We start from the raw sequence: 57,671 nt of genomic DNA, 5'->3' as shown, positions 1-57,671 counted from the left end.
GACAGCTGCTCACTTACTTTGCCTGCTTTTTGAAGATGTGGAAGTGTTAGCGCAACAACCTGATCAAGATCAAGTGCTTTCACGTATTGGTTATTTACCCATTTTAGTTTATGCATATCGAATAGAGCTGGTGACTTAGAAAGTCGATTCACATCGAAAATGTCGATGAATTGCTCTTTTGTAAACAGTTCTTCTTCGCCCACTGGAGACCATCCAAGTAGTGCAATGAAGTTGAACAGGGCTTCTGGTAAATAGCCCAAGTTTTTATATTGCTCGATGAATTGAATAATGGATTCATCACGCTTGCTTAATTTCTTGCGGTTCTCGTTCACAATCAGCGTCATATGTCCAAATAGCGGAACATCCCAGCCAAATGCATTGAAGATCATGATTTGTTTAGGCGTATTCGAAATGTGATCCTCTCCGCGGAGAATGTGAGTCATCTTCATCAAATGATCATCCACTGCTACAGCGAAGTTATAAGTCGGCGTACCATCTTTCTTCACAATGACAAAGTCACCGATGCCGTCTGTCTCAAATGAAATTTCGCCTTTGACCATGTCGTCAAATTTGATGATTTCTCCTTTTGGCACACGGAAGCGAATACTTGGCTCTCTTCCTTCAGCGATTAGCTTGTCCTCTTCTTCTTTCGATAAATGACTGCATTTACCAGAATATCGAGGCATTTCACTGCGGGCGATTTGTGCTTCACGCTCTTCCTCTAGCTCTTCAGCCGTACAATAGCACTTATACGCCAAGTCCTTCTCTAGCAGCTCATCATAATACTTTTTATAAATATCATTACGCTCTGACTGTCTGTAAGGACCGTAGCCACCATCTTTATCAATGCTCTCATCCCAATCAATACCGAGCCATTGCAGGTGGCGAAGCTGGCTTTCTTCTCCGCCTTCTACATTACGCTTTTGATCCGTATCTTCGATTCGAATAATAAATTTGCCGCCTTGACTGCGTGCGAACAAATAGTTGAAAAGAGCCGTTCTAGCATTCCCAATATGTAAATGACCAGTTGGACTCGGTGCATAACGAACACGCACTTCATTTCCCATGAGTTTAACTTCCTTTCATCTGCATCATGTTGCCTGACACCAATTTTTTATAAACGTATTTTATCATCAAATCCCATTCTCATCAAAACGAGTTTTACTTTTTCTGAAGAAGCACCGTTGCCTGAGAGGCAATTCCTTCGCCTCTTCCTGTAAATCCGAGTTTCTCCGTCGTCGTAGCTTTCACATTCACCTGTGTGACATCTGCCTCAAGCGCTTCTGCAATCTTCTCACACATCGGTTGAATATAAGGAGCCATTTTCGGCTTTTGCGCCATGATGGTGCAATCAATATTCACAAGTGTGTAGCCTTTTTCCTTTACTAGTGCCCACACATGCTGCAGTAATTGAAAAGAATCCGCATCCTTAAACTCAGGGTCTGTGTCCGGGAAATGTCTGCCGATATCTCCTTCAGCAATCGCACCTAGGCAGGCATCTGCCACTGTGTGAAGCAGTACATCAGCGTCTGAATGCCCAAGCAGCCCCTTTTCATATGGGATGGTGACCCCGCCGATAATCAAAGGTCTTCCCTCTGTTAATTGATGTACATCAAAGCCTTGTCCTATTCTCAACATGATCTAGTACCCTCTTTCCGCATCCATAATTGCCTTGGCAACCAATAAATCATCCGGTGTCGTCAGCTTAATATTGGTATAATCTCCTTGGACAATATACACGTTTTCACCATGTAATTGTTCCACAAGACTGGCGTCGTCTGTTCCAAGGAAACCGGTCCGCTCTGCATATTCATGCGCCTCTTTTAAAATAGAATGACGAAAAGCTTGTGGGGTCTGGACTGCCCACAAGCTCTGACGTTCAATGGTTTGTTCCACTTTGCCTTCTTGAACGCGTTTGATTGTGTCTTTCACTGGTACCGCTACAACCGCGGAGCCCTTTTCAATCGCTGCTTTAACGAGCAAGTCAATCTGTGTATGCTTAATAAAAGGCCTTGCCCCATCATGAACAAGCACGATGTCTGCATCTTTCACAGCCTTTAATCCTTCGTATACACTTTGCTGACGTTCCTCACCGCCGTTGACAAGTGAAACAGGCGTTTGAAACGCGTGTACCTTGAGAAGCCTTTCAAAGTCTTGACGCTCCTCTTCATTGATCGCTAGGATCATGCGTTTGCACTGAGCATGAGCGTCAAACACCTTTAGTGTATGAATAATGACCGGCATTCTTTTCAGCTCAATAAAAAGCTTATTGCGGCCGGCCTTCATTCGTTTCCCCTGCCCCGCAGCCGGAATAACTACTTCATAATACATGTTCGTTCTCCCTTTAGAGCGCCTTCTCCAGAAGTTTTGGCTTCGCAAAAATCATTCTTCCAGCAGCAGTCTGCAACACACTTGTGACGAGCACATCGATGTCTTTTCCAATGTAATTGCGTCCTTCTTCGACCACAATCATCGTACCGTCATCTAAGTAAGCAACACCTTGGTTATGCTCTTTCCCATCTTTAATGACCTGTACCTTCATTTCTTCCCCAGGCAGCACAACCGGTTTCACCGCATTGGCTAGATCATTGATGTTTAACACTGCTACTTTTTGAAGTTCGCATACTTTATTTAAATTAAAATCATTTGTCACAACAACACCTGAAGTTAATTTAGCGAGCTTCACAAGCTTGCTATCAACCTCTTGAATGTCTTCAAAGTCACCCTCGTAAATTTCAACTTTGATATCTAATTCTTTTTGAATACGATTTAAAATATCAAGACCTCTTCGGCCTCTATTTCTCTTTAATACATCAGAAGAGTCTGCAATATGCTGTAATTCCTCGAGCACAAATTGAGGAATGACCATGACGCCTTCTAAGAATCCAGTTTGACAAATATCTGCGATTCTTCCATCAATGATAACACTTGTGTCTAAAATTTTCAGCTTTTTATCTTCTATTTCAGGTTCATCATCAGCTGCTCCTTTTTTCTTGGTGACCTTTGCAGATCGGGAGAACAGCCCCATCATTTCATCCTTCTTCTTAAACCCTACCTGAAATCCAAGATATCCTAAAAAGAAAGCCAGGAAAATCGGAATAATGGTACCAAAAATATGATATGGGATATTGTTTAGCGGAATCACGTTTACAATAAGATATGCTAGAATAAGTCCAAATACTAATCCGAAACTTCCAGAAATAAGATCAGGAAGAGGCGCCTTTAATAGAGAATCCTCGATCCATTTCACCCAATTAACCACATAACCTGTGCACCATTTGCCGATGATTAAGAACACAGCGGCTCCTATTAGTGCTGAAGAGTAAGCATTTGTAATGAAAGGTATGTCCTTTACATTTAACAGCAGAAATAACTCTGGAATGATAAAAATCCCTACAACTGCACCAAAAATGATAAAAAACGCCTGAACGATTCTTTTTAACATACCTTCACCTCCTTTATTATTCATCTGTCAATCCACCCTCACCTGACATTGATATATGTTTAAGTTTCCTATCGTGTTCAATAGAAAACAAAAGCATCATTAATATACCCATATTCATCCATTTTTAACCGTATTGAGAGAAAATTTCTCTTCTTACAGCTGTCGATCGATATAATGTTTTTCTTGCAACCTTTTTAATCCTTTTTTTATCTTTTTCGCTCTTACTTCTCCAATTCCTTCTACTTCATCCAAATCTTGTACATCCGCTTCCATAATTCGATCTAACACACCGAATGCTTCAACCACGTTTTCGACGATTGGCATAGGCAGTCTAGGGATTTTGTGAAGCAATCTGTAACCTCTTGTGTACACATATTCGTCAATATTTGTAGAAGCTGGATAGCCTAGTAACTTGTACAGAATGGAATCATCTAAAAGCTCAAAGCTAGACATATCTTGGAGCTGTTTTAACAGAACATATGGATCTTTAATCTTTTCTTTCACGTAATCTTTAATAAATAAAGCCGCTTCCTGCTCCATATCTGTAATCAATTCATTGACTTGCAGACGGATCAAATGTCCTTCTGTTCCAAGCTCTTTGATATACATATTGATTTCATTTTTGATTCTAAGCACCATCTCGTAACGATGCAGCACGGATAATACATCACCAAAGGTCACAAGCTCTTCAAATTCCAGGGCGCTTAACGCAGAAATGGCGTGATCTAAAATGGTTTTATATTTCTCAAGTGTTTGTATGGCTTGGTTAGCCTTCGTTAAAATAAAGCCAATATCTTTCAACGTGTAACGACGATTTCCTTGGTATAAGGTAATGACGTTCCTCCGTTCAGAAATCGCAATGATTAAACAGCCAGTCTGCTTCGCTACACGTTCAGCAGTACGGTGCCTCATGCCCGTTTCCGATGAATGGATGGTTGCATCTGGCATGAGCTGTGTATTCGCATACAAGATCTTTTGACCAGAATCGCTTAAAATGATGGCTCCATCCATCTTCGCCAATTCATATAAGTGTGCTGGGGAGAAGGCAGAATTAATGTGAAATCCTCCATCGACAACACTCTTCACTTTATCGTTATAACCAACAACAATTAGCCCGCCAGTATTGGCCCTCAGGACGTTTTCGATCCCAGCCCGAAGAGGTGTCCCTGGTGCCACAAACTGTACGATATCTAAGAGATCGAGTTCTCTCGCTCCTTTTTTCTCTTTTTCCATTTCTATGATCCCCCTAGTGAAATTCGAAGTGCCTCCGCTACATTTTCTACACCGACTAACTCAATCCCTCTCGGCTTTTTCCATCCATCTATATTTGCCTGAGGAATAAACATTCGTTTAAATCCTAGTTTCGCAGCTTCCTGCACACGCTGTTCAATTCTTGATACTCTTCTGACTTCTCCCGTCAGGCCGACCTCTCCTATAAAGCAATCCGCTTGATGCGGTGCTGCGTCTTTAAAGCTTGATGCAATACTGACCGCAATCGCCAAGTCAATCGCCGGCTCGTCAAGCTTCACACCGCCTGCGACCTTTAAATACGCATCCTGGTTTTGCAGCAACAGTCCAACACGTTTTTCTAAAACCGCCATGAGTAGTGACACTCGATTATGATCAAGACCAGTGGCCATTCTACGCGGATTTCCGAAGCTTGTCGGTGAAATTAATGCTTGTATCTCGACTAAAACAGGTCTTGTTCCTTCCATTGAGGCAACGACACACGAACCAGATACACCTGCCGAACGTTCTTCTAAGAAAATTTCGGATGGGTTTAATACTTCCGTGAGCCCTTCCTCTCTCATTTCAAAAATCCCTAGTTCATTCGTCGAGCCAAATCGGTTTTTCACCGCACGTAAGATACGAAACGTATGATGACGCTCGCCTTCAAAATAAAGAACCGTGTCCACCATATGCTCTAAAAGACGTGGGCCTGCGATCGAGCCTTCTTTGGTCACGTGACCAACGATAAAAATTGGAATCCCATTTGTCTTTGCAATCTTCATCAGCTGTGCTGTACATTCTCTCACTTGAGATACAGACCCAGGAGCTGACGTAATATCGCTTTGATAAACGGTTTGAATCGAATCCACCACGACAAAAGCGGGTTTCATCTCTTGTATAGCAGACGTTATATACTCCATATCGGTTTCAGCCAAAACATGTAAAGAGGTGCTTTTTATGCCGAGGCGGTCCGCTCTTAGCTTCGTTTGTTTAATGGACTCCTCACCAGATATGTATAATACATTCTGATTTTTATCTGAGAGCTGTGCTGATACTTGTAATAATAAAGTGGACTTCCCAATCCCAGGATCTCCGCCAATGAGAACAAGAGAGCCTTTGACAATTCCACTTCCTAATACTCGATTAAATTCTTCTAAATTCGTTTTGATTCGGGGTTCATCTGATGTTTCAATTGCAGATATAGGTGAAGGTTTTTGAATGGTTTGAACAGAATGGTTAAAAGCGCTTCGACGGTTTGCTGGCTCTTTACGAACGACCTCTTCTGTCATACTGTTCCACGTGCCGCAGCCTGGACATTTCCCCATCCATTTGGCTGACTCATAACCGCACGATTGGCATATAAATTTTGATTTTGTCTTAGCCATAGATTGAAGAATACAACTCCTTATACTGGTCAGAAAATAAGTAAAGGGAGGCATACAGCTTACTGGTATGCCTCACACTTTTTTCTTACTATATTAGTTCGTAGCAGCCGTCGTTTTTACGACAATTTCTCCATCTTCCACATCTAATACGATTTGTTGACCTTTTTCAATATTACCCTTCAGAAGCTCCTCAGAAAGTCGATCCTCCACATGCTTTTGAATCGCTCTTCTTAACGGACGCGCACCGTACTCAAGGTCTACACCTTCATCGGCAATCTTCGCTTTTGCTGCTTCTGTCAATTCAATTGAAAGGTCTTGTTCTTTTAATCGTTTCGTCAATTGATCAGACATGAGAGACACAATCTCTTTTAGATGTTTCTTTTCAAGTGAATGGAAGACAATGATTTCATCAATACGGTTGATGAATTCTGGTCTGAACGCACGTTTCAACTCGCCCATCACTTTGCCTTTCATATCCTTGTAATTTTGACCTTCATCCTGCACGTTAAAGCCAACATATTTATTTCGCTTCAGTTCACTAGCTCCAACGTTGGATGTCATGATCAAAATCGTATTTCTAAAGTCAACAGTACGCCCTTTAGAATCAGTCAGACGACCATCTTCTAATACTTGAAGTAAGATGTTGAATACATCTGGATGCGCCTTTTCAATCTCGTCTAAAAGCACAACAGAATAAGGTTTTCTTCTCACTTTTTCAGTCAGTTGTCCGCCTTCTTCATAGCCAACATAGCCTGGAGGTGACCCAACAAGTCTAGATGTAGAGTGTTTCTCCATGTATTCTGACATATCAATACGGATCATCGCTTCTTCATCACCGAAAATAGACTCTGCGAGTGCTCTTGCAAGCTCCGTTTTACCAACCCCTGTTGGGCCTAAGAAGATAAATGAGCCGATTGGACGTTTTGGATCTTTTAGACCAGCACGCGCACGTCTCACAGCTTTTGCTACAGCGACAACCGCTTCATCCTGCCCAATTACACGAGAATGGAGTAATTGTTCCATATTTAGAAGCTTATCTGTTTCGGTTTGGGCAATTTTTGAAACAGGCACTCCCGTCCAGCTAGAGACAACCATTGCGATATCATCCACTGATACCTCTGAATTCTCCTGTCCTTGCTTTTCTTTCCAAGATTTCTTTGTGACTTCTACTTTTTCACGCAGACGCTGCTCTGTATCACGAAGAGAAGCTGCTTTTTCAAATTCCTGACTTTGAACAGCCGCATCTTTTTCCTTGCGTACTTCATCCAGCTTTTGCTCTAGTTCTTTTAGGTTAGGCGGTGTTGTGAAAGAACGTAAGCGGACTTTCGAACCTGCCTCATCAATTAAATCAATCGCCTTATCTGGAAGGAAACGATCAGAAATATAACGGTCAGACAGCTTCACTGCCGCCTCAATCGCTTCATCTGTAATGGACACACGGTGATGTGCCTCATAACGATCTCTAAGTCCTCTTAAGATTTGAATACTCTCATCAACTGATGGCTGATCTACTTGAATTGGCTGGAAACGGCGTTCAAGCGCAGCATCCTTTTCAATATATTTACGGTACTCATCTAATGTTGTCGCCCCGATACATTGAAGCTCTCCACGTGCTAAGGATGGTTTTAGAATATTAGATGCGTCAATCGCACCCTCAGCTCCACCAGCACCAATCAGTGTATGAAGCTCATCAATGAAAAGAATGATATTTCCTGCCTGGCGAATTTCGTCCATGACTTTTTTCAAACGATCCTCAAATTCACCACGATATTTTGTCCCCGCGACAACGGTTCCCATATCAAGCGTCATCACTCGTTTATCGCGTAGAATTTCAGGCACTTCATTATGAATAATTTGCTGTGCAAGACCTTCAGCGATGGCTGTTTTACCAACACCAGGCTCACCAATCAGCACAGGGTTGTTTTTTGTTCTTCTGCTTAGAACCTCAATGACACGCTGAATTTCTTTGCTTCGTCCAATGACAGGGTCCAAGCTATCTTCTTTCGCAATCGCTGTTAAATCTCTTGCTAAGCTATCTAATGTTGGTGTATTTGCATTGCTGTTAGAGCCAGCGGCAGATGCACCTGTTTCATTACTGCCAAGCAGCTGCAGGACTTGCTGACGTGCTTTATTTAAGCTCACTCCGAGGTTATTTAAAACGCGGGCTGCTACACCCTCTCCCTCGCGAATAAGACCTAATAGAATATGTTCTGTCCCTACATAGGAATGACCTAGCTTTCTTGCTTCATCCATTGAAAGCTCAGTGACCTTCTTCGCTCTAGGCGTATAATGAGGAATAGCTTGAGACACCTCTTGCCCTCTTCCAATCAAGCTTTCGACTTCTTTTTGGATTTTATCTGAAACAAGGCCCAGTGCTTCTAACGCTTTTGCGGCGATGCCCTCACCCTCACGTACTAGACCAAGTAAAATGTGTTCAGTACCAATGTTCTTATGGCCTAGGCGAATGGCTTCTTCTTGTGCAAGTGCTAATACCTTTTGAGCTCTTTCAGTGAATCTTCCAAACATCATATCGTTTCATCCTCCTGTCCATTCCTATGCATTTCTAAACGCAGTCTTTCTCTAATAATTGCTGCTCTTTTTATGTCTCTTTCATTTGGCTCCAAAGCTCCTCCAGAATATTGTTGAAGAAAGCCAGGCTGTGTCAAAATCATGAGTTCATTCAGTATATTACTTGAAAGCCCCTTAATGATACCTAAATCAATTCCAAGGCGCACATCTGACAGACATTTTGCTGTTTCCTTTGATTCAATCATACGACAATTGGACAAAATCCCTAAGGACCGGTACACTCTGTCCTCAAGTTCAATTTTAGATGTTTGATATAATGCTTTTCGTGCAGATCGCTCTTGTTCAATAAGCTGCGCGGTCACGCTATTTAAATCATCTACAATATCTTCTTCTGATTGACCAAGTGTCATTTGATTTGAAATTTGAAAGATGTTCCCTATTGCTTCGCTGCCTTCACCATAAATTCCTCTGACTACAAGACCTAATTGATTAATCGCAGGAATAATCCGATTCATTTGTCTTGTGAGGGCTAAAGCGGGTAAATGCATCATGACTGATGCCCTAATACCTGTACCTACATTCGTTGGACAGCTTGTTAAGTATCCTCGCTTTTCAGAAAATGCATAATCCACTTGCTCCTCAATCCAGTCATCTATCTGGTTAGCTGCTTTTAATGCATTGGCTAGTTGGAATCCTGGGAATAAGCATTGGATCCGAATATGGTCTTCTTCATTCAGCATCACACTGATTTCCTCATTTTCAGAAAGCAAACAACCGCCAAATCTTGATTCTGCTAAGTTTGGGCTGATCAAATGCTTTTCAACAAGTACCCTCTTTGCTAAAGGCTGCGTTTCATTCATTCGAATTAGAACAAAGTTTCCGATGTCCTTCACTTCCTGGCTAGCAAACTTTTGCTCAAATTGCTGGAGAACAGCTTCAGCCTCTTCTTGAGAAAACTGAGTTGGGAAACGAACATGCTCTAGGTTTCGTGCTAGCCTGATTCGACTACTTAGAACAATGTCACTTTCGGGTCCTTTTTGTTTCATCCATTGACTTAAAGCGTCTTGAATAAAATGCTGGAGTGACATGTTGTTAATCTCCCTCCCTCTGCTGAGATTGCTCATGCTCTAATGCACGAATTTGATCTCGAACTTCCGCTGCTTTTTCAAACTCTTCTTGTTCAATTAACTGCTTCAGTTCTTGCTGCATCAACTCAAGTTTCCGGCGCACATGAAGACTGCCGGCAATCCGTTTAGGCACTTTTCCATTATGGACTGTATTCCCACTATGGACTTTCCGTAAAACAGGGTTCAAATACTGGTCAAACGAACGATAGCATTCTGCACAGCCAAAACGGCCTGTTTTTCTGAATTGTTGAAAGGTTAAGCCACACTTAGGACATTGATCCACTTCTCTTGCTTCTTGAAAAATAGATGATCCCTTATTCGCACTTGTCGTAAAGCTAGGATCAATATTCAATAAACCTGATAATAAGTTGTGAATAGAGAAACCTTGGTTTCCACTCATAGCATATGAATCACTGTTTTCTTTTGCACATTGTTCACATATGTGCATTTCTTGTTTTTCTCCATTTATAACTTTCGTAAAGTGAAAAGTGGCTGGTCTCTCATTGCATTCTTGACAAATCAATCTTTTCACCCGCTTTACTTTAATTTCAAAGCATTTAACATCGCTTTCATCATCCGAGCCCGCAATTCATCACGTTCAGGTAAATCAATGTGCAAAACAGAACGGTCCATGACACTGATCATCATCTTTGCTTCTCTTTCAGATAAAATGTTATTTTCGACAAGACGCATGATGATATGATCAGAGGCAGCCTGTGATAAACGATGATATATTTGGGAAATAATATTGTTCAATAAGTCGACTTCATCATTCATTTTGACTTTAATGATGCGGATATAGCCACCGCCGCCACGCTTACTTTCAACGATGTAGCCTCTCTCGCTCGTAAAGCGTGTATTGATAACATAGTTAATTTGTGAAGGTACGCATTGAAACTTATCTGCAATTTCATTGCGCTTAATTTCTAATATTTCTCGACCATTCTGATCCAAGACTTCTTTCAAATACTGCTCGATGATATCAGAAATATTTTGTGCCACTCCGCCTCCTCCTCCATTGACTTTGACTATATTTGACTTTAATCTTACTATAAATTTTTTCGGTCGATTTTTCAAGATAATCGCTCAACTAAGAATATTATTTCCACATTTATATGGTGTCAAACCTCTTAAAAACACAAAAAAGACCAGTTCCAAATGGAACTGATCCTTATACAAGCTTGGCGGCGTCCTACTCTCACAGGGGGAGACCCCCAACTACCATCGGCGCTGAAGAGCTTAACTTCCGTGTTCGGTATGGGAACGGGTGTGACCTCTTCGCTATCGCCACCAAACCTGATGGAGAGAATGTTCTCTCAAAACTAGATAACAATGTTCAAACTTCACAATAGAATATAGGTTAAGTCCTCGATCTATTAGTATCTGTCAGCTCCACGTGTCACCACGCTTCCACCTCAGACCTATCAACCTGATCATCTTTCAGGGATCTTACTTCCTTGCGGAATGGGAAATCTCATCTTGAGGGGGGCTTCATGCTTAGATGCTTTCAGCACTTATCCCGTCCGCACATAGCTACCCAGCGATGCCCTTGGCAGAACAACTGGTACACCAGCGGTGCGTCCATCCCGGTCCTCTCGTACTAAGGACAGCTCCTCTCAAATTTCCTGCGCCCGCGACGGATAGGGACCGAACTGTCTCACGACGTTCTGAACCCAGCTCGCGTACCGCTTTAATGGGCGAACAGCCCAACCCTTGGGACCGACTACAGCCCCAGGATGCGATGAGCCGACATCGAGGTGCCAAACCTCCCCGTCGATGTGGACTCTTGGGGGAGATAAGCCTGTTATCCCCGGGGTAGCTTTTATCCGTTGAGCGATGGCCCTTCCATGCGGAACCACCGGATCACTAAGCCCGACTTTCGTCCCTGCTCGACTTGTAGGTCTCGCAGTCAAGCTCCCTTGTGCCTTTACACTCTGCGAATGATTTCCAACCATTCTGAGGGAACCTTTGGGCGCCTCCGTTACATTTTAGGAGGCGACCGCCCCAGTCAAACTGCCCACCTGACACTGTCTCCCTGCCCGATAAGGGCAGCGGGTTAGAAGGTCAATACAGCCAGGGTAGTATCCCACCGATGCCTCCACCGAAGCTAGCGCTCCGGTTTCCAAGGCTCCTACCTATCCTGTACAAGCTGTACCAACATTCAATATCAGGCTGCAGTAAAGCTCCACGGGGTCTTTCCGTCCTGTCGCGGGTAACCTGCATCTTCACAGGTACTATAATTTCACCGAGTCTCTCGTTGAGACAGTGCCCAGATCGTTGCGCCTTTCGTGCGGGTCGGAACTTACCCGACAAGGAATTTCGCTACCTTAGGACCGTTATAGTTACGGCCGCCGTTTACTGGGGCTTCAATTCGCACCTTCGCTTACGCTAAGCGCTCCTCTTAACCTTCCAGCACCGGGCAGGCGTCAGCCCCTATACTTCGCCTTACGGCTTCGCAGAGACCTGTGTTTTTGCTAAACAGTCGCCTGGGCCTATTCACTGCGGCTTCTCGGGGCTTTAACACCCTAAGAAGCACCCCTTCTCCCGAAGTTACGGGGTCATTTTGCCGAGTTCCTTAACGAGAGTTCTCTCGATCACCTTAGGATTCTCTCCTCGCCTACCTGTGTCGGTTTGCGGTACGGGCACCTCTCACCTCGCTAGAGGCTTTTCTTGGCAGTGTGGAATCAGGAACTTCGCTACTAAATTTCGCTCGCCATCACAGCTCAGCCTTCACGGGAAACGGATTTGCCTATTTCCCAGCCTAACTGCTTGGACGCGGATATCCAATACCGCGCTTACCCTATCCTCCTGCGTCCCCCCATTGCTCAAATGGTGAGGAGGTGGTACAGGAATATCAACCTGTTGTCCATCGCCTACGCCTTTCGGCCTCGGCTTAGGTCCCGACTAACCCTGAGCGGACGAGCCTTCCTCAGGAAACCTTAGGCATTCGGTGGACGGGATTCTCACCCGTCTTTCGCTACTCATACCGGCATTCTCACTTCTAAGCGCTCCACCAGTCCTTCCGGTCTGACTTCACAGCACTTAGAACGCTCTCCTACCACTGTTCGTTAGAACAGTCCGCAGCTTCGGTGATACGTTTAGCCCCGGTACATTTTCGGCGCAGAGTCACTCGACCAGTGAGCTATTACGCACTCTTTAAATGGTGGCTGCTTCTAAGCCAACATCCTGGTTGTCTAAGCAACTCCACATCCTTTTCCACTTAACGTATACTTTGGGACCTTAGCTGGCGGTCTGGGCTGTTTCCCTTTCGACTACGGATCTTATCACTCGCAGTCTGACTCCCAAGGATAAGTCATCGGCATTCGGAGTTTGACTGAATTCGGTAACCCGGTAGGGGCCCCTAGTCCAATCAGTGCTCTACCTCCGAGACTCTTACCTTGAGGCTAGCCCTAAAGCTATTTCGGAGAGAACCAGCTATCTCCAGGTTCGATTGGCATTTCACCCCTACCCACACCTCATCCCCGCACTTTTCAACGTGCGTGGGTTCGGGCCTCCATTCAGTGTTACCTGAACTTCACCCTGGACATGGGTAGATCACCTGGTTTCGGGTCTACGACCACGTACTCATGCGCCCTATTCAGACTCGCTTTCGCTGCGGCTCCGCATCTTCTGCTTAACCTTGCACGGGATCGTAACTCGCCGGTTCATTCTACAAAAGGCACGCCATCACCCTTTAACGGGCTCTGACTACTTGTAGGCACACGGTTTCAGGATCTATTTCACTCCCCTTCCGGGGTGCTTTTCACCTTTCCCTCACGGTACTGGTTCACTATCGGTCACTAGGGAGTATTTAGCCTTGGGAGATGGTCCTCCCGGATTCCGACGGAATTTCACGTGTTCCGCCGTACTCAGGATCCACTCTGGAGAGAACAACATTTCAGTTACAGGGCTGTTACCTTCTTTGGCGGGCCTTTCCAGACCTCTTCGCTTATATCGTTCCTTTGTAACTCCGTATAGAGTGTCCTACAACCCCAAGAGGCAAGCCTCTTGGTTTGGGCTGTTCCCGTTTCGCTCGCCGCTACTCAGGGAATCGCATTTGCTTTCTCTTCCTCCGGGTACTTAGATGTTTCAGTTCCCCGGGTATGCCTTCTCATACTCTATGTATTCAAGTATGGATACTACTCCATTACGAGCAGTGGGTTTCCCCATTCGGAAATCTCCGGATCAAAGCTTGCTTACAGCTCCCCGAAGCATATCGGTGTTCGTCCCGTCCTTCATCGGCTCCTAGTGCCAAGGCATCCACCGTGCGCCCTTTCTAACTTAACCATTTCTTACTTTAGAAAGAATCACTATGTGTGATGAACTTTGCATTGCATTCAATGTGAATGTATTACTTATTGTTATCTAGTTTTCAAAGAACAATCCTGTCTCGCTAGAGACATGTTTTGAAGGAATGATCCTTCAAAACTAAACAAGACGAAAACGCACGCTGCTCCATATATCCTTAGAAAGGAGGTGATCCAGCCGCACCTTCCGATACGGCTACCTTGTTACGACTTCACCCCAATCATCTGTCCCACCTTCGGCGGCTGGCTCCATAAAGGTTACCTCACCGACTTCGGGTGTTACAAACTCTCGTGGTGTGACGGGCGGTGTGTACAAGGCCCGGGAACGTATTCACCGCGGCATGCTGATCCGCGATTACTAGCGATTCCAGCTTCACGCAGTCGAGTTGCAGACTGCGATCCGAACTGAGAACAGATTTATGGGATTGGCTAAACCTTGCGGTCTCGCAGCCCTTTGTTCTGTCCATTGTAGCACGTGTGTAGCCCAGGTCATAAGGGGCATGATGATTTGACGTCATCCCCACCTTCCTCCGGTTTGTCACCGGCAGTCACCTTAGAGTGCCCAACTAAATGCTGGCAACTAAGATCAAGGGTTGCGCTCGTTGCGGGACTTAACCCAACATCTCACGACACGAGCTGACGACAACCATGCACCACCTGTCACTCTGTCCCCGAAGGGAAAGCCCTATCTCTAGGGTTGTCAGAGGATGTCAAGACCTGGTAAGGTTCTTCGCGTTGCTTCGAATTAAACCACATGCTCCACCGCTTGTGCGGGCCCCCGTCAATTCCTTTGAGTTTCAGTCTTGCGACCGTACTCCCCAGGCGGAGTGCTTAATGCGTTAGCTGCAGCACTAAGGGGCGGAAACCCCCTAACACTTAGCACTCATCGTTTACGGCGTGGACTACCAGGGTATCTAATCCTGTTCGCTCCCCACGCTTTCGCTCCTCAGCGTCAGTTACAGACCAGAGAGTCGCCTTCGCCACTGGTGTTCCTCCACATCTCTACGCATTTCACCGCTACACGTGGAATTCCACTCTCCTCTTCTGCACTCAAGTTTCCCAGTTTCCAATGACCCTCCCCGGTTGAGCCGGGGGCTTTCACATCAGACTTAAGAAACCGCCTGCGAGCCCTTTACGCCCAATAATTCCGGACAACGCTTGCCACCTACGTATTACCGCGGCTGCTGGCACGTAGTTAGCCGTGGCTTTCTGGTTAGGTACCGTCAAGGTGCGAGCAGTTACTCTCGCACTTGTTCTTCCCTAACAACAGAGCTTTACGATCCGAAAACCTTCATCACTCACGCGGCGTTGCTCCGTCAGACTTTCGTCCATTGCGGAAGATTCCCTACTGCTGCCTCCCGTAGGAGTCTGGGCCGTGTCTCAGTCCCAGTGTGGCCGATCACCCTCTCAGGTCGGCTACGCATCGTCGCCTTGGTGAGCCATTACCCCACCAACTAGCTAATGCGCCGCGGGTCCATCTGTAAGTGACAGCCGAAACCGTCTTTCATCATTGAACCATGCGGTTCAATGAACTATCCGGTATTAGCTCCGGTTTCCCGGAGTTATCCCAGTCTTACAGGCAGGTTACCCACGTGTTACTCACCCGTCCGCCGCTAACATCCGGGAGCAAGCTCCCTTCTGTTCGCTCGACTTGCATGTATTAGGCACGCCGCCAGCGTTCGTCCTGAGCCAGGATCAAACTCTCCGAAAAAGTACAAAACCGAAGTTTTGTTTTTCGTCAGCGTTTGACTGACTACCTATGAAACATCATAGGATTTTTTTATAAAAACTCGAATTAACAGGTACGTTTTGTCTTGTTTAGTTTTCAAAGATCATATTGGTGGAGCCTAGCGGGATCGAACCGCTGACCTCCTGCGTGCAAGGCAGGCGCTCTCCCAGCTGAGCTAAGGCCCCATAAAAGATGGTCGGGAAGACAGGATTCGAACCTGCGACCCCTTGGTCCCAAACCAAGTGCTCTACCAAGCTGAGCTACTTCCCGATCTTAATGGCGCGCCCGAGAGGAGTCGAACCCCTAACCTTTTGATCCGTAGTCAAACGCTCTATCCAATTGAGCTACGGGCGCTTATTTATAATGCCGAGGGCCGGACTTGAACCGGCACGGTAGTCACCTACCGCAGGATTTTAAGTCCTGTGTGTCTGCCAATTCCACCACCCCGGCGTGGATGGTATAAGCGGAAGACGGGATTCGAACCCGCGACCCCCACCTTGGCAAGGTGGTGTTCTACCACTGAACTACTTCCGCATTACAGGATTTCTTTATTTTATTTGGCAATGCGGGTGAAGGGACTTGAACCCCCACGTCATAAAGACACTAGATCCTAAGTCTAGCGCGTCTGCCAATTCCGCCACACCCGCATGAAACATGGTGAGCCATGAAGGACTCGAACCTTCGACCCTCTGATTAAAAGTCAGATGCTCTACCAACTGAGCTAATGGCTCGCTTTAAAAGCGACTTGTCTATCTTACCATATGAAACTGGTGCCGGCAAGAGGACTTGAACCCCCAACCTACTGATTACAAGTCAGTTGCTCTACCAGTTGAGCTACACCGGCTTTATCTATCCTAACATTATGTAAGAATAAATATGGTGGAGGATGACGGGCTCGAACCGCCGACCCTCTGCTTGTAAGGCAGATGCTCTCCCAGCTGAGCTAATCCTCCATATTGTGTTGTCATTTCGAATGTCTCTCGATCCGACAAATAGTATTATATAACGATAAGATATTGTTTGTAAAGACTTTTTTAAAATAATTTTTGAATTTATTTTAATGTTGTTTTTTTCATCTTTTCGTTAAGGCACCTAAAGAATTTTACCACTTGTTTCATCATTTTAAAAGTCTTTTTTGCATTTTTTTATGTTTTTTGTTAAAAAGCGCTCTAATAAAGCTTTATTGGTGTGAAATGACCCAATTCATGTTTTTTATACGCGTGTTTTATTCAATATATCTTCTCATACAAATCATCTAAAAAAGGGATTCTTTTGTTATTTTATTTTTCTGAGAAATCATTTTTATGTAAAAACATACGTAAATGATGCTGTTAGTTACGATCTTCATATTAAAGTGTTACTGGGGTAACAAGTTAGTTGTTGATTCTTTCTTGTTCTTGCTTAGAGCGGGCGTAAAAATTAACTGGAGGTGCTCTATGCTCTTTGGCGATACTCGGTTATCTAGTGTAACTCTAAACAGTCCTCTTTATCTGACTGACAAAGAAAATTTTATTGGCTGCTTTCTATATCTTCATCCTAAACACAATTGAATGATCCACCCAAACAACAACTGCGTTGTTCATTTAAAGCACATGTAAGTGAGACGAACGGAAGGGTTAGCTGATCAATGAGTCTTACTACATCATCACTTCTCATTTTACACAGCCATTAATATAGAAGTGATTTTTTCAAAAACACAAAAAAGATCAGTTCCAAATGGAACTGATCCTTATACAAGCTTGGCGGCGTCCTACTCTCACAGGGGGAGACCCCCAACTACCATCGGCGCTGAAGAGCTTAACTTCCGTGTTCGGTATGGGAACGGGTGTGACCTCTTCGCTATCGCCACCAAACCTGATGGAGAGAATGTTCTCTCAAAACTAGATAACAATGTTCAAACTTCACAATAGAATATAGGTTAAGTCCTCGATCTATTAGTATCTGTCAGCTCCACGTGTCACCACGCTTCCACCTCAGACCTATCAACCTGATCATCTTTCAGGGATCTTACTTCCTTGCGGAATGGGAAATCTCATCTTGAGGGGGGCTTCATGCTTAGATGCTTTCAGCACTTATCCCGTCCGCACATAGCTACCCAGCGATGCCCTTGGCAGAACAACTGGTACACCAGCGGTGCGTCCATCCCGGTCCTCTCGTACTAAGGACAGCTCCTCTCAAATTTCCTGCGCCCGCGACGGATAGGGACCGAACTGTCTCACGACGTTCTGAACCCAGCTCGCGTACCGCTTTAATGGGCGAACAGCCCAACCCTTGGGACCGACTACAGCCCCAGGATGCGATGAGCCGACATCGAGGTGCCAAACCTCCCCGTCGATGTGGACTCTTGGGGGAGATAAGCCTGTTATCCCCGGGGTAGCTTTTATCCGTTGAGCGATGGCCCTTCCATGCGGAACCACCGGATCACTAAGCCCGACTTTCGTCCCTGCTCGACTTGTAGGTCTCGCAGTCAAGCTCCCTTGTGCCTTTACACTCTGCGAATGATTTCCAACCATTCTGAGGGAACCTTTGGGCGCCTCCGTTACATTTTAGGAGGCGACCGCCCCAGTCAAACTGCCCACCTGACACTGTCTCCCTGCCCGATAAGGGCAGCGGGTTAGAAGGTCAATACAGCCAGGGTAGTATCCCACCGATGCCTCCACCGAAGCTAGCGCTCCGGTTTCCAAGGCTCCTACCTATCCTGTACAAGCTGTACCAACATTCAATATCAGGCTGCAGTAAAGCTCCACGGGGTCTTTCCGTCCTGTCGCGGGTAACCTGCATCTTCACAGGTACTATAATTTCACCGAGTCTCTCGTTGAGACAGTGCCCAGATCGTTGCGCCTTTCGTGCGGGTCGGAACTTACCCGACAAGGAATTTCGCTACCTTAGGACCGTTATAGTTACGGCCGCCGTTTACTGGGGCTTCAATTCGCACCTTCGCTTACGCTAAGCGCTCCTCTTAACCTTCCAGCACCGGGCAGGCGTCAGCCCCTATACTTCGCCTTACGGCTTCGCAGAGACCTGTGTTTTTGCTAAACAGTCGCCTGGGCCTATTCACTGCGGCTTCTCGGGGCTTTAACACCCTAAGAAGCACCCCTTCTCCCGAAGTTACGGGGTCATTTTGCCGAGTTCCTTAACGAGAGTTCTCTCGATCACCTTAGGATTCTCTCCTCGCCTACCTGTGTCGGTTTGCGGTACGGGCACCTCTCACCTCGCTAGAGGCTTTTCTTGGCAGTGTGGAATCAGGAACTTCGCTACTAAATTTCGCTCGCCATCACAGCTCAGCCTTCACGGGAAACGGATTTGCCTATTTCCCAGCCTAACTGCTTGGACGCGGATATCCAATACCGCGCTTACCCTATCCTCCTGCGTCCCCCCATTGCTCAAATGGTGAGGAGGTGGTACAGGAATATCAACCTGTTGTCCATCGCCTACGCCTTTCGGCCTCGGCTTAGGTCCCGACTAACCCTGAGCGGACGAGCCTTCCTCAGGAAACCTTAGGCATTCGGTGGACGGGATTCTCACCCGTCTTTCGCTACTCATACCGGCATTCTCACTTCTAAGCGCTCCACCAGTCCTTCCGGTCTGACTTCACAGCACTTAGAACGCTCTCCTACCACTGTTCGTTAGAACAGTCCGCAGCTTCGGTGATACGTTTAGCCCCGGTACATTTTCGGCGCAGAGTCACTCGACCAGTGAGCTATTACGCACTCTTTAAATGGTGGCTGCTTCTAAGCCAACATCCTGGTTGTCTAAGCAACTCCACATCCTTTTCCACTTAACGTATACTTTGGGACCTTAGCTGGCGGTCTGGGCTGTTTCCCTTTCGACTACGGATCTTATCACTCGCAGTCTGACTCCCAAGGATAAGTCATCGGCATTCGGAGTTTGACTGAATTCGGTAACCCGGTAGGGGCCCCTAGTCCAATCAGTGCTCTACCTCCGAGACTCTTACCTTGAGGCTAGCCCTAAAGCTATTTCGGAGAGAACCAGCTATCTCCAGGTTCGATTGGCATTTCACCCCTACCCACACCTCATCCCCGCACTTTTCAACGTGCGTGGGTTCGGGCCTCCATTCAGTGTTACCTGAACTTCACCCTGGACATGGGTAGATCACCTGGTTTCGGGTCTACGACCACGTACTCATGCGCCCTATTCAGACTCGCTTTCGCTGCGGCTCCGCATCTTCTGCTTAACCTTGCACGGGATCGTAACTCGCCGGTTCATTCTACAAAAGGCACGCCATCACCCTTTAACGGGCTCTGACTACTTGTAGGCACACGGTTTCAGGATCTATTTCACTCCCCTTCCGGGGTGCTTTTCACCTTTCCCTCACGGTACTGGTTCACTATCGGTCACTAGGGAGTATTTAGCCTTGGGAGATGGTCCTCCCGGATTCCGACGGAATTTCACGTGTTCCGCCGTACTCAGGATCCACTCTGGAGAGAACAACATTTCAGTTACAGGGCTGTTACCTTCTTTGGCGGGCCTTTCCAGACCTCTTCGCTTATATCGTTCCTTTGTAACTCCGTATAGAGTGTCCTACAACCCCAAGAGGCAAGCCTCTTGGTTTGGGCTGTTCCCGTTTCGCTCGCCGCTACTCAGGGAATCGCATTTGCTTTCTCTTCCTCCGGGTACTTAGATGTTTCAGTTCCCCGGGTATGCCTTCTCATACTCTATGTATTCAAGTATGGATACTACTCCATTACGAGCAGTGGGTTTCCCCATTCGGAAATCTCCGGATCAAAGCTTGCTTACAGCTCCCCGAAGCATATCGGTGTTCGTCCCGTCCTTCATCGGCTCCTAGTGCCAAGGCATCCACCGTGCGCCCTTTCTAACTTAACCATTTCTTACTTTAGAAAGAATCACTATGTGTGATGAACTTTGCATTGCATTCAATGTGAATGTATTACTTATTGTTATCTAGTTTTCAAAGAACAATCCTGTCTCGCTAGAGACATGTTTTGAAGGAATGATCCTTCAAAACTAAACAAGACGAAAACGCACGCTGCTCCATATATCCTTAGAAAGGAGGTGATCCAGCCGCACCTTCCGATACGGCTACCTTGTTACGACTTCACCCCAATCATCTGTCCCACCTTCGGCGGCTGGCTCCATAAAGGTTACCTCACCGACTTCGGGTGTTACAAACTCTCGTGGTGTGACGGGCGGTGTGTACAAGGCCCGGGAACGTATTCACCGCGGCATGCTGATCCGCGATTACTAGCGATTCCAGCTTCACGCAGTCGAGTTGCAGACTGCGATCCGAACTGAGAACAGATTTATGGGATTGGCTAAACCTTGCGGTCTCGCAGCCCTTTGTTCTGTCCATTGTAGCACGTGTGTAGCCCAGGTCATAAGGGGCATGATGATTTGACGTCATCCCCACCTTCCTCCGGTTTGTCACCGGCAGTCACCTTAGAGTGCCCAACTAAATGCTGGCAACTAAGATCAAGGGTTGCGCTCGTTGCGGGACTTAACCCAACATCTCACGACACGAGCTGACGACAACCATGCACCACCTGTCACTCTGTCCCCGAAGGGAAAGCCCTATCTCTAGGGTTGTCAGAGGATGTCAAGACCTGGTAAGGTTCTTCGCGTTGCTTCGAATTAAACCACATGCTCCACCGCTTGTGCGGGCCCCCGTCAATTCCTTTGAGTTTCAGTCTTGCGACCGTACTCCCCAGGCGGAGTGCTTAATGCGTTAGCTGCAGCACTAAGGGGCGGAAACCCCCTAACACTTAGCACTCATCGTTTACGGCGTGGACTACCAGGGTATCTAATCCTGTTCGCTCCCCACGCTTTCGCTCCTCAGCGTCAGTTACAGACCAGAGAGTCGCCTTCGCCACTGGTGTTCCTCCACATCTCTACGCATTTCACCGCTACACGTGGAATTCCACTCTCCTCTTCTGCACTCAAGTTTCCCAGTTTCCAATGACCCTCCCCGGTTGAGCCGGGGGCTTTCACATCAGACTTAAGAAACCGCCTGCGAGCCCTTTACGCCCAATAATTCCGGACAACGCTTGCCACCTACGTATTACCGCGGCTGCTGGCACGTAGTTAGCCGTGGCTTTCTGGTTAGGTACCGTCAAGGTGCGAGCAGTTACTCTCGCACTTGTTCTTCCCTAACAACAGAGCTTTACGATCCGAAAACCTTCATCACTCACGCGGCGTTGCTCCGTCAGACTTTCGTCCATTGCGGAAGATTCCCTACTGCTGCCTCCCGTAGGAGTCTGGGCCGTGTCTCAGTCCCAGTGTGGCCGATCACCCTCTCAGGTCGGCTACGCATCGTCGCCTTGGTGAGCCATTACCCCACCAACTAGCTAATGCGCCGCGGGTCCATCTGTAAGTGACAGCCGAAACCGTCTTTCATCATTGAACCATGCGGTTCAATGAACTATCCGGTATTAGCTCCGGTTTCCCGGAGTTATCCCAGTCTTACAGGCAGGTTACCCACGTGTTACTCACCCGTCCGCCGCTAACATCCGGGAGCAAGCTCCCTTCTGTTCGCTCGACTTGCATGTATTAGGCACGCCGCCAGCGTTCGTCCTGAGCCAGGATCAAACTCTCCGAAAAAGTACAAAACCGAAGTTTTGTTTTTCGTCAGCGTTTGACTGACTACCTATGAAACATCATAGGATTTTTTATAAAAACTCGAATTAACAGGTACGTTTTGTCTTGTTTAGTTTTCAAAGATCATTTTCGTTATCGCTCGTAAGCGACTTTAATATCTTAACATTTCGTATCGGTTAAAGTCAAGAAGTTTTTTCAATTTCTTTTTTAACCTCGTTGCTGTTTTGCGGCAACGAATAATAATATACCATCTTGATTCTTTCCTTGCAATAGTTTTTTTAAAAAAAGTTTCATTTCATGAAAAATAAAAAGCGCCATAGTTAAAATGGCGCTTTAATTGGTGTATTAGCGGTTTCTCATTTGCGGGAAAAGCAGTACATCTCTGATTGATGGAGAATTTGTTAATAGCATGATTAACCGGTCGATACCGATTCCTAGTCCGCCTGTTGGAGGCATACCATATTCTAATGCTTCAACAAAATCGTCATCCATTAGATGCGCTTCGTCATTTCCTTCTTCACGTTCTTTTAATTGAGCTTCGAATCGTTCTCTTTGATCGATTGGATCGTTTAGTTCTGTGAATGCATTAGCATGCTCACGGCGTACGATAAATAGCTCAAAGCGATCTGTGAAGCGAGGGTCTTCAGGATTTTTCTTAGCTAATGGAGAAATCTCCACTGGATGTCCGTAAATAAATGTAGGCTGTACCAATGTTTCCTCCACTTTTTGCTCGAAGAACTCATTGATGATATGACCTACCGTCATATTTTTCGTAATTTCAATTCCGTGATCAGCTGCATGCTGCTGCGCTTCTTCTACAGACATCTCCTGCCAGAAGTCTACACCAGTTGCTTCTTTGACTGCTTCAACCATATGGAGTCTCTTCCATTCAGGCTTCAGATCAATTTCATCTTCTCCGTATTGAATAGTGGTTGTTCCTAGTACCTCTTCGGCAATATGAGCAATCAGATTTTCAGTTAGGTTCATGATGTCTTTGTAATCTGCGTAAGCTTCGTAAAGCTCGATCATAGTGAATTCTGGGTTATGACGAGTTGATACACCTTCGTTACGGAATACACGACCAATCTCGTATACCTTCTCTAGACCACCGACAATAAGGCGTTTTAAGTGAAGTTCAATCGCAATACGCATATAAAGTGGCATATCCAGTGCATTGTGATGAGTAATGAAAGGACGTGCTGATGCACCACCAGGGATGCTGTGCATTGTTGGTGTTTCAACTTCTAGGTATCCTTTAGAATCTAAGTATCTTCTCATAGATTGGATGATCTTGCTTCGCATGATGAACGTCTGCTTACTTTCTGGATTTACAATCAGGTCAAGGTAACGCTGACGATAGCGTTGTTCGACATCTTTAAGTCCATGATATTTGTCAGGAAGCGGGCGAAGTGCTTTTGTGAGAACCTCAAAGCTAGTCGCTTTAATAGAAAGTTCGCCTACATTCGTTTTAAATACTGTTCCTGTTACACCGATAATATCGCCTAGGTCTGAGCTTTTGAATAATTCATAAGCTTCTTCTCCTACACTATCTTTACGAACGTAGATTTGGATTTGTCCTTCTAAGTCTTGGATATGCGCAAAGCCAGCTTTCCCTTTTCCACGCTTTGTCATCATACGTCCAGCGATCGTTACTTGTGCAGACTTTTCTTCTAAGTCTTCTTTAGAAAACTCATCGTATTCAGCAATAATTTGTGCAGATTGATGAGAACGGTCATATCGTTCACCGAACGGATCGATACCTTCTTCTCTCATTTTATTCATTTTGTCACGTCTGACCTGGAATTGGTCATTTAATTCTTCGTTATTAAGCCCTTCATTACTCATTTATATCACTCCAATAATGTATTTTGCAGAGAAAAGCAGAAAAACTGCCAGTACATGCACTAGCAGTGAGCTACAAAAAGAAAGATAGTTTTATCCTACTTTTATACTTTGAAGCTCTTTTGCCTCGGCTTCGATCGTAAAGTCATCAAGAACTTGTACAAGCTCCGCTCTCGTTTCACTTTGATTGATTTGATTTCTCACGTCCGCATTGCCTCGGACACCTTTTAAGTACCATGCTGCGTGCTTTCTCATTTCTCTGACAGCCACATGCTCCCCTTTTAGATCAATAAGTCTGTCTAAGTGAAGCTTACACACTGACATCTTCTCACGTACGTTTGGCTCTTCTTTCAGTTCACCCGTTTCTAAATAATGAACTGTTCGATAGATCATCCACGGGTTTCCTAGTGCCGCTCTTCCGATCATGACAGCATCTGCACCCGTTTCATCAAGCATACGTTTTGCATCCTGAGGGGTTTTGACATCTCCATTGCCGATGACAGGAATGGAAACAGATTGTTTGACCTCTTTTATAATATCCCAATTTGCTGTTCCTTCGTACATCTGCACACGTGTCCGTCCGTGAAGTGCAACTGCTTGTCCACCTGCTCGTTCAACAGCACGTGCATTGTCGATAGCGAAGATATGATCTTCATCCCAGCCCATTCTCATTTTCACCGTAACAGGTTTATCTACAGCATCTACAACAGCAGAGACCATTTCATAAATCTTGTTTGGATCAAGTAGCCATTTCGCTCCTGCATCACATTTCGTAATCTTCGGCACAGGACAGCCCATGTTGATATCAATAATGTCCGCTGTGGTATTCTGATCTACAAACTTTGCCGCTTCAACGAGAGTGTCTTTTTCTCCTCCAAATATCTGAAGGCTCAAAGGCTTTTCCCGTTCATCAATGTATAGCATACCCATTGTTCTTGCATTGTTGATCAGGATCGCCTTATCACTGACCATTTCAGCGCAGACTAAACCTGCTCCAAATTCTTTCACTGTCAGTCTGAAGGCGGAGTTGCACACACCAGCCATAGGTGCGAGCACCACTTTGTTTTTAATGTCGATATCTCCGATTTTAAACATCATTTCCCCTCCTTTCTCCTTCAAGATTTGGTGAAAGTTCTTCCACCGTTATATTTAAAGCATCTGCTATTTGACCAACCAATTGGTTTGTTGGTAATCGATTGCCCCGCTCAATTTCTCCTAGGACAGAGACAGAGATGCCCAGTCTTTTCGCGAACCCTTCCTGAGTATACCCTTTTAGCTTTCGGTATGCACGAATTCTTCTACCCCACACGTCTTTTTCCATATGCTTACACCTTCTTGGTCTGTTACGGCATTTATTTGTACTTCGCCGATTTCCGGGCAAATCTCACTCATCGGAACGAGAACGAATAAACGTTCGTACATTCTAGGATGTGGCACTACGAGCTGTTCTGTTTCAATATTTTCACGATTATAAAGTAAAATGTCAAGGTCAGCCGTTCGTGGTCCCCATCTCACTTCTCTCGTTCTGCCTAACTCTTGCTCGATTTTCTGAGTAAGTGCCAGTAATTCATTTGGACGAAGCGAGGTGGAAATTTTCACAGCCATATTTAAAAAGTCATCTTGGTTTTCGTAACCTACAGGTGTTGTTTCATATATAGAAGAGATCGATTCTACTTGAACCTCTGAATGTTCGTGCAGTTTTTTGACGGCTTCTTTTAAATAAGTTTCTTTTTTCCCTATGTTCGAACCTAAAGCAATGTACGCGGTATTGTTCATGCGCGCGATCTCGTCATTTCAATGGCAACGGACTGATAGTGTCCCGGAATTGGCGGATCTGGTTTAATCACCTTCACAGTACATTCCTGAACTGTCGGAAAGTCCTTTAACACTTGGCTTGCAATTCTTTCTGTTAGTGTTTCAACGAGGTTGACTGATTCACCCTCTACAATGCTTTTGCAGATTTGGTAGAGCTCCGCATAATTGATGGTCTCATTGAGGTCATCAGTTTGTCCGGCTTTACTTAGATCAAGAGATGCTGTTAAATCAACACGGAACCGCTGTCCTAATTTATTTTCTTCTGCAAATACGCCATGGTAGCCGTAAAATTCCATTCCATTTACATATACTTTATCGATGATAAGCGCCTCCCTTATTCAGCATGGCATCCATCATTTTTGCCATTCTTGCGATTTCTTTTACATCATGTACGCGAACCATCGCACTGCCTTTTTGAATCCCAAGACAGACCGTGGCCCCCGTTCCTTCAGTACGTTCTTCCGGTGGCAGGTCTAAGACAGCTCCGATGAATCGTTTTCGAGATGTAGCTAAGAGCAGTGGATACCCGAGCTGACAAAAATGTTCGAGCTCATTCATGACCATCAGGTTGTCCTCTTTATTTTTCGCAAACCCTACACCCGGGTCTAATATGATCATGTCATCACAGACACCGGCTTGTTTTGCAATTTGAACACTTTCTTTCAAATCTGCGATCATATCTGAAATTAGATGTGTGTAATTTCGTTCTGGCCGATTGTGCATTAAAATAATTGGCACATTGTGCTTCGCTGCTACGTGCGCCATTTGAGGATCTGCCTTCGCTCCCCATACATCATTAATGATGGAAGCTCCAGCTTTCACTGCTTCATCTGCCACATGAGCTTTATACGTATCAATAGAAATTGGAACATCCAATTCTTTTGTGATCTTTTCGATGACGGGAATGACTCTTGAAAGCTCTTCTTGTTCTGAGACAAATGCCGCTCCTGGACGAGTCGATTCTCCGCCTATATCAATGATATGTGCCCCGTCCTCTATCAGCTGTGCTGCATGGGCCAGCGCTTTATCCACTTGATTAAACTTTCCTCCATCTGAAAAAGAGTCAGGTGTGACATTTAAAATGCCCATGACCAATGTCTTTTCTTCATAACTAAGGGTGTGGTGCTTGGCTTGTATGACTTTAGGCTGCTTTATCACTTGTTGTGTCATTGTGTCCACCTACTCTTTATAATCTAGACGTTCTTTTGTATATTGTGTTCTCAATTTTGTTGAGAAGATTCGGCTGTTATGGGAAAAGGAGATTTCTCCTATACTTCTGAAAGGCATAATCCCTTGAACAGAATTGGTCATCCATGCCTCATCAGCTGATAGCAAATGGGAGACTGGATATCGCCCTATTTTTAGTGAAGCCTCCATCGCTTGGAGTGTTTCAATACAATATCGACGAGTGACCCCATTTAAAATACCTGTATCAAGTGACGGTGTATATATCACATCGCCTTTTCGCCAAAATACATTGGAGGTAATTCCTTCTGCCACATCATTTTCTTTTGTTAAAAAGATACCTTCTAACTTCGGATCATTTCCCACTTCTCTTTTCGCGAACAGGTTGTTCATATAATGGTGAGACTTGAGACGCCTCGAACCTTCCGGGGTATTTCTCCTCGTTTGAAGAATGACTCCCTGTTTCTCATCTAAAACAGATTCGGGCCGGAATGGGGAGATCATGACAAACACGACAGGCTCTTCATAAGGATCGGCAGAAAATCCATTGCCCCTGCCCGCGGATACATTGAAGCGAATTCTCGCATGACCGCCGGCTATGTCGTTTTTATTTAGTAAGGTATGAATGATGTCGAGTACAAATGGTTTCTCTATTGTGGATTCGATGCAAAGGTCACGCAATGATTGATTGAGCCTTTCAAGGTGCCAATCTAACAGAAAGACTTGTCCTGCCAGGCTGGTAAATGTTTCGAATACACCGATGCCATATAGAAAACCATGATCAAAAGGAGAAAGAGTCGCGTCTTTCTCCTCTATATACTGACCGTTCAGATAAATGATCATGCGTTTACTTCATGCCCCTTTTTACGATAGGTTTCAATGAAATTTTTAAGCATTTCTTTTCCGAAGGACGTCATAATCGATTCAGGATGAAACTGTACACTTTCAATTGGCAGCTCTTTATGGCGAATGGCCATGAGCTCGCCTTCTTTTGTGCTGGCTGTTGCGTCAAAGCACTCTGGCAGCGTCTCGTTTTTGACAATTAATGAATGATATCTCGTTGCGACAAGCGGATTGTGGAGTCCAGTGAAGACACCTTTTCCGTCATGTTCGATCTCTGACGTTTTACCATGCATTAAGCGCTCAGCACGAACGACATCCCCTCCAAAGACTTGCGCAATGGATTGGTGCCCTAGGCATACACCGAAAATCGGAATACTTCCCGCAAAGTGCTTGATTGCTTCCATACTAATTCCCGCTTCATCAGGACTGCATGGTCCTGGAGAAATCATGAGAAAATCAGGCTTGAGTTCTTCAATTTCTTGAATGGTTACTTGATCATTCCGTTTCACGATCAATTCTTCTCCAAGCTCACCTAAATACTGGACCAGGTTGTACGTAAATGAATCATAATTATCAATCATTAATATCATGCTCTGCTCACCTCTAACTCAAAATAGTCTCTTCTTTGCTCAACTGTAATGCTTTTTTCACTGCATAGGCTTTTTTAATCGATTCTTTGTATTCGTGCTTTGGTACAGAATCGATGACAATCCCAGCACCCGACTGCATAAAGGCTTTGCCTTCAGTGCAGTACGCCGTACGAATGACGATGTTAAAGTGCATATCTTGATTGAATCCAAACCAGCCTATAGATCCAGTATAAAGCCCACGCCTTGTTGGCTCAAGCTCTTCTATAATTTCCATTGTTCTCACCTTTGGAGCACCTGTAATTGTGCCTCCTGGGAATACGGCTCTCATGACATCTACTACATCACAATCATCACGCAGTTCACCCTGTACGTTGGATACAATGTGCATTACGTGTGAATATTTTTCAATCGCCATAAATTCGTTCACTCTTACTGAGCCATAAGTGGACACGCGTCCAAGGTCATTCCGTTCAAGATCCACGAGCATCACATGCTCCGCGCGTTCTTTTTCATTTTCAATGAGCTCTTTTGCCAGCGCTTGATCCTCAGCATCGTCTTTGCCTCTTGATCTTGTACCCGCAATCGGTCTTGTTTCTAGTTGAGTTCCCTTTTTCTTAATCAGCAGCTCTGGAGATCCACAAACAATCTGGAAATCAGGCGTGTGCAAATAAGACATATAAGGGGATGGATTGACTTGACGTAACGTTTTGTATAATTCATACGAATGTGTGTGGAGCTGTTCATCTTGTCTGATGGACAAATTCACTTGGAACACATCACCGCTTTCGATATATTGCTTAATCTTCTCTACTGCTTCTCCAAAGGTTTCTTCGGTAAAAGGCGCTGCTGGTACAAATTCTACAGAAGGTTCATGAACAGGTGATTGCGCTGATTCATTTGCAGAGCTTGTCCACTTTTGCTTTAAATCTTCGAGTCTTTGATGAGTGTCACTCACAGGTTCCGCTCTCTCTGTGTGAGTAATCAGCCACAGCATGTTTTCTTCATGATCAAAGACCGCAACATCATTAAACACGAGAAAATAAAGATCTGGTGTTTTCAGGTCATCAATGGACAACATCTTAAAATGCTCAATATATCTAGCATAATCATAGCTTAAAAATCCAATCGCCCCGCCTTGGAAATCAGGGTATTCCTCATTCGTTTCGGTTTGAAGGGTTTGGAACCAATCCGTAAACGCTCTGAATGGATCGCCTTCTTTGAACAGCACCTCATCTTGATAATGGATGGTTGTCATCCCGTCTTTACCCTTCGCTTTAGCAATTGGGTAAATACCAGCAATGCTGTAGGAACCACCGCGAGCACTTTCAAGCAGAACATGGTGCGTTTCGCCAGCAGTCAGTTGTTCATATCTTTTCAAGAATGCATCTTTCGTAAAAGGAATTTTGATGCCCATCGGCCTGCGTTGTGTCATGTTATCATCCTTTTTCATTTTCATTAATCTTATTGTAATGCAATCCATTTTATTTAGAAAATAGTATTTGCTTTCCATCTACAAATTTCATAAAAAAACCCCAGCAAATGCTGGGGTAATTGTTTAATCGAATTGATAAAGAGGTGTGCTGAGGTAACGCTCCCCATTACTTGGGATGATTGCGAGAACCTTTTTCCCTTTACCAAGTTTCTTCGCTGTTTGAAGTGCTGCATAAATGGCTGCTCCTGAAGAAATACCGCCAAGAATTCCTTCCTCTTTCGCTGCTTTTCTTGCAAGCTCAAATGCATCTTCGTTTTTCACTTGGATAATGCCATCGTATACTTCCGTGTTCAAGATGGAAGGAATAAAACCTGCTCCAATCCCTTGGATTTTGTGTGGACCTGGCTTTCCGCCTGATAATACAGGTGAATCTGTCGGCTCTACCGCATAAAGCTGAATTGATGGGATGGCTTCTTTTAAGACTTCACCAGCACCCGTAATTGTGCCGCCCGTCCCAACACCTGCAATAAATGCATCAAGCTCGCCGTCAAACTGTTCAAGAATTTCTTTTCCTGTCGTACGACGGTGAATCTCTGCATTGGCTTCGTTGCTAAATTGCTGAGGCATGAAGTAACCGTGCTCTTCTGCCAATTCTTCTGCCTTTTTGATGGCGCCTTTCATTCCTTCTGCACCCGGTGTTAATACAAGCTCTGCACCATAAGCGCGTAAAAGGTTGCGGCGCTCCTGACTCATTGTGTCTGGCATCACTAGAATAGCGTTAATTCCTTTAGCTGCCGCTACCATTGCAAGACCGATCCCAGTGTTTCCGCTTGTTGGTTCAATGAGCGTGTCGCCGGCTTTTAAAGTACCTTTCGCTTCAGCATCTTCGATCATCGCTAACGCAATACGATCTTTTACACTGCTGCCCGGGTTCATATATTCAAGTTTCAAGTAGACATCCGCACTGTCTTCATCTACTAAACGGTTTAATTTAACGACTGGTGTATTTCCTATTAGTTCAAAAACTGAATTTGCAATACGAGCCATCACTAACACCTCTATCTCCGAGTAATTTTATTGTATTAATATTAAATTATCAATTTCGAAAAATTTTGTCAATGCTTTTAGTCCTGCTCGCCATCGTAAAACCATGTGACTTTTGCTTCTTTCCACAGGGTTTTGACATTCGCCTTTTCACCTAGATCTTCCATAGCAATCTGCCTTTTGATCTGATTTTTGACTTCTTCATACGAGAAGGAGCGGCCATCTAATTTTTCTTTCAATTGAATAATGGCATACCCGTTTTTGGTCTCGATCGGTTCTTTTGTCCATTCATCTGGCTGAAGCTTTTGAGCTTCTTGTATGTATAGGGCTGGGATACTTTCTTGTTCTTCTGTCACAAACCCAAGATCTCCGCCATATGGAGAGGTGTAGCGGTCAATGGAGCGTTCAGCTGCCACCGCTTCGAAGCTAGATCCGCCTTTCAGATCCTTCAATACGTTTTCAGCTTCGCCTTTTGTCTTCACGACGATATGACGAATACGGTATGAATCATCATATTGATATAAGTCCTTGTTTTTTTCATAAAAGGATTTCGCTTCTTTTTCAGAAACAACAGCATCTCTCGTTAAAAGCTGCTCCAATAAAATTTGATAACGAATCTGTTCTGTCCAGTCTTTTTCACTCGTATGTCCATCTTCATAGAAATTATTAGATACCGCTTTAAGCATCAGCAATTCACGATTGATTTCTTTTGAAGACACTTCAAGCTTGTTTTCTTTCGCAAGCTGGTTAACCACCTTCTGATTAATCATTTGCTCAAGTGTTGCCTTTCCATAGCGGTCTTCCATCTTCTTTAACCATTCTTGACGTGTCACCTTTTCTTTTCCAATCGACGCAATTTCTTCACCGCTCTTCCCGTTTGAAGAAGCCTGTGACATTTGCGACTTTGTTAATACATATGCAATAACAACGGCATTGATCATAAGCAACACGAGAATAAATGTCCATACCACTCTTGCTTTCAGTCTCATCTTTTGTCTCCTTTCCATTCTAAAAAGAAAACCCGCTGCTTAGAGCTTAGCGGGTTATTTCTTCACGTAGCTCTTCTAGCTCTTCTTTTGTAAATACATACGTTTCGTTACAAAAATGGCATTGAGCTTCTGCTTGTCCGTCTTGTTCAATCATATCGTCAATTTCGGCTTTGCCTAGGCTGATAATGCCATTAGCAAAACGTTCTTTTGAACAGTTACAAGAGAATTCGACAGGTACAGTTTCTAAAATTTGAGGTTTTTCTCCGAGTACTTCTTCTAAAATTTCTTCTGGTGTCATCCCTTTTTCAATGAGTTTAGAAATGGGTTCAATGGTTGAGAGACGCTTTTCTAATCTTTCAATGACAGCATCTTCTGTTCCAGGCAGCAATTGAATGATGAAACCGCCAGCTGCGAGAATCGAGTTATCTGGATTGACGAGAACCCCTACACCTACAGAAGAAGGCACTTGCTCAGAAGAGACAAGATAATAAGTGAAGTCATCTCCAATTTCACCTGAAACGATCTCCGTTTGTCCTGTAAAGTGATCTTTCAGCCCGATATCTTTCACAACACTTAACGTTCCAGATGTCCCGACTGCACGTCTAACATCCAGTTTGCCATGTTCATTTAGGTCAAAGTGGACTTGTGGATTTGAGACATATCCGCGCACCTGGCCCTTTGCGTTTCCATCAGCAATAATGGCACCGATTGGTCCACCGCCTTCAATTTTGACCGTTAATTTATTTTCACCTTTCAGCATAGCACCCATCATGACTGTGGCAGTCATTGTTCTGCCAATCGCTGCTGAAGCTGTTGGCCATGTATGGTGTCTTCTTTGTGCTTCGTTGATTGTATCTGTTGTGTTTGCAGCATATGCTCGAACTTTTCCGTCATATGCTAACGCTTTAACTAAGTAATCCATTCGATTTTAAACCTCCTATAATACACCGACACGATTACGTTCATAAATGAGTTGAAGTCCTTTTAATGTTAAGAACGGATCGACAATATCAATGCAGTCTGATTCATTTCCAATCAATGTCGACAAACCGCCTGTTGCAATGACTTTCGGTGTTTGTTTCGCTTGCTGCTTCATCCGTTTCACTATTCCCTCGACTTGCCCAACATATCCATAAAGGATGCCAGATTGCATCGCACTAATGGTGTTTTTTCCAACAATGTGATCTGGACGGACAATTTCAATTCTCGGTAGTTTTGCCGCTCTTGTATATAATGCCTCTGTTGAGATGGTAATACCAGGTGCAATCGCCCCACCCATGTATTGTTTTTGTTCATTGATATAGCAATAGGTTGTCGCTGTACCAAAGTCTACGACAATGAGCGGTGCCCCATAAAGGTGAATCGCCGCTACGGCATTCACAATTCGATCAGCCCCGACTTCCTTTGGATTGTCACACATAATGTTTAATCCAGTCTTCATTCCAGGCCCTACAATTTGGGGAGTTATGTGAAAGTATTTCTCGCACATTCTTTCTAATGCAAACATCATTGGCGGGACAACAGACGATATGATAATTCCTTCTATTTGGTCAAACATTAGGCCGACATAATCAAATAAAGACCTAATGGCCATACCAAATTCATCTTCTGTTTTATGACGGCTTGTTTCAATTCGCCAATGGTAGTTTAGATCGCCATTATGATAAACACCTAAAACGGTATTTGTGTTCCCTACATCTATCACGAGTAACAACTTCATCACCACTTTGAATAGTTTCTCAAAAAGAGCATTTTTCGACTTTCTATCATACCATACACGAATTGAGTTCCATTTGTAAACAATTCGAAACCGATCCATTCAGGAATTGAAATAAAAAAAAGCTGCCGTGATCCCGGCAGCTTTCACAGAAGGAGATTAGATCTCCTCGTCTTCTTCTTTTTTCTTGATGTTTACTTTCACATCATCATTTTTCTCTTCGTCATCTGCGTATACACGCTCTGGAAGCTTTCCAGTTTCGTAAAGAGATTTAATTTGCTCAGCATCTAATGTTTCAACTTCTAGAAGAGCTTGTGCGATAATTTCTAACTTATCTTTATTCTCAGTGAGAATTTGTTTCGCACGTTCGTAGCTTTCCTTGATGAAACGCTGAACTTCTTGGTCAATTTCGTAAGCGATCGCTTCACTATAATTCGGCTCGTTGTTGAAATCACGGCCAAGGAATACTTGACCTCCTTGTGCTTGACCGAATTGTAGTGGACCAAGTTTATCAGACATACCGAACTCTGTGACCATTCTTCTTGCAATGCCAGTTGCACGTTGGAAGTCGTTGTGAGCGCCTGTACTTACTTCGCCAAACGTAATTTCCTCTGCAACACGACCGCCGAGCAAGCCGACAATTTTATCAAGAAGCTCAGGCTTCGTTTGGAAATAACGGTCTTCTCTTGGAAGCATGACCGCATATCCGCCTGCCTGACCACGAGGAACGATCGTTACTTTATGCACCATGTCCGCTTCGTCTAGGATAAGACCAATGACAGTATGACCTGCTTCATGGTACGCCACGATATTACGTTCTTTCTTCGAAATGACACGGCTTTTCTTCGCCGGTCCAGCGATAACACGGTCAGTCGCTTCGTCGATATCACGCATATCAATTTTCTTTTTGTTATGACGGGCAGCAACAAGTGCTGCTTCGTTTAGTAAGTTCTCAAGATCTGCTCCAGAGAACCCAGGTGTTCTGCTTGCAATGGCTTTCAAGTTCACTGTGTCATCAAGCGGTTTGTTTTTCGCATGAACCTTCAGTACTTCTTCACGGCCAATGACATCTGGGCGGTCAACCGTAATTTGACGGTCAAAACGTCCCGGACGCAGCAATGCAGGATCTAGGATATCTGCACGGTTTGTCGCAGCGATGATAATAATACCTTCGTTCGCACTAAAACCATCCATTTCAACAAGAAGCTGGTTAAGCGTTTGTTCACGCTCGTCATGACCACCGCCAAGACCGGCTCCACGCTGACGACCCACTGCATCAATCTCATCAATAAAGATTAAGCATGGTGCATTCTTTTTCGCATTTTCGAATAAATCACGTACACGTGATGCACCGACACCGACGAACATCTCGACGAAGTCAGAACCACTGATGCTAAAGAAAGGAACGCCTGCTTCTCCAGCAGATGCTCTCGCAAGCAATGTTTTACCTGTACCTGGAGGTCCTACTAGTAAAACCCCTTTAGGAATTCTTGCGCCAAGCTCCGCGAATTTACGTGGATCCTTCAGGAATTCAACCACTTCTACAAGTTCTTGCTTTTCTTCATCTGCACCGGCAACATCTTTAAATTTCACACGTTTCTTCTCTTCTGTGTAAAGCTTCGCCTTACTTTTACCAAAGTTCATGACACGGCTTCCACCGCCCTGAGCTTGGTTCAATAAGAAGAAGAACAGGATAAAGATGATGATGAACGGAATGATGGTTGTCAGAACTTGCAGCCATCCATTTGTTTCAGGTGCTGGTTCTACTTTTACATCTGTATTCTTCAGTGCACTGTAAATCTGGTCAACACCTTGACCATCTGGAACATGGGTAATGAAGTATTCATCTTTCTTCGCGCCATCTAATTGACCACGAATTTCATAAACCCCTCTTACAGGCTGAATGGAGATACTCTCCACTTTTCCCGCACTTAGATTTTGCGAAAATTTGCTGTAAGACATGTTCTCAGGCTTTTGATTAGGGGATCCTAACCAACTGACTACCCCTATCACAAGTAATAAAATAAGTATATAAAAAATCGTATTACGAAAAACCCGATTCATTCCTTACCTCCTCCCACAGTAAGCACAACTATGTTCAATAGTATCATAGAAAATCATTCCAATACAACCAATAACCTCATGTATACGCATGCTGATTAGCCTTCGTAAACAGATGGTTTTAACACTCCAATATACGGGAGGTTTCGGTAACGTTCAGCGAAATCCAATCCATAGCCGACAACAAATGCATCTGGTACTTCAAATCCAACATAATCTGCTTTGATGTCTGCTTTACGACCGCTTGGTTTATCAAGCAATGTCACGATTTTTATGGAGTTTGCTTTACGGTATCGGAAAAGCTCTACCAGATAGCTCAAAGTTAACCCACTGTCGATGATATCTTCCATAATTAAAATATCTCTTCCTTCAACAGAAGTATCTAGATCTTTAATGATCTTTACTTCTCCTGAAGATACGGTAGATTTTCCGTAGCTAGATACATCCATAAAATCCAGTTCTAAATATGTATCAATGTGTTTGATCAGGTCTGCCATGAATGGAAGAGCCCCTTTCAAAACACCAATAGCCAGGGGAAATTTACCATCATAATCGCTGGTTAATGTTGCACCCAGTTCCTTCACTTTTTGCTGGATCTCTTCTTCTGAGATCAAAACCTTTTCAATATCTTGTTTCATGCTTTTGCTTGCCCCCTACAAATTTTCATGCTGTCTATATTGTAATACAATGAGATCGCTGTTTGTCATATCAATTTCTTCAAAAACGGATTTTTTCAGACCTGGGATCCAGATGATTTGATGATCCGAGTCAGTGACGATCGGCCAGCTGTCTCTTTCTGCAAGAGGCACTTTTTTATCAATAAATATATCCTTCACCTTTTTTGATCCATTCATCCCTTTAAGTTTGATTCGATCACCATTTTTTCGTGAGCGAATGATCAAAGGGAAACGAACACGATCTTTTTGAAGCAAGAAAAAATGGTTTCCGTTCCGTGCATCCTTCGGAACATGATTTGATACCACGATAGACTGCCCATTTGGAAGGAAAAGCTCCTCTCCAACCTCACCCTTTAAGTGAAGAGCATAAGACTGGTCTAGTACAAGCGATCGTTCAAAGGTAAACATACAGTAATCATAAGATTTGACAGCTTGTAAACCTTTTGGCAAATCTAATGATCCAGACGGTTGTTCAGTATGAGATAACCAGTCCAAAGTCCCTAGAATATGCTGGTTTGAAAACGCTGATTGAGTGTTTTCATAAAGATAGTTTAATATTAGTTGAATGCCTCTTCTTTGTAAAGGCAAAGGCAGGTCAAGCAAAGGCCTCGTTTTAATCTTAATTTGCTTAGGCGATTGATTCGTTATCACTTGGTTCATTTGTTCCTTTGTTAATGCCTGCAAGTATTGCTCATCTTCAGTCAGCATGTCACTTACAAACTGAAAGCTTTCATGTACATGAGGTGCCTCTTCTTTTAACACGGGAAGAATGTGTCTTCTTATCCGGTTTCTCAAGTAGTCATCTGTGTGATTACTTTGATCAATGACATAGGGAATATGTGCTTGTTCACAAGCAGTCAGCACGTCATCCTTGGAATATCCAATGAGCGGCCGAATCAGCCATCCATCTTGATAAGGACGTTTTGCTTGGATACCGGCGAGTCCTATTCCAACAGTCCCTCTCGCAAGCCGCATCATCATTGTTTCTACTTGGTCGTCCCCATGATGTGCAAGCGCTATAAATTGAGCTTTGTATTGCTCCATCAATTGACGAAAGAAAGCATATCTGCACTCTCTTGCAGCTGCCTGTTTGTTTAAGTGGTTTTCTTTTGCATATTGGGTAACTTGTATGCGGGCCGATTCAAAAGGAATTCCTTGCTCTTTGCAGTATGCCTCAACAAATGCCAAATCAGCAAAGGATTCTTCTCCTCTGAACATGTGATCTACATGGGCTGCAATCAGCTGAAAGGAATCTTTTCGACGTTTGTTTAGTTCATGCAGCAAAAGCATGGAATCTGGTCCGCCAGAAACCCCGACAATGACTGTCGTATTTTCAAGGTAAACATCATGTTTTTTCAAAAATGATTCAATTCTATTCACAACTTCCTCCTCACAAAGAGCAGGTAATTTAAAGATATACATATCCTATCACTTTCAGTAGCTCCAAGCAAAGATGAAGCCTGCTTTTTTACAGGTCTATAGCAGGAACAAAACGACATATGCACAGTAAAGAGCAAGTACACTGCACACGATAAGAATCGTTTCAAAAAGCCCACCTGATTTTTTGCGTACTTGTGTTCTTTTTGCTGCTACTCTCGATCGTGAAGTCACCTGTTGGTTTTGTTGACCAGCTGGCCTTTGCCCATTTTTTTGCTGTTGCTTCTTTTGACTCGCTTTTCTTGAAGCGATCAGCTGGCCTTCTTTCAGCATCGCACTCTTCATTGCCGCCGCTGATTGATATTTACCTTGTAGAGCAGCCTTTAATACCCTTTCATATCGCTTTAATAAAGGATGACCTTCAATGGCTTTGTAAAGCTGCTTTTCCGGTTCTACTCCTTTTTTGAATTCTTTCTTATACGCACAATTCACCATCACCATGCTTAAGGCAAATAGATCATAGGATGGCTCTGCCTTTCTTGTACCGAATCCCCAATAGCCTCGATCAAAAAACTCTGTATATTCCTTGATTGCTCTGCCTGCTTTTGTCGTTCCCCCTACATCAATGCACCGGATCGCGGCTGGGGGACCTGACACGATGAGATTGTCTGGCTTCAAATCACCAAAGATCCACCCTTCTTGATGTAAATGAGCTAGGTTAGATAAAAGCTGAACCATTAAAACGACGATCCACTCATCACCTTTTTGTTTGACAAAATCAAGCAGTAATGGGCCTCTGACATACTCCATCACATAAAAGGAACGCTTTTGAAGCATGCCGGGATAAATCGCATCATCCATATCATAAAAAGAAGGCCCCATGGTTTTCACAGGAGCCTTAGAAAAGGATTTTAACACATTGACTTCAGATGCAATGAGCATACTGTCATCACTCACTTTAAGGGCTACTTGACCATTTGGCGATTCGGCTAAATAGACAGTACCGTTCGCCCCTTTTCCCAGCTCTTTTACAATGCGGTAATGATGGTGGTGCCATTTCCCTTGAATCACCGTGCCTAACGGAATGTTAGAAACCGAATTCATCATGCTCTTCCTTTGCTTCAAGCAGCCCTTTACGCGAACGAACTGATTTGAAATGCTGGAGTGCTTCTCGAAGCGCTGGTCCAGTTGGGGTGATTCCCCCCGTGGTCAGTTTCGGGAAAATAGATGATAGTGAATCGAATCGAGGCGTCCAATTCAACACAATTTCAGCATCTGAGTTTTTCCCGGGAAATATACACATTCCAAACTGATTTTCACCAATTCTTGAATTTAAACTAATGGAGAGATCAATGAGTGCTTCTTTAACGGTCGGAAGCTTCGGCTTCATACTTGCACTTGTATCAACAAGCACAAGCACTTGAAGATGAACCGTCTCTCCTAACTCATCAACTACTTCCATCACTTCCCCACGCTTATCAGGCGGAAGCTCTTCAATTTCAGTATCCTTGCCAAGTATTTGCTGCAATTCTTTATTCACAACACCTTGCAAGGTTTGTGTCATCGCTTTTTTTGTAACCATTTGTACCGTTTGAGATAACTGCTGGACGTAGACAACTTGATGAATGCCTCCACCTGCGAGAGCAATCCCTTCAACTTCTTTCATTGCTTCATGATCGTGTCTGTTTTCCTCCATAATGCCAATAACATTGACTGTAATCCCTTGTTCCTTTGCCAATGAGGCAATCGCAAGTGGATCTTCCCCGTGATTTGAGCAGCCATCTGTAATCAATAAGATTTGGTTTACGTGACCTTTTCGCATCTTCATTCCTCCTGGGATCGTACTGAATGCTTTATATCCCCATCATCGCCAGAAGAAATTCATATTATACGATATTTCAAGAAATCTCTTGTTTCTCAAGATAGAATGTACCTGTCGGAATGGATGCCCATTTAGGCGTATTGTGATCAAGCCTGATGACAACAACCGTCATATCGTCATCGATTTGACCCGATCTTGTTCGAATGACCTCTTCCATTAATAAATCAGCAATCTCTTGCGGATCTTCTGTTTTAAAGCTTTTCATTTTGCGCTTCACCCAGAGATCATGATTTTCAATATGCTTTGGTCCTTCAAAGATGCCATCGCTCATCATAATCAGCAGATCTCCTGCCTTCATCTGTTCACTCACAACCTCCACTTCAAATTCATCAATAATCCCAATCGGTAAATTACTCGCTTGTACCTTCATCACCTGATCACCCCGTTTAATAAAGCTGGGTGTTGAACCGATCTTAAGGAACTTACAGCTCGCATCCTGTAAATCAATAATGGATAAATCTAATGTTGAATAGATTTCATCTGTCGTTCGTAAAGATAAAATACTATTAATGGTTTTAATCGCTACTTTTTCATTGATACCTGAAGCTAATATTTTTTCTAACAGCTTAATCGTTTCATTGCTTTCAAAGTGAGCCCTTGCTCCATTACCCATCCCATCACTAATAGCTGCAGCATATTTGCCCGCACCCAGCTCCATCATGCTGTAGCTGTCTCCAGACACTAACCCTCCGCCTTTCGCTGCATGCGCTACGCCTGTAGCTACTCGATATGACTTTGCAGAGCCAAATACAACGTGACAATAGCCTGTTGGGTGCTCTGCACACTGCTCTGCCTTGACTAAAATCTGCTCTTCTAAAATATCTGAGAGCATAGGGGCGATGATTTTCTCACATTCCCCATGTCCTTGGCAATATGGGATTCTCATTTCAATATCGACATTCCCCTGCTCCAAGCTATAAATTTCTACTTGTTGAATTTCAATTCCAAAGTGCTGAAGTGCTTCTATCATCTGCTCTTCTTGAATAAAATGCTGTTCTCTTTCCCGTTTTATTTCCCGGGAAAAATCCTCCATCACTTGTGAGACGCCCATCAGCTGTTCAGCTACAAGTCGTCTGCTGTCTTGGACCTTTTTCTTCAAGGTCTGGTTGGCTTTATAGTAAGCGATCTCCTCTTCAATCAATTCCTCAACATGTTTTGATTTTGAGCAGTGCTGGCTAAATTTCTTCTTCAATTTCCGGTTTTGCTCGTAGGTTTTTTCATCAGATTCATGCATAACTTGTTTCATCAGTTCATAGGTTGTATCAAAGTTCTGCACCCAGCATTTATTTTTCTTATAGCACGTTTGACAGGATCGTTCTGTGATCGTACTTAAAAAAAGATCTACATCCTCTTCCTGTTTCTTTTCTTCAGGAATAGATTCGTAAAATGTCGCAAAACTCTCAGACAGCGCATGAAATACATTAGAAAATTGGTCTACCTTTTTTGCTGTCACATCTCGTACTTTCCGGGCGTATTGCTGCTGCTCCTGCACATGCTCTACCGTACCAGGAATATATTTCGCTACCTTAGAGGTTACGGATTGTGGCGTGAGCCAGAAGAGCACAACCGCAATCAACGATTCATATAGCGTAGTCATGAGTCCTGCTGATCCTTCTCCGTACAATGAAATCAGTAAGGAGCCCACAATTAAGCCAATGGCTGCGCCTGCTTTCTTCCCCTCTTTCAGCAATCCCCCTAATAAACCTGAAAAGGCAAGAAGACTCATTTGATAAAGGTTTCCGATGTTAGCGAGACCGAGAATTAATCCAGTCACGACACCAACTGTACAACCAATACTCGCTCCTCCAATAAAGGCAAAGCTCAATACTACATATCGTGACAAAATATGTTCTGCCTGCATTCCTTGAAATGTGATCCCAGCTAGACCTGTTAAAACTGAGGCAATCAAAATCATAAAACAAATAATTTCTTCAACCTTTAAGGAGTGTTTGATTTTCCTGACTGTAAAAATCGGCAGGCTTTGAAGGAAAATCAGTGTCAAAATGAAGGCAAGTCCTGCCTCTACACCCGCCATAACGTAATCGTAGCTTTGCACAGCACCTTGCTCTAGGTAAACAAATGCTCCTCTGGTGATCAGCATTGACAGTACAATGACCACCGGCAATGTTTTCACTGGATCTTTGATGATGAAAGAAACCACCTTGGACATCAGAAGGAAGACGATCAGCGACGCAAACACAAACAATGCATTTTGAGGTGATATCGTCATGGCTCCAGCAAGTAAAGCGAGACAAGCAAGCATGGCCTTGTCTCTTTTGATAAGCAGCATGGACCCAAAGAAAGGCAGAGCAAACGGCATGATTTCAGATAATATGAAGGCTCGTCCTAATAAAAAGCCTAGAACGACATAAATAAACCCTTTATAGAAAAAAAGAGAATGCGTATGATGAAGAAACAGGTTTTTCATCTTCTTTAACCCTGCACTGATTCTTTCAAACCCCGCTCCTGTTAAATCAGTTCTTCTTTCTAGTTTTTCCATCTTTTCATCCCCCACCTGATATTCGTTGCTTGTCATTATAGCGAAGGTGAAAAAGAAATTTTGTCAAAAGAAGTTGTCGTTTCCATAAAACGTTCGACGCTTTATTCGTCAAAGAGGCATACTTTCATGAAAGTCGATGTCTTTCATCAGAATTTTACGAAGACACAAAAAAACAGCTTTCCTAAAGAAAGCTGTTTTCGAAGATGACCCGTACGGGATTCGAACCCGTGTTACCGCCGTGAAAGGGCGGTGTCTTAACCGCTTGACCAACGGGCCTTGCTTTTATGTTCTAATCAAAAGGATAGCGGCGGAGGGGATCGAACCCCCGACCTCACGGGTATGAACCGTACGCTCTAGCCAGCTGAGCTACACCGCCATAATAAAAATGCGCTAAGAAGCACAAGATCTATAATACAAAGGAATCGCTTGTCCGTCAATAGGAAGTTTTAAATTAAATGGCGAAATCTCAAAAAATGTCGGATGAATTAAGAAAAAAACACCTGCGGACAGCAGGTGCTTTGTTGTGAAAGATATATAGAAAGCAGCAACAAGTTAACCTCTTCTTGCTCCGCGTCCCCCACGTTTTGATTCCGTGTTACGTTTTAAAGATGTTAAGCGGTCTTCACTATCTTTTAAGAATTTGTTCATTTTTTGCTCAAACGATTCCTTCGGACGGAAATCATTTCTGCTTGGTCTTGATTGTTGTTGTTGAGGACGATCTTTTGCTTTTTTAATGGACAAGCCGATTTTACCGTCTTTTTCAACGTTAATCACTTTCACTTCAACTTGTTCACCGACTTTTAAATGCTCATTAATATCTTTTACATAGTTATCGGCTACCTCACTGATATGAACGAGACCAGTTGAACCGCCTGGCAACTCCACAAAAGCTCCAAAATTTGTAATGCCCGTAACTTTCCCTTGTAACTTGCTGCCAACTTCAATCGACATAAAAAAAGTGCTCCTCCTTAGACTTATAAAAAAATCTCATTTGTTCAATTATACATAAACTGAATTTTAAGTGTCAACAAGGCTAATCGCTCTTATTGCCCACATCAAAGATTTTTTCGCCTTTTTTGGACATATAATAGTCCCGTCGTGCCAGTTCGAGTACGTATTCTTTGCTTTTCAGCTTTTTAATTTCATCAGAAATATCTTCCTGCTTTGTTTGTAATTGCTTCAATTCTTTTTCAAGCGCAACCTTCTTCTCTTCTTTTTCCTTTAATGAGGACGATTGCGACCAGAGGGCACTTGTCACCAAGACAACAAACATGAGCGCAATCACACCAAACACGGTAAGCCTTCTAAGGAGTCCACGGCGTTTGCGTTTTAAGCGCTGTGCTTGCTGTTCCATTTGTTTTTGGTAATCATTTTGAATTTGTGCGATATTTCTTTTTCTCTTGTTCAAGGTTGAAGGCCTCCTCTCTTACTTTGTCCAGAATTGTTTCCATTTCGTTTTGATGGTACCAGATAATTTCTTGGTCCCTTGTAAAATTCCTGCTCCTTTAGAGAAAAACAATCTCATTGATGTTCGCCATTTTTCGGGAATCCGATGAATAATGGTCACATTGAGTAACCAGATGAGCGGATAACAGACAATGGACAGCACCTTCCACACGAGCCGAAACGTAAAATGAACAAGACGTAAGAGCAAGTGGAGCAAGAACATAATTGCACTTATGATGAAGGTAATCAGCCAGCGAATTGGCTGGAAGACGATGGACATGACCAGCCGTTTCAGAATGAGAGCGGCCTGATACACACACATCACCAGAAACTTGAGAATGTTCATATACAGCTGTTTCATCAATGCCTGATACATCGAGAAACCTAGTGCAACGGCTAGAAAGATATAAACCCTGAATTCTCCTTCATTTGTCAGCAGCAGAACATAAAAGAATAAGAGACCCTGTACGAGCCAAAAAAGGAGATCGTGTATGATCAAAAGCCATTTTGCTGTCTTTTCCCGATTCACAAACAGCTTGTACGTATCAAGCGATGCGCCCAGCCAGATGCCCATCGCTACCATCGAAAGCATCGTATAAAACTGGACTGTCAGCGTCATTTAAACAGCTTGCTAAAAAATCCTTTAGCTTTCTCCCCGTGCTGCTCATCTACATAAATTAAGTCAAAGACACGTCCTTTAATCGACACAACGCCTTTTTCGACATCTAGGTTTTTCATTTGCAGATTTTCTCCACGAATCGCGAGAATCCCCATGACCGTCTCAAGCAGAAATTCTTCATTATCAAAGCTTTCCACCTGTTTGACACCGGTAATATCTAAATGCTTTCTGTTTCGCATTGTGATATTGTGTTCTGCTTCTGATGACAGCTTCGTGCCTTGAGGTTGATTATAATATTGATTCATTTATACATCCCCCATATCTCATACTTGCATTGTTACTGCATTGTATGTGACAGGAGGATCATTTAGAACAAGCCCTATTCTGCTGTTTTTTCTTCTTTTAGCACAGTATACATGCCAGCAGCTTCTTCTTTTTTCGTTGTGTCCTTTAACTCGTTGACTTGCACCGTCACGAGCTTTTGACCAAAACGGATTTTAAGCTCGTCTCCTTCTTTCACGTCAGAGCTGGCTTTCGCCTGTGTGCCGTTAATAGAAATTCTGCCTTGATCAGCGACTTCTTTTGCCAATGTTCTTCTTTTAATTAAACGGGACACTTTTAAAAATTTATCTAATCTCATGTATGCTCACCTCTTTCTATACGTTTGGCATCGTTCCATAGATCGTCCATTTCCTCTAGTGTTAATTCTTCTAATGAACGTCCCATGTCCTTTGCTTTTTGTTCAATATGCTGAAAGCGTCGCATGAATTTTGTGTTGGCGGAAGCGAGCGCCGTTTCAGGCTCTAGCTGATAGAACCTTCCAATGTTGACGAGAACAAACAAAAGATCTCCAAATTCATCTTTCATCTGCTTCGTTGCACTTTCGTCCGGCTTCTCTGCCACTTCAACGAGAAATTCCTGCTTTTCTTCTTCGTATTTGTTCCAAATATCGTTCACATCTGTCCAATCAAAGCCTACTTTGGCGGCTTTCTTTTGGAGCTTATATGCCTTCGTTAATGCTGGAAGCGTCGCAGGGATGGATTGCAACATAGAGGCTGCCCGCTCCGGCTTCTCCAACTGCTTGATTTTTTCCCAGTTGACGACCACGTCTTCTGCTTCAGACACATTTGTGTCACCAAACACATGGGGATGTCTACGAATCATTTTCTCTGTGACATGCTGGATGACATCATCAATGGAGAAAAAGCCATCATCTTCACCGATTTGAGCATGAAGTAACACCTGTAGCATCACATCTCCGAGCTCCTCCACCATATGGTCTGGATCATCTTCATCTATCGCTTCAAGCAGTTCATAGCATTCTTCAATTAAATAGGGTTTAAGTGACTCATTGGTTTGTTTTTGATCCCATGGACAGCCGCCCGGACCTCTTAATGTACGGATGACGTCACGGAAGGTGTCAAATTGTTTGTAAAGCAGCTTTTCATCTTGAATCGGAGGTACATAAACACTCGTTAAGTTATTTATCGACACATCTCGATCAAGTTCAAATAAAGGAACGGCAGTAATCTGTTCCAGGCTGCTTCCAGCCGCAGTCACTATATAGACTTCATAATCATCAGGAAGCTTTTCCATCAGCGTGAGTTTCACATTCGAAGCAGTGATCTGATCATATACCTGACAAATGAGGACATGCTGGGTCAATTTGAGATCGTCCGCTCTCATATCTCCTGCATCAACGAATTGCAATCCCTCGATTGGGTCGATCTGCAAGGAATTAAACGTCGCATCCAAAAAGCTTTGTCCACCAGCAACAGAGACTTCAATCCCGCGCTCTTGCTGCTGAGAAACTAATAGCTGAACAGTCTTTTCTGCGACAAATGGATGACCTGGTACTGCGTACACAATCTCCTTTTCCGCTGCCTCTTTAAATAAAATTTCTGTGATTTCCTGATAGACCGAATCAAACTGATCGTGCTTTTCATAAATCTCATCAAAAAAGGTCAGTGACGGGACCTCCTGCATCAACTCTGCGGTAAGCGGGTGGTCCTGCGTTCTCATAAATACTTCTTTCGCCTGCTTCAGCTGCTTGTATACACCGAGCGTCAGCTGATCCATGTCGCCTGCCCCAAGACCGACGACGGTAATCTTACCTGCCATTTTGATTCCCTCTCATCTGTTTAAAATATAAAATCTTTTCTCCTAATGGAATGAGTCTCCATTCCTCGTCCGTAAATACTTCTAGCTTAAGAATACTATATAAAAAGGCGAAACCACCAATAAAAACTGACGTCAGGCTCTCTAAAACGGAAAAAGGACGTTTTTCAAAGGGAATGGCCCAAGAAAACAGTGCCTGATACCCTATTAAGACGATGGCCATGAAAGCGGCCGATAAAAGAATTCTCACTGGGAACAGCTCTCTCAACGAAATCCATCCTTTGTGCCTCAAATAAAAGGCATTGAGCAGAGCAGCAGCGAGGAAGCCGCACACAGTTGACCATGCCGCACCGTAGATGCCTAATAGCGGCACAAGTGCAAGCGTGAGTATCCATTTCACCAGTACACTGAGAAGCACCACAACAGCCGGATACACAGTATGCCCGAGACCTTGAAGTAAAGCTGCTTGCGTAATCGCAATCGAAGTAAATGCGATGGAAATACAGAATATTTGCAGCGCATCGGTACCTAAATCATTACGAAAAAGCATGATGTTGACTGACGAAAGAATACAAATCAGCCCAACTGCTGAACCAATCCCTAAAACCGATGTAGTCTTAAACGATGTCCGTACTTTTTGCCTGATCGCTTCATGCTCTCCATTCCTCATGGCAGCAGATAAAAATGGCACAAGAGAGGTTCCAATGCTAATGGCAAACACCGTCCCTAGCTGTAAAAACGGCTGTCCTCGGTCATATACACCTTTTGCCGCCTTTGCCGCGGCTTCACTCAGACCCTCACTGCGTAGCAACGCATACAGATGAAAGGCATCAATCATTTGCATCCATAAAATGAGCAGTCCGCTGACACAAATCGTGAATGTATATAGCACCAAACTCTTCAAAACATCCTTTTTCCGGAGTGTCGCCTGCTTGACTATCATAGGTGCAGAAGACTGTTTTCGGTAAGTCAGACAAAGAAAAAGAAGCAGGATAAGCGAGGCCGCACTTCCGGCTATGGAGGAGAAGACCGCGCCCGCTCCTGTTTCATAAAGCGAATAGCCGTGCCTGACGAAATAAAAGGATAAAACAAGCAAGACGCCTACCCTAATAAGCTGCTCCACCAATTGAGAAACAGCCGTTGGAAGCATCATACCGTCACTCTGAAAAACGCCTCTCAGCATCACGGTAAGCGGCAGGAATAAAAATACGAAGGCACTCATTTGGATGAGCAGAATTAATTGACTGTCCGCCATAAGGCTCGCAATTCTACCTGCTCCTATGTAAAGACAAAGAAACAAGACCAGGCTCAGTAAAGTGATATAGACCAAGGATACCCTTGTAATGATCCGTCGATTCTCTTCCCCATGTTCACTCAAAAGCTTGGACACCATGACAGGAAACCCTGTGGTGCCGAGCATGATCGCAATACCAAGGAAGGGGTACACTTGCTGATAAATATAAAATCCAGTGTCTCCTACGATGTTCTGGAACGGAACACGATAAACGGCACTTAGTACCTTTGATAACAACCCTGCGATGGTCAAAATCACCGCACCTTGGAAAAGCCAATGCGGCTGATTTACAGCATTTTTCATGGATGGCTCCTTTAAAAATAGATCTACAGTTAAACGCACTCATTATATCATACGTCAATGAAAAGCCGTTTCTTTCTAAGGAGTAGACGACACATTCCCCGTTTTGTTTCATCCCATATAAAAAACGCCGACAAAATCAAATGATTTCATCGGCATTCTTTCGTTTTATCAAAATGATATAGAATTATTAGACCTAATGTTCCATTTGACGGGCTAAGAAGCCAGCTGCCGTTTCTGCTGCTTTATGCTCCACTTCCCCCATTGAACGCTCTTTAGAAAATAAGACGACGGCGCCAATCGGATCTCCGTTTGCAACAATAGGTGCAATGGTATAAGCAGATACGTCATCATCAATACCATCGACAAGTTGAATTTCTTTTTTGCTTTCTTCTAAAACAGAATTACGCTGGTCCATTGTTCGTTCAAGTAAATCACTGATGGATTTGTTTAAGTACTCTTTTTTCGAACTGCCGGATACAGCAATATACGTATCTCGATCACAAATCAGGATGGAATGACCCAAACTGTCGAATAATGCATCAGCATATTCCTTTGCAAAGTCTCCTAGCTCACTAATCGGCGAATACTTCTTCAAAATTACTTCTCCATCGCGGTCGACGAAAATCTCAAGCGGATCTCCTTCCCGGATGCGCAATGTTCTGCGAATCTCCTTCGGAATAACCACTCTACCTAGATCATCGATGCGGCGTACAATTCCAGTTGCTTTCATTCACTGCTGCCTCTCTTTCGTTTGATGATGTGTTGGGTGAATGGAGCAAAAGCGTCCACTTTATGCAACATTCACCACTTGACCCTGAGATTAGTATCCGTCACATCAAACGTAATATACACGAGAGACAAACAAATTTTTATGAAGATGGAATGGTTTCTTTTTTCACATCTTGAAGGCCTCGAAGCATATTCAGAACGATTTCAAGCCATTCCTCCGTCTTCTTGCCTTTCGTCTGGACAGAAATAATTAGCTTGCTGCCTTCCATTCCTAAGCCAATATCACGACCATATTTACTGCCGAGCGCAAATAATTTTTGACCGTCGATTTCACCGCTTGCTTGCTCTTCAAGGGTGAGTCTGACAATGCCTTTCTCCATCTTGATTAATTCAACACGTTCCTGCACTGCGTATACTTTCATTGTCGCAATCGTGAACAAATCCGCCACTTCTTGCGGATATTCACCGAATCGATCGATCATTTCATCTTGAAGCTCTTTTCGCTCTTCAATGGATCCAATCGCTCTGAATTGTTTATACATCTCAATCTTCTGCTTGCCATCCGAAATGTAAGTGTCTGGGATATAGGCATCGATTTGCAGATCGATTTCCGGTTCGAATTTATCTTGAGCCGTCGTATCGCCTCTTCTTTCTTCAATGGCTTCTTTCAGCATTTGAGAATAGAGATCGAATCCAACAGAATCAATGAATCCATGCTGCTGTGCACCAAGTAAATTGCCTGCTCCTCGAATTGTTAAATCTCGCATCGCAATTTTAAATCCTGATCCGAGCTCTGTGAATTCTTTAATGGCTTGAAGTCTCTTCTCTGCTACTTCAGACAAAACTTTATCTTTTCGATACGTGAAATAAGCATATGCGACACGATTTGAGCGTCCTACTCGTCCTCTTAGCTGGTACAGCTGAGAAAGCCCCATTTTATCCGCATCATGGACGATGAGCGTGTTCACATTCGGAATATCGACTCCCGTTTCAATGATGGTGGTACTGACCAATACATCTGATTCACCTTCAAGGAAATTGATCATCACTGATTCCAGTTCGTTCTCACTCATTTTCCCATGTGCATAGCTGACTTTCGCATCTGGGACTAGCATAGAGATTTCATCTGCTTTACGTTCAATATCCTCGACACGGTTGTACAGGAAGTACACTTGACCACCACGTGCTAGTTCTCGCTCAATCGCTTCTCTAACTAAAGCGCCATTGTACTCGACCACATAGGTTTGAACAGGGAAACGGTTTTCAGGCGGTGTTTCAATAACCGATAAATCCCGTACGCCAAGCATAGACATATGCAGCGTACGCGGAATTGGCGTAGCCGTTAATGTCAGAACATCAATATTGGCTTTCATCTGTTTAATTTTCTCTTTATGCGTGACACCAAAACGCTGCTCTTCATCAATAATCAACAGACCTAAGTCTTTATAAACAATATCTTTCGAAAGCAAACGATGTGTACCGATCACCATATCTATCGTTCCATTTTTCAACCCTTTTAACGTTTCAGTTGTTTCTTTTCTCGTACGGAAACGGCTCAGCTGAGCGATTTTAACAGGATAGTCTTGGAATCGGTCCATAATCGTGTCAAAATGCTGCTGCGCTAAGATGGTTGTCGGCACAAGCAGTGCAACCTGCTTCCCGTCAGCAATTGCTTTGAAGGCGGCTCGAATCGCTACTTCTGTTTTTCCGTATCCCACATCTCCACAAAGCAGGCGGTCCATAGGACGTTCCCGCTCCATATCTTGTTTGATTTCATGAATCGAACGGATCTGATCATCTGTTTCCTGATAAGGGAACGCTGATTCAAACTGGCGCTGCATCTCATGATCAGGCGAGAAGGCATACCCTTTGCTTGCCTCACGTTCTGCGTACAGCTTAATGAGATCATCTGCGATGTCCTGTACAGAGGACTCCACTTTTTTCTTCACACGTTTCCAATCGCTGCCGCCTAGTTTGTACAGCTTTGGTTCTTTACCTTCTGATCCAACATATTTCTGCACCTGATCAATTTGTTCAACCGGTACATAAAGCTTGTCGCTTCCTTGATAATGAATATTTAAATAATCTTTATGAATGCCGCCGATTTCAAGCGTTTCAATTCCTAAATACTTACCAATCCCGTGGTTAATATGCACCACATAATCGCCGACTTGAAGCTCTGAATAGCTCTTAATTCGCTCTGCATTGGTCAGCTTTTGCTTACGTGCCTGCTTCTTCACACGCTTTTTGAATAGCTCGCCTTCTGTGATCACGGCAATTTTCGATAACGGTAGTTCAAAGCCTGTTTGCAGCTCACCTTGTAAAATATACACCTGTCCGCTTACAAGCTCTGCGTCCGGCTTAGCAAGAGCGGCTTCAATGTCATAATCATGTAAGACAGAAGACAGTTTGTCTGTCCGTTCTTCATCCGCACCTAAGAAAACAACTGTGTATTGTTGTTTTTTGTAGCGTTCTATTTCACTTGCAAGCACATTCATCTGCCCGTGGAAATTCTGCATTTGCTTACTAGAGACATTGACGATATTTTGCGGATTTGTCTGCTGGACATGTCTCAGGAACAAGGAGTAGTACAGAATTGACCGGGATTGTCGATTGATCAGTTGTTGGAACGGGAAAGAAAGGGTTAAATCATGAAGGATATTGCCTTCTTCAAGCAGGCTAATGGTCCAATCCGCTTCTTCCTGCTCAAGTTGTTCTTCCATCTCCTGAATTCTGCTTATTTCATCTAAAATAATAATCGTATCCTGTGAAGTGTAATCTAGCAAACTAGCAGGTTTTTCATAGAAATAGGACAGGTACTTCGTCATTTCCTGTGTCACGATACCTTCTAGCAGCTTCTCTCGATCAGCAGTAATATGTTGATGCAGCAATTCTTTTTGCTGGTCCGAGTTGAATTTCTTTAAGCTATTCGCAAGTCCTTGATCAAGCTGTTCAATGGCTCTCACTCGTTCAGGGCCTCTGACAATAAGCTCTTTTGCGGGACCGATTTTAATTTCTTGAAGTGTTTCTAATGAACGCTGTGTATCCGAATGGAACGTTCGAATTGAGTCTACTTCTGTATCAAACAGCTCAATACGGATCGGATGATCTTCCGTTAACGAATAAATATCAATGATTCCTCCGCGCACACTAAAATCTCCGGGCGCAGCAACCATCGACGTCCGGTCATAACCGATTTGCACAAGCTGTTTTGAAAACGCCTCCAAATCAATTTCTTCACCAAGCTTTAAATGGATCTGACTCTCCTTCCAGAGCTCAACTGGCGGAAGCATTCTGCGCACCGCAGCAGCCGGGGTGACGATAATGGGGTTCTCTCCATTCGCCAGCCGGTTCAGCACATCTAGACGCTGTGCTCTGAGCTCAGGACTCGCCACGGCAATTTCTGAAGCAATAAGTTCATTCACAGGATAAAGAAGGACCGAGCGATCTGACATCACACTGGCAAGATCATCTGTTACCTTCTGCGCTTGATACAAGTTGTGAGTCACAATAAACATCGGCCGCTTAAGTTCGTCTGATATAGCGGCTGTAAATAAAGATCTGACGGAGCCTGATAGTCCGGCGAGCAGTTGTTCTTTTAAACCTTCCTTTAGCCCATTAAAAATGGACTGAAAATCATCACTTTGTTTGATAAATGATTGTATATTTTTCATTTGGCTCCTCCTCCCTGCTTGTTTAAAACAGAAAAACGCTTTGGTCTATTATCTACACCAAAGCTTTTTATTGAATAAAGGTATGATACTGATGGTAATCAGGATTTCTTTCGAGCGCCTCTTGGCAATCTTCACAAATGGTTTGTACATGTAAATCACCATTTTCCCTATAAGAAATCATATCGTTTCTTTCCTCATTTGTTAAGTGATGAAATCCGAGTGCTTCACTTTGAACAGCAGATTCATCTAGACTGCCAACCTTTACACCACAGTGCCGGCAGTAATAATGCAAAGCCATACGTGATCCTCCCATGCTGAGATTTTATGATCAGTATGTGCTTTGCTTATCATTCTTATACCTTTTTGTTAAAATCATTCATCACTTCTAAAAATGGCTTTGTTAAAGCCGCCTCACAAGCTTCGACAGACGCCTGAATGGCAGATTCGATATCTGGCTGCTCCTCTTCAGAAAAGCGTCCTAGAACGTAATCGACGACCTTCATGCCATTTTGAGGACGTCCAATACCGATACGGAATCGGTCAAACTCAGGTGACCCTAAATGCTGAATCAACGATTTGATTCCATTATGCCCGCCTGCACTTCCTTTTGTACGCAAACGAATTCGGCCAGTTGGCAAATCAAGATCATCATAGATGACTTTCAAATGTTCAAGGGGAATATCATAGTAATCCATTAGTGGACGCACGCATTCTCCTGATAAGTTCATATATGTAAGCGGCTTTACAAGTAGAACCTTTTGCCCTGAAACAAACCCCGTTCCAAATTGTCCATGGAACTTTGATTGATTTAAAGGGATGTCCCATTTTTTCGATAATTCATCTATTGTCATAAACCCGACATTATGTCTTGTTTTTTCATATTCTTTTCCTGGATTACCTAATCCAACAAACGCAATCATGAAACCAAAAACCTCCTTTGTCACAAAGCACACGCCTAAAAAATGAGCCAATAGGATTGCCTCATGTAAAACGTATGAATTCTTTTCATTCTAGCACAAAAGACGCAACCGCGGGAGGGTTACGTCTCTAAATGACCAGTTATTCTCCATCGTTATCCTTTTCTTTAATAGCCTCAGGTTCTTTTGGTTCCTCTTCGCTATCCGGTTCAGGAACCTCTGATTGCTGAGGTGGTAAAATGGATGCCACGACTTCTTCTGGATCGTTATTCACTTGATATGATGACTGAACAGGCAAATCAGCGACTGTTAGGACATCATTCACTTCTAAGTTTGTAATATCTGCTTCTATATGCTGTGGGATATCTTTTGGTTTCGCTGTAATGGATAGTTCAAATAGTGGCTGCTGAAGCACACCGCCATCTTTAACTCCTTTAGATTCGCCAATCAACTGAACAGGTACATCCGCTTCAATTTCACGCTGCAAATCGACCACTTGGAAGTCTGCATGGACAAGCTCATTTTTCAGCGGGTCTGTTTGTAATTCTGTGACCATCACGGATTTTGTTTCACCGTTTACGTCCAATGTGATGATTGTATTCTTCCCTTCATCACGTAAGGTCTTTAATAAATCGATGCTGTCTAGTGAAACAGCCAGATTGTCTGTATTTTTTCCGTATATGACACCAGGAACGTGTCCTGAATGACGGATTTTTTGCAGTGTGGAACGTTTGAAATCAGTTCTTTTATTTGCTTTTAAAGTTGCCATATTCAGCACCATCCTATTTCTTTTTTGTCACTACTCTCATAATTACCCATAACCGAATCATTTTAAACCTATTTACCGTGAATGATGATAGCAAAAAGACCCCAAGCGGATGCTTAAGGCCTTTTTTAATCAGAAAATTAGCTGAAAAGGTAGCTCACAGATTCTTCTTCATGTACACGGATGATGGCTTCTGCAAGCAAAGGCCCAACTGAAAGCGGAATGAATTTCCCAACTTTCTTGTCATCTGTTAAGTGAATACTGTTTGTCACAACTAATTCTTTAATTTTAGAGTTTGTGATACGTTCTACTGCTGGTCCAGACAATACTGGGTGAGTACAGCAAGCATAGACTTCAGCTGCTCCATTTTCCACAAGTGCATTTGCAGCAAGTGTAATAGTACCAGCTGTATCAATAATATCATCGATGAGAATCGCCGTTTTGCCTTCAATGTTACCAATGATGTTCATGACTTCAGCAACGTTTGGCTTTGGACGACGTTTGTCGATAATGGCGATTGGTGCTTTCAGGCGATCTGCCATTTTACGCGCACGTGTCACACCACCGTGGTCAGGAGACACAACGACGATATCATTCAAGTTTTTCTGTTCGAAATAGTTTGTTAAGATTGGCACAGCCATTAAGTTATCGATTGGAATATCAAAGAAACCTTGGATTTGCGGCGCATGAAGATCAAGTGCAATGACACGTGTAGCACCAGCTGTTTCAAGTAAGTTCGCAAAAAGCTTCGCAGTGATTGGCTCACGAGGTTTTGCCTTACGATCTTGACGTGCATATCCGTAATAAGGGATCACAATATTGACCGTTTTCGCAGAAGCGCGTTTTAGTGCATCTACCATAATAAGCAGCTCCATAATGTGCTCATTCACTGGCGCACTAGTGGATTGAATGACATAACAATCACACCCGCGGATACTTTCTTCAATATTGATTTGGACTTCACCGTCACTAAAGCGTTTAACAGAGCTCTTTCCTACATCAACTCCGATACGATCGGCAATTTCTTTAGCAAGTTCAGGGTTTGAATTCAAAGAGAAGATCTTTAAATTCGCATCAGCATAACGATTAGACATGGTAAACCTCCGGGTATTTGGATTATTTTTTATGAATATTTTTCACATAATCTTCTTTATTGACTTGTCTTGCTCTAGCAATAGACAATGCATCCTGCGGTACATCTTCTGTAACCGTTGAACCAGCTGCAACATATGCCCCTTTTCCGACAGTGACTGGTGCCACGAGATTTGAATTACAGCCAATAAATGCGCCATCTTCAATCTTCGTTAAGAATTTGTTCTTCCCATCATAATTGACTGTAATCGATCCACAACCAAGGTTTACATCAGTTCCGACCTCTGCATCTCCAATATAGCTTAGATGAGATGCTTTGCTGCGGTCTCCGAAAACCGTTTTCTTGATTTCGACAAAATTCCCGATTTTCACTTCATCGCCAATTTTCGACAACGGGCGAATATGAGCAAACGGCCCAATTGTCACATCGACTCCAACCTCACTATCGCAGACGACAGATTGCTTAATCACTGTGCGGTCTCCGATGATGCTGTCAACAATTTCAGTGTTTGGCCCAATAATAGCGTCTGCACCGATTTTCACATTCCCTTTGATGACCGTCCCAGGATAAATCATTGTATCTTCACCAATAACTGCATCAGGTGAAATATACGTGTTCTCAGGATCAATCAAGGTCACACCATTTTTCATATGCTGATGATTAATACGTCGCTTCATGAATTGCTCTGCTTGTGATAGAGCGATACGATCATTGACTCCAAGTGTTTCCTCAAATTGCGGAGTTTGATACGCTGCAACTGTTTGCCCTTCATTCTTTAAAATTTCAATGACGTCTGGCAAATAGTATTCACCTTGAGCATTTTCATTCGATACTTGCTCAATCACACGGAAGAGATCTTCATTTGAAAAGCAATAGGTCCCTGTATTAATTTCATTCACTTGACGTTCTGCATCATTCGCATCTTTATGCTCCACAATTTTCACAACAGCACCGGTTTCATCACGAATAATACGACCATAACCTGTTGGGTCTTCCGCACGTGCTGTTAAAATAGTGACTTTCGCTTGATGTTTTTGATGCTCGCTCAACATAGCTTCCATTGTTTCCGCTGTCAATAATGGTGTATCACCACAAATGACAATGGTTGTTCCCTTTTCCTGCGCAAGGAACGACTTTGCTTGTTTGACGGCATGTGCTGTTCCCAGCTGTTCTTCTTGAAGTGCATACTCACTTCTGTCTCCAAGCTGCTCTTTGACGTCCTCTGCTCCATGACCGACAATCGTCACTAGCTTGGCTAAAGAAAGCTTTAACGCTTCGTCTGCCACATGCTCGACCATTGGTTTTCCGCAAACTGGATGAAGTACTTTGTATAGCTTTGACTTCATTCTCGTTCCTTTTCCCGCTGCTAAAATCACTGCGAACCGCTTATCCATTGATTGGCCTCCAATATCCCTATTATCCATAGAAAAATATATCCTAAATAAGGACTGATTTCAAGGATACAAGAGGAAGTGCATTAATTTTCTAATGAATGGGAGACATAAGGAACAAGAGAAAAAACGCAAAAAAGACAGCATTTAAAAGAAAACATTCATTTTCTCTTAAAGCTGTCTTTTTAGGTTCACATATCTTTAAGAAGCTCCAGCTTCTTCATATTCAATTGTCTCTTCCTCTTCACCTAAGCGATGATACTCATTTAAAACAGCATCTTGAATTTTACCTCGAGTGCTTGAATTAATTGGATGTGCAATGTCGCGAAACTCTCCATCAGGCGTGCGTTTGCTAGGCATTGCAACAAACAAGCCATTGTTTCCATCAATCACACGAATATCATGAACAACAAATTCGTGGTCCAGCGTGATGGATGCAATCGCCCTCATGCGACCATCGGTATTCACGCGGCGTAATCTTACGTCAGTAACTTCCACAGTAGTTCACCACCTTTTCCCAATATAAAAGCATTACTTAGGTATTCAACGATTGTGGTGATTCTCCTGCTCTTTTTTTAAACTTTTTTTGAAATATCGGGATATTTATACATTTTTTGTCATATTGGTGACGGCGCTTACATTCTCTTCGCGAAAAAAAGACATCATGATGATGTCTTTTCCTGCATATGATGAAACTAAACGGCTTTCGTTAAGATTGCCTGTTTACTTGACTAATGCAATCACTTCAATTTCTACGAGTGCATCCTTAGGAAGTCTTGCTACTTCCACACAAGAACGAGCTGGCTTATGTGTATGGAAATACTCACCGTACACTTCATTTACTTCTCCGAATTGTTCCATATCTTTGATAAAAACTGTTGCTTTCACGACTGTCTCAAAGGAAGCACCTGCCGCTTCAAGTACGGCATTAAGATTACGAAACACTTGATGAGTTTGTTCTTTAATATCTCCATTTACAAAGTCTCCAGCTGCCGTTAATGGAATCTGCCCGGAGCTGTAAAACATGTTATTGACTATAATC

Annotated in this window: 45 protein-coding genes, 11 tRNA genes and 6 rRNA genes (2 of these 62 cut by a window edge); all 62 read right to left on the bottom strand. The window is 43.6% G+C overall.

Annotation, left to right across the window (positions count from 1 at the left end):
- On the bottom strand, positions 1-1,067 hold the 5' portion of the coding sequence (gene gltX, locus MKX52_RS00615; protein ID WP_342491261.1) for a glutamate--tRNA ligase. The gene continues 385 nt to the left of window position 1, outside the view; only the first 1,067 of its 1,452 coding nucleotides appear in the window; its start codon is at positions 1,065-1,067; the stop codon falls past the left edge of the window.
- Between the two features lie 94 nt (positions 1,068-1,161).
- Entirely contained in the window at positions 1,162-1,638 is a 477-nt protein-coding gene (gene ispF / locus MKX52_RS00610; RefSeq protein WP_012008689.1) for a 2-C-methyl-D-erythritol 2,4-cyclodiphosphate synthase, read from the bottom strand.
- A 3-nt stretch (positions 1,639-1,641) separates the two neighbouring features.
- A complete protein-coding gene (ispD, locus tag MKX52_RS00605) occupies positions 1,642-2,331 on the bottom strand; it encodes a 2-C-methyl-D-erythritol 4-phosphate cytidylyltransferase (RefSeq protein ID WP_012008688.1) in 690 nt (229 codons plus the stop codon).
- 13 nt (positions 2,332-2,344) lie between these two features.
- Positions 2,345-3,445, bottom strand: a complete 1,101-nt coding sequence (locus MKX52_RS00600) for a PIN/TRAM domain-containing protein (protein WP_012008687.1) — start codon at positions 3,443-3,445, stop codon at positions 2,345-2,347.
- Positions 3,446-3,598: 153 nt separating this feature from the next.
- Positions 3,599-4,678, bottom strand: a complete 1,080-nt coding sequence (gene disA / locus MKX52_RS00595; RefSeq protein WP_012008686.1) for a DNA integrity scanning diadenylate cyclase DisA — start codon at positions 4,676-4,678, stop codon at positions 3,599-3,601.
- A 2-nt stretch (positions 4,679-4,680) separates the two neighbouring features.
- Positions 4,681-6,060: a DNA repair protein RadA gene (gene radA / locus MKX52_RS00590; RefSeq protein ID WP_034620767.1), complete on the bottom strand. Its 1,380-nt coding sequence runs from the start codon at positions 6,058-6,060 to the stop codon at positions 4,681-4,683.
- A 93-nt stretch (positions 6,061-6,153) separates the two neighbouring features.
- Positions 6,154-8,589 (bottom strand): ATP-dependent protease ATP-binding subunit ClpC, encoded by a 2,436-nt coding sequence (gene clpC, locus MKX52_RS00585; protein ID WP_003216969.1) that lies wholly within the window; start codon positions 8,587-8,589, stop codon positions 6,154-6,156.
- Positions 8,586-9,677 (bottom strand): protein arginine kinase, encoded by a 1,092-nt coding sequence (locus tag MKX52_RS00580; RefSeq protein ID WP_003217181.1) that lies wholly within the window; start codon positions 9,675-9,677, stop codon positions 8,586-8,588. Before MKX52_RS00580 ends, clpC begins: the two co-directional genes overlap by 4 nt.
- 4 nt (positions 9,678-9,681) lie before the next feature.
- Positions 9,682-10,239, bottom strand: coding sequence for a UvrB/UvrC motif-containing protein (locus MKX52_RS00575; RefSeq protein WP_034665655.1), 558 nt, complete (start codon positions 10,237-10,239; stop codon positions 9,682-9,684).
- Positions 10,240-10,253: 14 nt separating this feature from the next.
- Positions 10,254-10,718 carry a CtsR family transcriptional regulator gene (locus MKX52_RS00570; protein ID WP_003217184.1) on the bottom strand — a complete coding sequence of 155 codons (465 nt, stop codon included), beginning with the start codon at positions 10,716-10,718 and terminating at the stop codon, positions 10,254-10,256.
- Between the two features lie 177 nt (positions 10,719-10,895).
- Positions 10,896-11,011 (bottom strand): 5S ribosomal RNA (gene rrf, locus MKX52_RS00565).
- Between the two features lie 61 nt (positions 11,012-11,072).
- Positions 11,073-14,003 (bottom strand): 23S ribosomal RNA (locus MKX52_RS00560).
- Between the two features lie 182 nt (positions 14,004-14,185).
- Positions 14,186-15,734, bottom strand: a 16S ribosomal RNA gene (locus MKX52_RS00555).
- A gap of 127 nt (positions 15,735-15,861) precedes the next feature.
- Positions 15,862-15,937, bottom strand: a tRNA-Ala gene (locus MKX52_RS00550).
- Positions 15,938-15,945: 8 nt separating this feature from the next.
- Positions 15,946-16,022: transfer RNA gene (locus MKX52_RS00545), tRNA-Pro, on the bottom strand.
- Between the two features lie 7 nt (positions 16,023-16,029).
- A tRNA-Arg gene (locus MKX52_RS00540) sits at positions 16,030-16,106 on the bottom strand.
- Between the two features lie 10 nt (positions 16,107-16,116).
- A tRNA-Leu gene (locus MKX52_RS00535) sits at positions 16,117-16,202 on the bottom strand.
- Between the two features lie 12 nt (positions 16,203-16,214).
- Positions 16,215-16,286 (bottom strand) — tRNA-Gly (locus MKX52_RS00530).
- Positions 16,287-16,316: 30 nt separating this feature from the next.
- A tRNA-Leu gene (locus MKX52_RS00525) sits at positions 16,317-16,399 on the bottom strand.
- 8 nt (positions 16,400-16,407) lie between these two features.
- A tRNA-Lys gene (locus MKX52_RS00520) sits at positions 16,408-16,483 on the bottom strand.
- A 37-nt stretch (positions 16,484-16,520) separates the two neighbouring features.
- Positions 16,521-16,596 (bottom strand) — tRNA-Thr (locus MKX52_RS00515).
- Positions 16,597-16,629: 33 nt separating this feature from the next.
- Positions 16,630-16,705: transfer RNA gene (locus tag MKX52_RS00510), tRNA-Val, on the bottom strand.
- A 784-nt stretch (positions 16,706-17,489) separates the two neighbouring features.
- Positions 17,490-17,605, bottom strand: a 5S ribosomal RNA gene (gene rrf, locus MKX52_RS00505).
- A gap of 61 nt (positions 17,606-17,666) precedes the next feature.
- Positions 17,667-20,597: ribosomal RNA gene (locus tag MKX52_RS00500) — 23S ribosomal RNA — on the bottom strand.
- 182 nt (positions 20,598-20,779) lie between these two features.
- Positions 20,780-22,328 (bottom strand): 16S ribosomal RNA (locus MKX52_RS00495).
- Together the 16S, 23S and 5S rRNA genes with 9 tRNA genes alongside form the textbook arrangement of a ribosomal RNA operon.
- A gap of 342 nt (positions 22,329-22,670) precedes the next feature.
- Positions 22,671-24,170: a lysine--tRNA ligase gene (gene lysS / locus MKX52_RS00490; RefSeq protein WP_012008682.1), complete on the bottom strand. Its 1,500-nt coding sequence runs from the start codon at positions 24,168-24,170 to the stop codon at positions 22,671-22,673.
- Between the two features lie 90 nt (positions 24,171-24,260).
- Positions 24,261-25,262, bottom strand: a complete 1,002-nt coding sequence (gene dusB / locus MKX52_RS00485) for a tRNA dihydrouridine synthase DusB (RefSeq protein ID WP_012008681.1) — start codon at positions 25,260-25,262, stop codon at positions 24,261-24,263.
- Positions 25,255-25,488, bottom strand: coding sequence for a helix-turn-helix transcriptional regulator (locus MKX52_RS00480; protein WP_251184914.1), 234 nt, complete (start codon positions 25,486-25,488; stop codon positions 25,255-25,257). Before MKX52_RS00480 ends, dusB begins: the two co-directional genes overlap by 8 nt.
- Positions 25,440-25,943, bottom strand: a complete 504-nt coding sequence (gene folK / locus MKX52_RS00475) for a 2-amino-4-hydroxy-6-hydroxymethyldihydropteridine diphosphokinase (RefSeq protein ID WP_342491260.1) — start codon at positions 25,941-25,943, stop codon at positions 25,440-25,442. The genes MKX52_RS00480 and folK overlap by 49 nt, the downstream gene beginning before the upstream one ends.
- Positions 25,940-26,302 (bottom strand): dihydroneopterin aldolase, encoded by a 363-nt coding sequence (gene folB / locus MKX52_RS00470; protein ID WP_106052285.1) that lies wholly within the window; start codon positions 26,300-26,302, stop codon positions 25,940-25,942. The genes folK and folB overlap by 4 nt, the downstream gene beginning before the upstream one ends.
- A complete protein-coding gene (gene folP / locus MKX52_RS00465; protein ID WP_342491259.1) occupies positions 26,295-27,152 on the bottom strand; it encodes a dihydropteroate synthase in 858 nt (285 codons plus the stop codon). Before folP ends, folB begins: the two co-directional genes overlap by 8 nt.
- Positions 27,153-27,161: 9 nt before the next feature.
- Positions 27,162-28,010: an aminodeoxychorismate lyase gene (gene pabC, locus MKX52_RS00460; RefSeq protein ID WP_342491258.1), complete on the bottom strand. Its 849-nt coding sequence runs from the start codon at positions 28,008-28,010 to the stop codon at positions 27,162-27,164.
- Positions 28,007-28,600, bottom strand: coding sequence for an aminodeoxychorismate/anthranilate synthase component II (pabA, locus tag MKX52_RS00455; protein WP_251184910.1), 594 nt, complete (start codon positions 28,598-28,600; stop codon positions 28,007-28,009). The genes pabC and pabA overlap by 4 nt, the downstream gene beginning before the upstream one ends.
- A gap of 13 nt (positions 28,601-28,613) precedes the next feature.
- Entirely contained in the window at positions 28,614-30,032 is a 1,419-nt protein-coding gene (locus tag MKX52_RS00450; protein WP_342491257.1) for an anthranilate synthase component I family protein, read from the bottom strand.
- Between the two features lie 123 nt (positions 30,033-30,155).
- Complete coding sequence (gene cysK, locus MKX52_RS00445; protein WP_012008673.1) at positions 30,156-31,079, bottom strand: cysteine synthase A; 924 nt, start codon at positions 31,077-31,079, stop codon at positions 30,156-30,158.
- Positions 31,080-31,156: 77 nt separating this feature from the next.
- The gene (locus MKX52_RS00440) at positions 31,157-32,059 is read right to left on the bottom strand and encodes a peptidyl-prolyl cis-trans isomerase (protein WP_224925996.1); all 903 of its coding nucleotides are present in this window, start codon (positions 32,057-32,059) and stop codon (positions 31,157-31,159) included.
- Positions 32,060-32,111: 52 nt separating this feature from the next.
- Complete coding sequence (gene hslO / locus MKX52_RS00435) at positions 32,112-32,987, bottom strand: Hsp33 family molecular chaperone HslO (RefSeq protein WP_012008671.1); 876 nt, start codon at positions 32,985-32,987, stop codon at positions 32,112-32,114.
- Positions 32,988-33,002: 15 nt separating this feature from the next.
- Complete coding sequence (locus MKX52_RS00430) at positions 33,003-33,779, bottom strand: type III pantothenate kinase (protein ID WP_008341820.1); 777 nt, start codon at positions 33,777-33,779, stop codon at positions 33,003-33,005.
- A 162-nt stretch (positions 33,780-33,941) separates the two neighbouring features.
- Positions 33,942-35,846, bottom strand: coding sequence for an ATP-dependent zinc metalloprotease FtsH (gene ftsH, locus MKX52_RS00425; RefSeq protein WP_012008669.1), 1,905 nt, complete (start codon positions 35,844-35,846; stop codon positions 33,942-33,944).
- 95 nt (positions 35,847-35,941) lie between these two features.
- Positions 35,942-36,481 carry a hypoxanthine phosphoribosyltransferase gene (gene hpt, locus MKX52_RS00420; RefSeq protein WP_003217950.1) on the bottom strand — a complete coding sequence of 180 codons (540 nt, stop codon included), beginning with the start codon at positions 36,479-36,481 and terminating at the stop codon, positions 35,942-35,944.
- Positions 36,482-36,496: 15 nt separating this feature from the next.
- Positions 36,497-37,900, bottom strand: coding sequence for a tRNA lysidine(34) synthetase TilS (gene tilS / locus MKX52_RS00415; protein ID WP_217016944.1), 1,404 nt, complete (start codon positions 37,898-37,900; stop codon positions 36,497-36,499).
- A 96-nt stretch (positions 37,901-37,996) separates the two neighbouring features.
- On the bottom strand, positions 37,997-39,001 hold the full coding sequence (locus tag MKX52_RS00410) for a protein kinase family protein (protein WP_342491256.1): 1,005 nt from the start codon (positions 38,999-39,001) through the stop codon (positions 37,997-37,999).
- Entirely contained in the window at positions 38,985-39,719 is a 735-nt protein-coding gene (locus MKX52_RS00405; RefSeq protein ID WP_003217969.1) for a VWA domain-containing protein, read from the bottom strand. Before MKX52_RS00405 ends, MKX52_RS00410 begins: the two co-directional genes overlap by 17 nt.
- Positions 39,720-39,795: 76 nt before the next feature.
- Positions 39,796-42,279, bottom strand: a complete 2,484-nt coding sequence (gene spoIIE, locus MKX52_RS00400; protein WP_342491255.1) for a stage II sporulation protein E — start codon at positions 42,277-42,279, stop codon at positions 39,796-39,798.
- Positions 42,280-42,483: 204 nt separating this feature from the next.
- A tRNA-Glu gene (locus tag MKX52_RS00395) sits at positions 42,484-42,555 on the bottom strand.
- 26 nt (positions 42,556-42,581) lie between these two features.
- Positions 42,582-42,655 (bottom strand) — tRNA-Met (locus MKX52_RS00390).
- A gap of 176 nt (positions 42,656-42,831) precedes the next feature.
- On the bottom strand, positions 42,832-43,230 hold the full coding sequence (locus MKX52_RS00385) for a S1 domain-containing RNA-binding protein (protein ID WP_003217901.1): 399 nt from the start codon (positions 43,228-43,230) through the stop codon (positions 42,832-42,834).
- Positions 43,231-43,312: 82 nt separating this feature from the next.
- Positions 43,313-43,687 carry a septum formation initiator family protein gene (locus MKX52_RS00380; protein WP_088000700.1) on the bottom strand — a complete coding sequence of 125 codons (375 nt, stop codon included), beginning with the start codon at positions 43,685-43,687 and terminating at the stop codon, positions 43,313-43,315.
- A gap of 18 nt (positions 43,688-43,705) precedes the next feature.
- A complete protein-coding gene (gene yabQ, locus MKX52_RS00375; protein WP_012008662.1) occupies positions 43,706-44,344 on the bottom strand; it encodes a spore cortex biosynthesis protein YabQ in 639 nt (212 codons plus the stop codon).
- The gene (gene yabP / locus MKX52_RS00370; RefSeq protein ID WP_003217974.1) at positions 44,341-44,649 is read right to left on the bottom strand and encodes a sporulation protein YabP; all 309 of its coding nucleotides are present in this window, start codon (positions 44,647-44,649) and stop codon (positions 44,341-44,343) included. The genes yabQ and yabP overlap by 4 nt, the downstream gene beginning before the upstream one ends.
- Positions 44,650-44,723: 74 nt before the next feature.
- Positions 44,724-44,984: an RNA-binding S4 domain-containing protein gene (locus tag MKX52_RS00365; protein WP_003217975.1), complete on the bottom strand. Its 261-nt coding sequence runs from the start codon at positions 44,982-44,984 to the stop codon at positions 44,724-44,726.
- Complete coding sequence (mazG, locus tag MKX52_RS00360; protein WP_342491254.1) at positions 44,981-46,465, bottom strand: nucleoside triphosphate pyrophosphohydrolase; 1,485 nt, start codon at positions 46,463-46,465, stop codon at positions 44,981-44,983. Before mazG ends, MKX52_RS00365 begins: the two co-directional genes overlap by 4 nt.
- Positions 46,455-48,059: a polysaccharide biosynthesis protein gene (locus MKX52_RS00355; RefSeq protein WP_342491253.1), complete on the bottom strand. Its 1,605-nt coding sequence runs from the start codon at positions 48,057-48,059 to the stop codon at positions 46,455-46,457. Before MKX52_RS00355 ends, mazG begins: the two co-directional genes overlap by 11 nt.
- Before the next feature lie 193 nt (positions 48,060-48,252).
- Positions 48,253-48,789 carry a stage V sporulation protein T gene (spoVT, locus tag MKX52_RS00350; protein ID WP_003217990.1) on the bottom strand — a complete coding sequence of 179 codons (537 nt, stop codon included), beginning with the start codon at positions 48,787-48,789 and terminating at the stop codon, positions 48,253-48,255.
- Between the two features lie 139 nt (positions 48,790-48,928).
- On the bottom strand, positions 48,929-52,462 hold the full coding sequence (gene mfd, locus MKX52_RS00345; protein WP_342491252.1) for a transcription-repair coupling factor: 3,534 nt from the start codon (positions 52,460-52,462) through the stop codon (positions 48,929-48,931).
- Positions 52,463-52,529: 67 nt separating this feature from the next.
- Entirely contained in the window at positions 52,530-52,760 is a 231-nt protein-coding gene (locus MKX52_RS00340; protein WP_003217967.1) for an anti-sigma-F factor Fin family protein, read from the bottom strand.
- A gap of 55 nt (positions 52,761-52,815) precedes the next feature.
- Positions 52,816-53,382: an aminoacyl-tRNA hydrolase gene (gene pth, locus MKX52_RS00335; protein ID WP_144459889.1), complete on the bottom strand. Its 567-nt coding sequence runs from the start codon at positions 53,380-53,382 to the stop codon at positions 52,816-52,818.
- Between the two features lie 139 nt (positions 53,383-53,521).
- The gene (locus MKX52_RS00330; RefSeq protein ID WP_012008657.1) at positions 53,522-54,148 is read right to left on the bottom strand and encodes a 50S ribosomal protein L25/general stress protein Ctc; all 627 of its coding nucleotides are present in this window, start codon (positions 54,146-54,148) and stop codon (positions 53,522-53,524) included.
- Between the two features lie 137 nt (positions 54,149-54,285).
- Positions 54,286-55,239, bottom strand: coding sequence for a ribose-phosphate diphosphokinase (locus MKX52_RS00325; RefSeq protein WP_003217907.1), 954 nt, complete (start codon positions 55,237-55,239; stop codon positions 54,286-54,288).
- 22 nt (positions 55,240-55,261) lie between these two features.
- Complete coding sequence (gene glmU, locus MKX52_RS00320; protein WP_119124314.1) at positions 55,262-56,632, bottom strand: bifunctional UDP-N-acetylglucosamine diphosphorylase/glucosamine-1-phosphate N-acetyltransferase GlmU; 1,371 nt, start codon at positions 56,630-56,632, stop codon at positions 55,262-55,264.
- 198 nt (positions 56,633-56,830) lie between these two features.
- A complete protein-coding gene (gene spoVG, locus MKX52_RS00315; RefSeq protein ID WP_008357439.1) occupies positions 56,831-57,127 on the bottom strand; it encodes a septation regulator SpoVG in 297 nt (98 codons plus the stop codon).
- Between the two features lie 225 nt (positions 57,128-57,352).
- Positions 57,353-57,671, bottom strand: the 3' portion of a protein-coding gene (ridA, locus tag MKX52_RS00310) for a 2-iminobutanoate/2-iminopropanoate deaminase (protein WP_012008655.1). Its footprint extends 59 nt past the window's final position; the window shows 319 of its 378 coding nt (coding positions 60-378); the start codon falls outside the window, past its right edge — the gene reads right to left on this strand; its stop codon occupies positions 57,353-57,355.

This window comes from Bacillus sp. FSL R5-0422 (assembly GCF_038610765.1).
GTDB classification, from domain to species: Bacteria; Bacillota; Bacilli; order Bacillales; family Bacillaceae; genus Bacillus; species Bacillus pumilus_O.
This window is presented reverse-complemented; position numbering and strand designations above follow the sequence as displayed.

Excerpts from the sequence above, each read along its gene's own strand:
- ispF (WP_012008689.1), bottom strand. The coding sequence starts at position 1,638 with ATGTTGAGAATAGGACAAGGCTTTGATGTACATCAATTAACAGAGGGA.
- ispD (WP_012008688.1), bottom strand. The coding sequence starts at position 2,331 with ATGTATTATGAAGTAGTTATTCCGGCTGCGGGGCAGGGGAAACGAATG.
- MKX52_RS00600 (WP_012008687.1), bottom strand. The coding sequence starts at position 3,445 with ATGTTAAAAAGAATCGTTCAGGCGTTTTTTATCATTTTTGGTGCAGTT.
- disA (WP_012008686.1), bottom strand. The coding sequence starts at position 4,678 with ATGGAAAAAGAGAAAAAAGGAGCGAGAGAACTCGATCTCTTAGATATC.
- radA (WP_034620767.1), bottom strand. The coding sequence starts at position 6,060 with ATGGCTAAGACAAAATCAAAATTTATATGCCAATCGTGCGGTTATGAG.
- clpC (WP_003216969.1), bottom strand. The coding sequence starts at position 8,589 with ATGATGTTTGGAAGATTCACTGAAAGAGCTCAAAAGGTATTAGCACTT.
- MKX52_RS00580 (WP_003217181.1), bottom strand. The coding sequence starts at position 9,677 with ATGTCACTCCAGCATTTTATTCAAGACGCTTTAAGTCAATGGATGAAA.
- lysS (WP_012008682.1), bottom strand. The coding sequence starts at position 24,170 with ATGAGTAATGAAGGGCTTAATAACGAAGAATTAAATGACCAATTCCAG.
- dusB (WP_012008681.1), bottom strand. The coding sequence starts at position 25,262 with ATGTTTAAAATCGGAGATATCGACATTAAAAACAAAGTGGTGCTCGCA.
- MKX52_RS00480 (WP_251184914.1), bottom strand. The coding sequence starts at position 25,488 with ATGGAAAAAGACGTGTGGGGTAGAAGAATTCGTGCATACCGAAAGCTA.
- folK (WP_342491260.1), bottom strand. The coding sequence starts at position 25,943 with ATGAACAATACCGCGTACATTGCTTTAGGTTCGAACATAGGGAAAAAA.
- folP (WP_342491259.1), bottom strand. The coding sequence starts at position 27,152 with ATGACACAACAAGTGATAAAGCAGCCTAAAGTCATACAAGCCAAGCAC.
- pabC (WP_342491258.1), bottom strand. The coding sequence starts at position 28,010 with ATGATCATTTATCTGAACGGTCAGTATATAGAGGAGAAAGACGCGACT.
- pabA (WP_251184910.1), bottom strand. The coding sequence starts at position 28,600 with ATGATATTAATGATTGATAATTATGATTCATTTACGTACAACCTGGTC.
- MKX52_RS00450 (WP_342491257.1), bottom strand. The coding sequence starts at position 30,032 with ATGACACAACGCAGGCCGATGGGCATCAAAATTCCTTTTACGAAAGAT.
- cysK (WP_012008673.1), bottom strand. The coding sequence starts at position 31,079 with ATGGCTCGTATTGCAAATTCAGTTTTTGAACTAATAGGAAATACACCA.
- hslO (WP_012008671.1), bottom strand. The coding sequence starts at position 32,987 with ATGGATTACTTAGTTAAAGCGTTAGCATATGACGGAAAAGTTCGAGCA.
- ftsH (WP_012008669.1), bottom strand. The coding sequence starts at position 35,846 with ATGAATCGGGTTTTTCGTAATACGATTTTTTATATACTTATTTTATTA.
- hpt (WP_003217950.1), bottom strand. The coding sequence starts at position 36,481 with ATGAAACAAGATATTGAAAAGGTTTTGATCTCAGAAGAAGAGATCCAG.
- MKX52_RS00410 (WP_342491256.1), bottom strand. The coding sequence starts at position 39,001 with ATGAATTCGGTTTCTAACATTCCGTTAGGCACGGTGATTCAAGGGAAA.
- MKX52_RS00405 (WP_003217969.1), bottom strand. The coding sequence starts at position 39,719 with ATGCGAAAAGGTCACGTAAACCAAATCTTATTGATTACAGATGGCTGC.
- spoIIE (WP_342491255.1), bottom strand. The coding sequence starts at position 42,279 with ATGGAAAAACTAGAAAGAAGAACTGATTTAACAGGAGCGGGGTTTGAA.
- MKX52_RS00385 (WP_003217901.1), bottom strand. The coding sequence starts at position 43,230 with ATGTCGATTGAAGTTGGCAGCAAGTTACAAGGGAAAGTTACGGGCATT.
- yabQ (WP_012008662.1), bottom strand. The coding sequence starts at position 44,344 with ATGACGCTGACAGTCCAGTTTTATACGATGCTTTCGATGGTAGCGATG.
- yabP (WP_003217974.1), bottom strand. The coding sequence starts at position 44,649 with ATGAATCAATATTATAATCAACCTCAAGGCACGAAGCTGTCATCAGAA.
- MKX52_RS00365 (WP_003217975.1), bottom strand. The coding sequence starts at position 44,984 with ATGAGATTAGATAAATTTTTAAAAGTGTCCCGTTTAATTAAAAGAAGA.
- mazG (WP_342491254.1), bottom strand. The coding sequence starts at position 46,465 with ATGGCAGGTAAGATTACCGTCGTCGGTCTTGGGGCAGGCGACATGGAT.
- MKX52_RS00355 (WP_342491253.1), bottom strand. The coding sequence starts at position 48,059 with ATGAAAAATGCTGTAAATCAGCCGCATTGGCTTTTCCAAGGTGCGGTG.
- spoVT (WP_003217990.1), bottom strand. The coding sequence starts at position 48,789 with ATGAAAGCAACTGGAATTGTACGCCGCATCGATGATCTAGGTAGAGTG.
- mfd (WP_342491252.1), bottom strand. The coding sequence starts at position 52,462 with ATGAAAAATATACAATCATTTATCAAACAAAGTGATGATTTTCAGTCC.
- MKX52_RS00340 (WP_003217967.1), bottom strand. The coding sequence starts at position 52,760 with ATGGCTTTGCATTATTACTGCCGGCACTGTGGTGTAAAGGTTGGCAGT.
- pth (WP_144459889.1), bottom strand. The coding sequence starts at position 53,382 with ATGATTGCGTTTGTTGGATTAGGTAATCCAGGAAAAGAATATGAAAAA.
- MKX52_RS00330 (WP_012008657.1), bottom strand. The coding sequence starts at position 54,148 with ATGGCAACTTTAAAAGCAAATAAAAGAACTGATTTCAAACGTTCCACA.
- MKX52_RS00325 (WP_003217907.1), bottom strand. The coding sequence starts at position 55,239 with ATGTCTAATCGTTATGCTGATGCGAATTTAAAGATCTTCTCTTTGAAT.
- glmU (WP_119124314.1), bottom strand. The coding sequence starts at position 56,632 with ATGGATAAGCGGTTCGCAGTGATTTTAGCAGCGGGAAAAGGAACGAGA.